At 40.5% G+C, this 57671-nt stretch carries 59 protein-coding genes, 4 tRNA genes and 1 pseudogene (2 of these 64 only partly in view); 24 read left to right on the top strand and 40 right to left on the bottom strand.

Annotation, left to right across the window (positions count from 1 at the left end; all coding sequences use genetic code 11):
• Window positions 1-906, top strand: the 3' portion of a protein-coding gene (locus MSG93_RS12835) for an EAL domain-containing protein (RefSeq protein WP_324622098.1). 1185 nt of this gene lie to the left of the window's left edge; the window shows 906 of its 2091 coding nt (coding positions 1186-2091); the start codon falls outside the window, past its left edge; its stop codon occupies window positions 904-906.
• Between the two features lie 97 nt (window positions 907-1003).
• Here the strand turns inward: MSG93_RS12835 and rpmE are convergent, their stop codons facing one another.
• The 4 genes from rpmE to MSG93_RS12815 form a co-directional block, all read right to left on the bottom strand.
• Window positions 1004-1228, bottom strand: a complete 225-nt coding sequence (gene rpmE, locus MSG93_RS12830; protein ID WP_005231378.1) for a 50S ribosomal protein L31 — start codon at window positions 1226-1228, stop codon at window positions 1004-1006.
• Window positions 1229-1427: 199 nt separating this feature from the next.
• Window positions 1428-2402, bottom strand: coding sequence for a bile acid:sodium symporter family protein (locus MSG93_RS12825; RefSeq protein WP_171062206.1), 975 nt, complete (start codon window positions 2400-2402; stop codon window positions 1428-1430).
• 134 nt (window positions 2403-2536) lie between these two features.
• The gene (gloA, locus tag MSG93_RS12820) at window positions 2537-2938 is read right to left on the bottom strand and encodes a lactoylglutathione lyase (protein ID WP_004770462.1); all 402 of its coding nucleotides are present in this window, start codon (window positions 2936-2938) and stop codon (window positions 2537-2539) included.
• Between the two features lie 2 nt (window positions 2939-2940).
• A complete protein-coding gene (locus tag MSG93_RS12815; protein ID WP_324622097.1) occupies window positions 2941-5112 on the bottom strand; it encodes an AmpG family muropeptide MFS transporter in 2172 nt (723 codons plus the stop codon).
• 184 nt (window positions 5113-5296) lie between these two features.
• On the opposite strand from MSG93_RS12815, the gene MSG93_RS12810 reads away from it, so the two are divergent.
• A complete protein-coding gene (locus MSG93_RS12810; RefSeq protein WP_005287265.1) occupies window positions 5297-7933 on the top strand; it encodes a Lon protease family protein in 2637 nt (878 codons plus the stop codon).
• Window positions 7934-7971: 38 nt separating this feature from the next.
• Here the strand turns inward: MSG93_RS12810 and MSG93_RS12805 are convergent, their stop codons facing one another.
• From MSG93_RS12805 to surE, 3 genes are all read right to left on the bottom strand, one after another.
• Window positions 7972-8901: a LysR family transcriptional regulator gene (locus MSG93_RS12805; protein WP_005287268.1), complete on the bottom strand. Its 930-nt coding sequence runs from the start codon at window positions 8899-8901 to the stop codon at window positions 7972-7974.
• A 136-nt stretch (window positions 8902-9037) separates the two neighbouring features.
• On the bottom strand, window positions 9038-9868 hold the full coding sequence (locus tag MSG93_RS12800; protein ID WP_005231389.1) for a peptidoglycan DD-metalloendopeptidase family protein: 831 nt from the start codon (window positions 9866-9868) through the stop codon (window positions 9038-9040).
• 109 nt (window positions 9869-9977) lie between these two features.
• The gene (gene surE / locus MSG93_RS12795) at window positions 9978-10748 is read right to left on the bottom strand and encodes a 5'/3'-nucleotidase SurE (protein ID WP_005231390.1); all 771 of its coding nucleotides are present in this window, start codon (window positions 10746-10748) and stop codon (window positions 9978-9980) included.
• Between the two features lie 102 nt (window positions 10749-10850).
• On the opposite strand from surE, the gene MSG93_RS12790 reads away from it, so the two are divergent.
• Window positions 10851-11225: an MCR_0457 family protein gene (locus tag MSG93_RS12790; protein ID WP_005287272.1), complete on the top strand. Its 375-nt coding sequence runs from the start codon at window positions 10851-10853 to the stop codon at window positions 11223-11225.
• A gap of 101 nt (window positions 11226-11326) precedes the next feature.
• Here MSG93_RS12790 and MSG93_RS12785 read toward each other — a convergent pair whose 3' ends face one another.
• Window positions 11327-11686 carry a VOC family protein gene (locus MSG93_RS12785; RefSeq protein ID WP_005287277.1) on the bottom strand — a complete coding sequence of 120 codons (360 nt, stop codon included), beginning with the start codon at window positions 11684-11686 and terminating at the stop codon, window positions 11327-11329.
• A 310-nt stretch (window positions 11687-11996) separates the two neighbouring features.
• Between MSG93_RS12785 and MSG93_RS12780 the strand changes: the two genes are divergently transcribed.
• The 8 genes from MSG93_RS12780 (at window position 11997) to purB (ending at window position 18974) form a co-directional block, all read left to right on the top strand.
• Entirely contained in the window at window positions 11997-12401 is a 405-nt protein-coding gene (locus MSG93_RS12780; protein ID WP_005231397.1) for an MCR_0457 family protein, read from the top strand.
• Window positions 12402-12528: 127 nt separating this feature from the next.
• Window positions 12529-13677, top strand: coding sequence for a D-alanyl-D-alanine carboxypeptidase PBP5/6 (dacC, locus tag MSG93_RS12775; protein ID WP_005231398.1), 1149 nt, complete (start codon window positions 12529-12531; stop codon window positions 13675-13677).
• A 91-nt stretch (window positions 13678-13768) separates the two neighbouring features.
• Window positions 13769-14314 (top strand): gamma carbonic anhydrase family protein, encoded by a 546-nt coding sequence (locus tag MSG93_RS12770; RefSeq protein WP_005287279.1) that lies wholly within the window; start codon window positions 13769-13771, stop codon window positions 14312-14314.
• Between the two features lie 36 nt (window positions 14315-14350).
• Entirely contained in the window at window positions 14351-15094 is a 744-nt protein-coding gene (locus tag MSG93_RS12765; protein ID WP_005287282.1) for a DUF4145 domain-containing protein, read from the top strand.
• 61 nt (window positions 15095-15155) lie between these two features.
• Window positions 15156-15644, top strand: a complete 489-nt coding sequence (locus MSG93_RS12760; protein ID WP_324622096.1) for an NUDIX hydrolase — start codon at window positions 15156-15158, stop codon at window positions 15642-15644.
• A 4-nt stretch (window positions 15645-15648) separates the two neighbouring features.
• Window positions 15649-16782, top strand: a complete 1134-nt coding sequence (gene mnmA / locus MSG93_RS12755; protein WP_009511865.1) for a tRNA 2-thiouridine(34) synthase MnmA — start codon at window positions 15649-15651, stop codon at window positions 16780-16782.
• Between the two features lie 18 nt (window positions 16783-16800).
• Window positions 16801-17532: a high frequency lysogenization protein HflD gene (gene hflD, locus MSG93_RS12750; protein WP_324622095.1), complete on the top strand. Its 732-nt coding sequence runs from the start codon at window positions 16801-16803 to the stop codon at window positions 17530-17532.
• Between the two features lie 53 nt (window positions 17533-17585).
• Window positions 17586-18974 (top strand): adenylosuccinate lyase, encoded by a 1389-nt coding sequence (gene purB / locus MSG93_RS12745; RefSeq protein ID WP_005231408.1) that lies wholly within the window; start codon window positions 17586-17588, stop codon window positions 18972-18974.
• 85 nt (window positions 18975-19059) lie between these two features.
• Here the strand turns inward: purB and MSG93_RS12740 are convergent, their stop codons facing one another.
• From MSG93_RS12740 to MSG93_RS12725, 4 genes are all read right to left on the bottom strand, one after another.
• The gene (locus MSG93_RS12740) at window positions 19060-20511 is read right to left on the bottom strand and encodes an amino acid permease (RefSeq protein ID WP_005287290.1); all 1452 of its coding nucleotides are present in this window, start codon (window positions 20509-20511) and stop codon (window positions 19060-19062) included.
• 455 nt (window positions 20512-20966) lie between these two features.
• Window positions 20967-22004 carry an arginine N-succinyltransferase gene (gene astA / locus MSG93_RS12735; RefSeq protein WP_324622094.1) on the bottom strand — a complete coding sequence of 346 codons (1038 nt, stop codon included), beginning with the start codon at window positions 22002-22004 and terminating at the stop codon, window positions 20967-20969.
• Window positions 22005-22915: 911 nt separating this feature from the next.
• A complete protein-coding gene (locus tag MSG93_RS12730) occupies window positions 22916-24664 on the bottom strand; it encodes an amidohydrolase (RefSeq protein WP_324622093.1) in 1749 nt (582 codons plus the stop codon).
• Window positions 24665-24702: 38 nt separating this feature from the next.
• Window positions 24703-25581: a hypothetical protein gene (locus MSG93_RS12725; RefSeq protein ID WP_324622092.1), complete on the bottom strand. Its 879-nt coding sequence runs from the start codon at window positions 25579-25581 to the stop codon at window positions 24703-24705.
• 381 nt (window positions 25582-25962) lie between these two features.
• Between MSG93_RS12725 and MSG93_RS12720 the strand changes: the two genes are divergently transcribed.
• The 4 genes from MSG93_RS12720 (at window position 25963) to MSG93_RS12705 (ending at window position 31062) form a co-directional block, all read left to right on the top strand.
• A complete protein-coding gene (locus MSG93_RS12720; protein ID WP_324622091.1) occupies window positions 25963-26772 on the top strand; it encodes an IclR family transcriptional regulator domain-containing protein in 810 nt (269 codons plus the stop codon).
• Window positions 26773-27151: 379 nt separating this feature from the next.
• Window positions 27152-28573, top strand: coding sequence for a cytosine permease (locus tag MSG93_RS12715; RefSeq protein WP_324622090.1), 1422 nt, complete (start codon window positions 27152-27154; stop codon window positions 28571-28573).
• Window positions 28574-29039: 466 nt separating this feature from the next.
• Window positions 29040-29864: an SDR family oxidoreductase gene (locus MSG93_RS12710; protein WP_324622089.1), complete on the top strand. Its 825-nt coding sequence runs from the start codon at window positions 29040-29042 to the stop codon at window positions 29862-29864.
• A 607-nt stretch (window positions 29865-30471) separates the two neighbouring features.
• Window positions 30472-31062 carry a helix-turn-helix domain-containing protein gene (locus MSG93_RS12705; protein WP_324622088.1) on the top strand — a complete coding sequence of 197 codons (591 nt, stop codon included), beginning with the start codon at window positions 30472-30474 and terminating at the stop codon, window positions 31060-31062.
• Window positions 31063-31133: 71 nt separating this feature from the next.
• Here the strand turns inward: MSG93_RS12705 and MSG93_RS12700 are convergent, their stop codons facing one another.
• The 7 genes from MSG93_RS12700 to MSG93_RS12670 all read right to left on the bottom strand — a co-directional run bounded on the left by MSG93_RS12700 (window position 31134) and on the right by MSG93_RS12670 (window position 34922).
• On the bottom strand, window positions 31134-31577 hold the full coding sequence (locus MSG93_RS12700; protein ID WP_005287319.1) for an acetyltransferase: 444 nt from the start codon (window positions 31575-31577) through the stop codon (window positions 31134-31136).
• A 333-nt stretch (window positions 31578-31910) separates the two neighbouring features.
• A tRNA-Trp gene (locus tag MSG93_RS12695) sits at window positions 31911-31984 on the bottom strand.
• A 69-nt stretch (window positions 31985-32053) separates the two neighbouring features.
• Window positions 32054-32138, bottom strand: a tRNA-Leu gene (locus tag MSG93_RS12690).
• Window positions 32139-32287: 149 nt separating this feature from the next.
• A tRNA-Trp gene (locus tag MSG93_RS12685) sits at window positions 32288-32361 on the bottom strand.
• Window positions 32362-32429: 68 nt separating this feature from the next.
• Window positions 32430-32514: transfer RNA gene (locus MSG93_RS12680), tRNA-Leu, on the bottom strand.
• Window positions 32515-32620: 106 nt separating this feature from the next.
• Window positions 32621-33439, bottom strand: coding sequence for a protein kinase domain-containing protein (locus tag MSG93_RS12675; RefSeq protein WP_324622087.1), 819 nt, complete (start codon window positions 33437-33439; stop codon window positions 32621-32623).
• Window positions 33414-34922 carry a DUF3336 domain-containing protein gene (locus MSG93_RS12670; RefSeq protein ID WP_005287325.1) on the bottom strand — a complete coding sequence of 503 codons (1509 nt, stop codon included), beginning with the start codon at window positions 34920-34922 and terminating at the stop codon, window positions 33414-33416. The genes MSG93_RS12675 and MSG93_RS12670 overlap by 26 nt, the downstream gene beginning before the upstream one ends.
• Window positions 34923-35096: 174 nt before the next feature.
• Here MSG93_RS12670 and MSG93_RS12665 point away from each other — a divergent pair, with 174 nt between their 5' ends.
• From MSG93_RS12665 to MSG93_RS12650, 4 genes are all read left to right on the top strand, one after another.
• Window positions 35097-35972, top strand: a complete 876-nt coding sequence (locus MSG93_RS12665) for an ATP-binding protein (RefSeq protein WP_324622086.1) — start codon at window positions 35097-35099, stop codon at window positions 35970-35972.
• 116 nt (window positions 35973-36088) lie between these two features.
• The gene (locus tag MSG93_RS12660) at window positions 36089-37186 is read left to right on the top strand and encodes a DUF6670 family protein (protein WP_324622085.1); all 1098 of its coding nucleotides are present in this window, start codon (window positions 36089-36091) and stop codon (window positions 37184-37186) included.
• 183 nt (window positions 37187-37369) lie between these two features.
• Window positions 37370-37948, top strand: coding sequence for a TetR/AcrR family transcriptional regulator (locus MSG93_RS12655; RefSeq protein WP_324622084.1), 579 nt, complete (start codon window positions 37370-37372; stop codon window positions 37946-37948).
• Complete coding sequence (locus tag MSG93_RS12650; protein ID WP_262754173.1) at window positions 37945-38853, top strand: DMT family transporter; 909 nt, start codon at window positions 37945-37947, stop codon at window positions 38851-38853. Before MSG93_RS12655 ends, MSG93_RS12650 begins: the two co-directional genes overlap by 4 nt.
• A gap of 3 nt (window positions 38854-38856) precedes the next feature.
• Here the strand turns inward: MSG93_RS12650 and MSG93_RS12645 are convergent, their stop codons facing one another.
• The 5 genes from MSG93_RS12645 to tsaD all read right to left on the bottom strand — a co-directional run bounded on the left by MSG93_RS12645 (window position 38857) and on the right by tsaD (window position 42079).
• Window positions 38857-39201, bottom strand: a complete 345-nt coding sequence (locus MSG93_RS12645) for a hypothetical protein (RefSeq protein WP_324622083.1) — start codon at window positions 39199-39201, stop codon at window positions 38857-38859.
• A 116-nt stretch (window positions 39202-39317) separates the two neighbouring features.
• Window positions 39318-39821 (bottom strand): hypothetical protein, encoded by a 504-nt coding sequence (locus MSG93_RS12640; RefSeq protein WP_279694152.1) that lies wholly within the window; start codon window positions 39819-39821, stop codon window positions 39318-39320.
• 41 nt (window positions 39822-39862) lie between these two features.
• Complete coding sequence (locus MSG93_RS12635; RefSeq protein WP_279694151.1) at window positions 39863-40618, bottom strand: tRNA(His) guanylyltransferase Thg1 family protein; 756 nt, start codon at window positions 40616-40618, stop codon at window positions 39863-39865.
• Window positions 40618-41070 carry an AAA family ATPase gene (locus tag MSG93_RS12630; RefSeq protein ID WP_324622082.1) on the bottom strand — a complete coding sequence of 151 codons (453 nt, stop codon included), beginning with the start codon at window positions 41068-41070 and terminating at the stop codon, window positions 40618-40620. The genes MSG93_RS12635 and MSG93_RS12630 overlap by 1 nt, the downstream gene beginning before the upstream one ends.
• Before the next feature lies 1 nt (window position 41071).
• On the bottom strand, window positions 41072-42079 hold the full coding sequence (tsaD, locus tag MSG93_RS12625) for a tRNA (adenosine(37)-N6)-threonylcarbamoyltransferase complex transferase subunit TsaD (protein WP_324622081.1): 1008 nt from the start codon (window positions 42077-42079) through the stop codon (window positions 41072-41074).
• 144 nt (window positions 42080-42223) lie between these two features.
• On the opposite strand from tsaD, the gene rpsU reads away from it, so the two are divergent.
• Both rpsU and MSG93_RS12615 read left to right on the top strand, forming a co-directional pair.
• Window positions 42224-42439 carry a 30S ribosomal protein S21 gene (gene rpsU / locus MSG93_RS12620; protein WP_004652785.1) on the top strand — a complete coding sequence of 72 codons (216 nt, stop codon included), beginning with the start codon at window positions 42224-42226 and terminating at the stop codon, window positions 42437-42439.
• Between the two features lie 27 nt (window positions 42440-42466).
• Complete coding sequence (locus MSG93_RS12615; RefSeq protein ID WP_004652784.1) at window positions 42467-42913, top strand: GatB/YqeY domain-containing protein; 447 nt, start codon at window positions 42467-42469, stop codon at window positions 42911-42913.
• Window positions 42914-42992: 79 nt separating this feature from the next.
• Here MSG93_RS12615 and MSG93_RS12610 read toward each other — a convergent pair whose 3' ends face one another.
• The 6 genes from MSG93_RS12610 to MSG93_RS12585 all read right to left on the bottom strand — a co-directional run bounded on the left by MSG93_RS12610 (window position 42993) and on the right by MSG93_RS12585 (window position 47683).
• Window positions 42993-43352, bottom strand: a complete 360-nt coding sequence (locus tag MSG93_RS12610; RefSeq protein WP_005231428.1) for a hypothetical protein — start codon at window positions 43350-43352, stop codon at window positions 42993-42995.
• A 40-nt stretch (window positions 43353-43392) separates the two neighbouring features.
• Window positions 43393-43758, bottom strand: a complete 366-nt coding sequence (locus MSG93_RS12605) for a GFA family protein (protein WP_324622080.1) — start codon at window positions 43756-43758, stop codon at window positions 43393-43395.
• Between the two features lie 28 nt (window positions 43759-43786).
• On the bottom strand, window positions 43787-45199 hold the full coding sequence (locus MSG93_RS12600) for a M48 family metalloprotease (protein ID WP_371873703.1): 1413 nt from the start codon (window positions 45197-45199) through the stop codon (window positions 43787-43789).
• A gap of 155 nt (window positions 45200-45354) precedes the next feature.
• Window positions 45355-45942 (bottom strand): 1-acyl-sn-glycerol-3-phosphate acyltransferase, encoded by a 588-nt coding sequence (locus MSG93_RS12595; protein ID WP_324622079.1) that lies wholly within the window; start codon window positions 45940-45942, stop codon window positions 45355-45357.
• Window positions 45943-46053: 111 nt separating this feature from the next.
• Window positions 46054-47019 (bottom strand): 2-hydroxyacid dehydrogenase, encoded by a 966-nt coding sequence (locus MSG93_RS12590; RefSeq protein WP_005231432.1) that lies wholly within the window; start codon window positions 47017-47019, stop codon window positions 46054-46056.
• A 16-nt stretch (window positions 47020-47035) separates the two neighbouring features.
• Window positions 47036-47683, bottom strand: a complete 648-nt coding sequence (locus tag MSG93_RS12585) for a hypothetical protein (RefSeq protein WP_324622078.1) — start codon at window positions 47681-47683, stop codon at window positions 47036-47038.
• Window positions 47684-47970: 287 nt separating this feature from the next.
• On the opposite strand from MSG93_RS12585, the gene MSG93_RS12580 reads away from it, so the two are divergent.
• The gene (locus MSG93_RS12580; RefSeq protein ID WP_324622111.1) at window positions 47971-49071 is read left to right on the top strand and encodes an MBL fold metallo-hydrolase; all 1101 of its coding nucleotides are present in this window, start codon (window positions 47971-47973) and stop codon (window positions 49069-49071) included.
• Window positions 49072-49237: 166 nt separating this feature from the next.
• Here the strand turns inward: MSG93_RS12580 and MSG93_RS12575 are convergent, their stop codons facing one another.
• Window positions 49238-49834 (bottom strand): FMN-dependent NADH-azoreductase, encoded by a 597-nt coding sequence (locus MSG93_RS12575; protein ID WP_005287366.1) that lies wholly within the window; start codon window positions 49832-49834, stop codon window positions 49238-49240.
• Window positions 49835-49933: 99 nt separating this feature from the next.
• On the opposite strand from MSG93_RS12575, the gene MSG93_RS12570 reads away from it, so the two are divergent.
• Window positions 49934-50839, top strand: coding sequence for a LysR family transcriptional regulator (locus tag MSG93_RS12570; protein ID WP_324622077.1), 906 nt, complete (start codon window positions 49934-49936; stop codon window positions 50837-50839).
• Between the two features lie 73 nt (window positions 50840-50912).
• Here MSG93_RS12570 and MSG93_RS12565 read toward each other — a convergent pair whose 3' ends face one another.
• On the bottom strand, window positions 50913-52211 hold the full coding sequence (locus MSG93_RS12565; RefSeq protein ID WP_324622076.1) for a Y-family DNA polymerase: 1299 nt from the start codon (window positions 52209-52211) through the stop codon (window positions 50913-50915).
• Window positions 52212-52215: 4 nt separating this feature from the next.
• Window positions 52216-52827 (bottom strand): translesion error-prone DNA polymerase V autoproteolytic subunit, encoded by a 612-nt coding sequence (locus MSG93_RS12560; protein ID WP_324622075.1) that lies wholly within the window; start codon window positions 52825-52827, stop codon window positions 52216-52218.
• 291 nt (window positions 52828-53118) lie between these two features.
• Here MSG93_RS12560 and MSG93_RS12555 point away from each other — a divergent pair, with 291 nt between their 5' ends.
• Window positions 53119-53349 (top strand): hypothetical protein, encoded by a 231-nt coding sequence (locus tag MSG93_RS12555; RefSeq protein WP_005231449.1) that lies wholly within the window; start codon window positions 53119-53121, stop codon window positions 53347-53349.
• Window positions 53350-53566: 217 nt separating this feature from the next.
• On the opposite strand, the gene MSG93_RS12550 is transcribed toward MSG93_RS12555, so the two are convergent.
• From MSG93_RS12550 to MSG93_RS12520, 7 genes and pseudogenes are all read right to left on the bottom strand, one after another.
• Window positions 53567-53794: a hypothetical protein gene (locus tag MSG93_RS12550; protein WP_032881702.1), complete on the bottom strand. Its 228-nt coding sequence runs from the start codon at window positions 53792-53794 to the stop codon at window positions 53567-53569.
• Between the two features lie 322 nt (window positions 53795-54116).
• Window positions 54117-54410: a hypothetical protein gene (locus MSG93_RS12545; protein WP_005287375.1), complete on the bottom strand. Its 294-nt coding sequence runs from the start codon at window positions 54408-54410 to the stop codon at window positions 54117-54119.
• Window positions 54411-54761: 351 nt separating this feature from the next.
• Window positions 54762-55214: a hypothetical protein gene (locus MSG93_RS12540; protein WP_324622074.1), complete on the bottom strand. Its 453-nt coding sequence runs from the start codon at window positions 55212-55214 to the stop codon at window positions 54762-54764.
• A 384-nt stretch (window positions 55215-55598) separates the two neighbouring features.
• Window positions 55599-55880, bottom strand: coding sequence for a hypothetical protein (locus MSG93_RS12535; protein WP_324622073.1), 282 nt, complete (start codon window positions 55878-55880; stop codon window positions 55599-55601).
• Window positions 55881-56195: 315 nt separating this feature from the next.
• Window positions 56196-56405: a hypothetical protein gene (locus MSG93_RS12530; RefSeq protein ID WP_005231455.1), complete on the bottom strand. Its 210-nt coding sequence runs from the start codon at window positions 56403-56405 to the stop codon at window positions 56196-56198.
• 51 nt (window positions 56406-56456) lie between these two features.
• Window positions 56457-56588, bottom strand: a pseudogene (locus MSG93_RS12525) (LysE family translocator); the annotation flags it as partial.
• Between the two features lie 532 nt (window positions 56589-57120).
• Window positions 57121-57671, bottom strand: partial view of an acetyl/propionyl/methylcrotonyl-CoA carboxylase subunit alpha gene (locus MSG93_RS12520; RefSeq protein WP_324622110.1) — the final stretch only. It continues 1168 nt past the right edge of the window; only the last 551 of its 1719 coding nucleotides appear in the window; its start codon lies beyond the right edge, outside the window; it ends in the stop codon at window positions 57121-57123.

Below are 57671 nucleotides of genomic sequence, written 5' to 3'. Positions count from 1 at the left end.
GGCTATTGCGAAATTACCCAGCCTATTGCAGATGAAGTTCGTTTTGAACAGATTTTAACCAAGGCTTTCCTGGTTCCTCTACCTGTATTTAACAGTCCGAAGATTGATGCAGATATTGGCCTGACCACAGAACATATTCCTGTTGCTGTGCAGTTAACCCTGTTACAAGAGCTGAAAAAGAAACTGGATGCGGGCGATATCCATTTAAAATATCAGCAGCTCTATGACAAGCAGGATCAACACACGCATACTTATGAAGTATCCGGTGGGTTTATCTATAATAATCAGTGGCAGGATTTAAGTGATCTTGGCGACCTGAAAGATGATCCTGAATTATCGATTCAACTGGATCGCTGGATTCTTGTTGAAGCCTGCAAACAGTTACACAACTTTATTACCCAATATCCAAAGGCGAAATTGATTGTAAACCTCAATCATCAGGTCTTGCTGAATGATAAAAAGCTACCAGAACTGGTGGCGAAACTATTAACCATTATTGGCAGCAAGCAAGCCCATCCTTTAATTTTGCAGTTCTCTGAACAAGCACTACAACAAAACTTGTCACAAGCGCAGCCACAAATCGCGCTATTGCGTCAGCATGGTGCCGAGATTTCCATCCGTGGTTTTGGTGACTCGCTCTATAGCGATTCGATGTTGCAGCAAATCGATGTTCAATATCTGAGCTTGCACAGCAAACTTACTCAAATGCTGAGTGCTGAAAAAGAAATGGCCGCTCTACAAGAGAAAATCTTGCACTTTATCGGGCAAAAGCCTGTCGAGATTTTCTTAACCGAACTCAACGACATGAACCTGTTTGCCAATGCATGGAATGTCGAAGCACGCTTCTTGCAAGGCAATTATTTCCAGAAAAAACTGGACCGTCTTACTGACGTACAGGATCAATAACCCTTTCTCAGGATTGGGGAACTGCCATAAGTTCCTCAATCGAATAATCTACAGGCATAAAAAAACGGGCATATTGCCCGTTTTTTCTTTCTTGATATTAACGTTTGATAGAACGTGACATACCAGAGAAACGTTGTTTGAATTTGTCGATACGGCCGCCTGTATCCACATTCTTTTGTTTACCAGTGTAGAATGGGTGGCAAGCTGAACATACGTCAAGGTAAATTGTTTCTTTACCAAGCGCAGATTTAGTTTCGATAACGTTACCACATGAACAAGTAGCAACTAATTTTTCGTATTTAGGGTGAATATCGGCGCGCATGGTCGATGCTCCTATTAAGTAAGAAAGGCTTAAGCTGTTATCGCAATTGATCACTCTCAACATGAGGAAAGCAACGTGTTCGCACACGTGCAGATCAACACCACAACAGACCATTTCTTTTGACTCACCGAGACTCTAAAGGTCAGAGCAAAGCCAACAAGTGGCGAGCATTATACGCCAATAAATTAAATTTTGCGAACTATTCTTGATTCGATTTTGACCAGTGATTCGCAATAATGCCACAGACCATGAGCTGGATTTGATGAAAAATCATAATCGGCAGCACAATCATCCCCAAAGGCTGTCCGATAAACAGGATCTGGGCCATCGGTACGCCACTCGCCAGCGTTTTCTTGGAGCCACAAAAGAAAATCGTCACCTGATCTGCTCGACTAAAGCCCAGCCATTTTGGCACGTATAACGCCAGTAACATCACGATGGTTAACAGCACCGAACATGCCAGGATTAAATAGAACAGTGTCAGGCCATTCACCTGTTGCCATAAACCGGCAATTACCGCACTACTAAACGCGCCATACACCACCATCAGAATCGATCCCTGATCGAAAGCCTTGACCAGACTTGGCATTTTAACCATATAAGGAAAAACATAAGGACGTAGCAACTGACCCAACACAAACGGGACCAGTAATAACAACGTAATCTGCAGAATCGATTCAGTGGGATCAAAGTCATGCTGACTTTGGCCTAAAATAAAATAGCTGACTAAAATCGGGGTAATCATCATGCCGACAATATTAGAAAAAGACGCGCTGCACACTGCCCCAGCCACATTGCCTTTGGCCATCGAGGTAAATGCGATGGAAGATTGCACCGTGGATGGCAAGAAACACATGAACAGGAAGCCCCAATACAGTTGCTGACCGAGTAAGGGCTCTAACACCGGCTTTGCCAATAAGCCGATCGCTGGAAAGACCAAGAAAGTAAAAGCAAACACTAAAGCATGCATTTTCCAGTGCAGCATGCCTTCAACCACAGCTTCACGTGAAAGTTTTGCCCCATGCAAGAAAAAAAGTACGGCAATTGCAACAGTCGTCAGAATATTAAAATAATGTGCAACCTGACCTGAAACTGGAAAAAACGTTGCCAGTATCACCATCACAACCAATAAAATTGTAAAGCGGTCCAATGCCAATAATTTCAACATAACTATCCCTATCCACGCTAATAATGAAAAAGCCCAATATGGCGAATAATTCAACCATTCGATCAAATTACTCATCATACTGGGCTATTTCAATAAAGCTAGCGTTTTAGCTCAAAAATCTTCGACCAATCAGGCCAGAATCAGTTGTTATAGGCATCCTGATCTTGTTGAATCAATTCGACTTTATAGCCATCCGGATCTTCAACAAAGGCAATTACCGTCACACCACCTTTCATCGGACCCGCTTCACGCACCACTTTACCACCACGCGCCTTGATTTCTTCGCAGGCTTTATAAGCATCATCTACACCAATGGCAATGTGACCATAAGCATTACCCAAGTCATAACTAGAGGTATCCCAGTTATGGGTGAGCTCAAGTACGGTATTGTCTTTTTCATCACCGTAACCCACAAATGCTAACGTAAAACGTCCTTCTTCATAGTCACGTTGGCGTAGCAATTTCATACCAAGCACCTCAGTGTAGAACTTTAAAGACTGTTCTAAATTACCTACTCGTAGCATCGTATGTAACATGCGCATAGTTATTCACCTTTCTGCTGTGTTGTCTGGTTTTCATGATCACGTAACAGTTTCGCAACCCAAACCACAAGAACTAAAATTGGGATACCAATTAGAGTCGTCATTAAAAAGAAATTCGGATAGCCGATATTGCTTACAATTGTTCCCGAATAACCACCCAACAATTTAGGCGTGAGCGTCATGAGAGAACTGAAAATCGCATATTGAACGGCTGTAAATGATACGCTGGTTAAGCTGGATAAGAAGGCAATAAATGCTGCACCTGCCAATCCAGAGGCTAAATTATCGATAATAATCGCCAAATACAACCATAAAGAACTATAGCTCTTAATGACCTTACCCGAGAGTTCAACAGTGCCAGCCTGACCTGGATCAATCACCGCCACAGGCTGAATATCGATATCTAGCACATCTGTAGGTGCTGTGGTATCGATACGATATTGTCGGGTTGCCAGTAATTCATGGCCAGTGTTATTTTTCAAATTGGCCAAAGCGGTAATGGTTTTGCTGCTAGATGCTTGCAACAGCTTGCCATCCACCGCACCCGTAAATAAACCGCTAGAATCAACTTTCGCGACAAATTCCTGACCATCCAGTTTTAAAACAACCGGACGTTCTGCATTTAAATCTTCAGCCTTGATCCCTGCCAACTGCCCTTTAACCACCAGACTTTGTTTTAACTCTTTTGGCGTTAACTGATCATCGTTGCTAATCGGCAACAACTGGATTTGTGGCTGTTGTGAAGTAATTAAATAAGGCACTGCAAGTTGAATGTTTGAATCAGCTTGATTCTGATACTGGGCACTGACCTGAACTGCATTGGCTTTCGCCAAGACCTCATTCGGTACTTGCAACTTCCAGTAGCCCACCTCATCAGTATCTACCTGATAATGCTGTTCACCCACCTGAACTTGTACCTGATCCAGTGCTTGACCTGACTTCACCAGACCAATGAAAATCAAATTGGTTGAACTTGCAAGCACCGCTCCTACAAACATCAGTTTCATAATGTTCATACGTTGCGCCAGCAAACCACCAAGGAAACCACCAATCAGGCTAAATACAACGCCATAGATCTTCACGGCTTCCGCAATCTGTTCTTTACTAAAGTTCAGATCCTGATAGAACACATTGGAAATGACACCTGCAATGATGTCCGAGATACGGAAAAAACCAATGAGCAATAACAGCACCAATGCAAGCTTGACACCATAACGTTTAAAGAAGTCCAGAATCGGCGCAACCCAGGTTTCTTTCGCCATTTGCTGATTCACTACCCCAACTTTGACCAGTCCAAAACCAATCAAGAGTGCTGAGGCGGTTGCCGTCAAAAAGCGTAGTGCTTCCAGACCGAACAATGCAGCTGTATCTTTAATAGCTGCAGATTTCGAAATTGCTTCAGTGATATTGCCCGAATAAATGTAACTCACCACGAATGTAGCAACTGCAACAAAAAACACAAAGACTAGGCGATAGTAATCAGTGGTTTTATAGTGCTTATGAATACGATTGACCTGTGGCTCACGTACACAAAGCGTGGTAATAATACCTACGACCATGACGGCGGCCATGGTTAAATAAGTATATTTCCAAGCCTCGTAAATATAGTTCCCTTTTGCAGTTCCGAGATAAGCAGCCAAGAACAAAGCACCTGCACCCGCAACAATCATCCCGATACGGTAACCGGCATTGTAAGTTGACGCTAACACGGTCTGCATTTCGGTTTCAGCCAGCTCAATACGATAAGCATCAATCACAATATCTTGCGTTGCCGCCGAGAAACCCAGTAACACAGCGCCCACAGCCATCTGGATCAAATAGCTCTGTCCAAGTGCTGGATCAGAAAATGCCATGATACAAATCGCACAGATAATCAAACTTTGTGCAATCAGCAACCAGGCACGACGGCGACCCAAGCTTTTGGTTAAAAATGGAACTGGCAACTCATCAATCAGCGGTGCCCAGACAAACTTAAAGGAATATCCCAATGCGGCCCAACTGAAAAAGGTGACTGCACTCTTCTCAATGCCCGCCTCACCCAGCCATAAAGACAAGCTAGAAAAAATCAGTAAAATTGGTATCCCCGCAGAGAAACCAAGAAATAACATAATCAGGGCACGGCGATCTAAAAATGCTTTAAATGCCGAAGCCCACCCGGTGGCTTGCGTTGTCATTGGTTATTATTTTCCAATAATCTATAAATGTGCTTATTCAATCGTTTCTTGCTTCTGCTTGCAAGTTGCTTTATGCAATCATTCTTTTGTTTTGTCGATAAAAAACACAAGTTCGCTTGATCTTTAGGTCTAAAACTGTATACCTTTAATTACTCAACTTACGTTTATTTGTTGGATAGCAACAGTGACCCAAAAACTTGATCAAATGACTGCAACAACTTTATCTTTAACACCAACAAACACGATTACAGCGAAGATCAATTCATTTCCAAGCGCTTTTGAACAGACGGACATACAACCTACACTGCTTAAAACAGCACTACGTGCAGACCAACTTACCCATATTCCAGATTTAGCGGAAATACCAAGTTCAACCAAACGAATCAAGCCGCTCAATAACTTCTTAGGACAAGACCGCGCACGCGCTTCCGTTGAGGCGGGTATCGCACTGCCTTATTCGGGCTACAATATTTTTGCTGTGGGGACAGCAGGCCTGGGTAAACGCACCATGATCAAGCGTTTACTGCAACAACATGCCAAGACCATGCCGACTCCGGATGACTGGGTCTATCTCAATAATTTTAAAAATCCGCGTCAACCGATTGCTTTACGCTTCCCGGCAGGACAAGGGGTTAAGTTCCAGAATGCCTTACAGCAAACATGGCAGATTATTCTTAAACAGTTAGAACGCCGTTTTAGTGCTGAAAGCTATCACAACCGCATCGAGCGTATTCGTCAGGATACCGGTGATGTTCAACAGCAGGCACTGGTTGAACTGACCAAAGAAGGTGAAGAACTCGATTTAAAACTGATTTCACGTAATGACAAACACGTCTTTGTTCCCATGCAACTCAAGGACAATGAATATCATGAGTTGACGCAGACTGACCTGAATACTCTGAATAGCAAAGAGCGTGCAGAAATTACCTCCAATATTCGCTATATGGAGAAGAAACTCGAACGCCTCGGATTACATCTCGGTGATCTGGAAGATGATGCCCGTGATCAGGTTTCAAGTCTAAATCGCGATATCGCAACGCAAGTGGTTACCCCACGGGTAGAATCGATTTTAAATAAAAATAAAGACGTCAAAGGTCTGGATCTATATTTAAAACATTATGCGGAAGACATTATTGATAATGTTGAGCTGATTCTTGAACAAGAAGAGGATGACTTTACCCCTGCTTTATTCAATCGTGTTCCATCACGCTACCAAGCCAATGTCATTGTGTCGAACAAACCGAACAGCGGTGCGCCCGTCATTTTCGAAGACTTCCCGACGCACTACAACCTGTTAGGCCATGTTGAGCAACTGACCCATAACGGTACCATTACTACTGATTTTACCTTGATTCGTCCAGGTTCATTACATCAGGCCAATGGTGGATTTTTGATGCTGGAAGCAGAGCAACTGCTTGAGCAACCTTATGCATGGCAGGGATTGAAACGTGCCTTAAAATCGGGTCAGCTTAAACTGTCTTCGCTAGAGCATATGTTGACCCTCACAGGTAGCATTTCTATAGAGCCGGCTTCCGTTCCGCTTGAAATAAAAGTAGTTTTATTAGCAGAACCTGAAATTTATTATGAAATTTTAGAGGTTGAGCCTGAACTCGGCAGTGTCTTTAAAATCCGTGCCGACTTTACAGATACATTACAACGTAATGACAGTAATGAGCAGGCCTATATGCAGCTGATCGCAGATTATGTACAAGCTGACAAACTATTGCCTTTTGATCGCTCTGCACTTGCAGCCTTGCTGACGGATTCAAGTCGTCAGGCTGAAGATCAAAGCTCATTATCGCTCCATGCATCTACCTTAGGCGATTTAATTCGTGAAGCGCATCACCATGCCTTTAAGGCAGGCGACAAGATCGTGACCGACGAGCATGTCAATCAAGCCCTGCATCACCGCCAATATCGCTTAGGCTATTTACGTGAACTGTACTGGCAGGATCTGTCCCGTGGGACCCAATTGATTGAAACCTCCGGACATCGTCTGGGACAAATCAATGCCCTCTCCGTAATTCATTATGCTGATGTCGAGTTTGGCCTCCCTTCTCGCCTGACGGCATCTGTATATCAAGGTGGCGGTGATATTCTGGACATTGAGCGCAGCGTCGAACTGGGCGGTTCTCTGCATGCCAAAGGTGTGTTGTTGATGTCGAGCTTCCTAAAAGCACACTTTGGTCGTGAACAGATCCTGCACTTCTCTGCCGCATTGGCTTTTGAACAAAGCTATGGTCAGGTCGATGGTGATAGTGCAACCGTTGCGGAACTGTCTGCCTTGATCTCTGCAATCTGCCAGATCCCGATTGACCAATCATGGGCAATTACCGGTTCGATGAACCAGTTGGGCCAGGTGCAGCCGATTGGCGGTGTCAATGCCAAAATTGAAGGCTTCTATGATGCCTGCAAATTGCAAGGCTTGACTGGCAAACAAGGCGTGATTATCCCGCGTCAAAACATGCAGCATCTGATGTTACGTCAGGACGTGAGTGAAGCCGTCAAAGCCGGACTCTTCCATGTGCACGCGATTGACACCATTGACCAGGCCTTGGAAATTCTAATGGCACGCCCAGTGGGTACACTGGATAAAAAAGGTCGCTATAGCAAAAACTCGATTTATGCTGCAGTCATGGAACAACTTGAATACTGGCAAGCCATCGAAGACGGTGAAGCGGTGGAAGAGGACGAGCCAAAGAAAAAGAAAAAGCGTAAAAAAACCAAGAAAGATGAGGTAGAAGCAAAAGCCAAAGCAAGTGAAGAAAACACTGCTGAGGCAAAAACGCTAAAATCGATGCGTAAAAAGAAAAACAGATAAACAAAAAGGCCATGTTCCGAGGAACATGGCCTTTTGACTTAGGCAACACCCTGTAACGAGCGTCCGCCAGGTAACTGGGCAAAATATTGCTTCAAGGCATCAATACAGCGATGCACCTTCATTGGATATTGTTCGCGTTTAGAGGTTAAGGCATGCAAGGTATAAGATGGTAGTTGCCAATCTGGCAGAACCTCAACCAACGATCCATTGATCAGTTCTTTTTGAATATCCATATACAGGATACGTGCTATGCCATGTCCTTGTTGACATAAGGCCTTGGCTACAAAAACATTATTGGTGCCTAAACGTGTTTTCATATCCACATTCACCACATCGCCACTGATGCCGTGACGGAAGGTAAAATGTTGATAATTTTGCATCAGAGTTATCGGCAGTAATTCATGGTTACGCAAGTCTTCAGGACGGGTGATGGGTTGCGCCTGATTCAGATAACTTGGCGATGCAACCAGAACCTGATCTACCCGCGCTAAAGGCACAGCAGACAATTGCTGATCTTCCATCTTCAAGCTCATGCGTATCGCAATATCAATACGTTCTTCGATCAGGTCAATATAACGATGGTCTGCTTCAAAATGAATCGCTAGCCCTTTATGCGCCGACATCCAGTGCGACAATGCAGGAATAACGTGCAAGGCACCGAGTTCAGGTGTGGTAGCAATACGCAAATCGCCTACCAGATCATCACGTAATTCATTAATGCGGATTTTGCCTCGCTCAGCTGCGGCCAACATTTCCTGACAACTGAGGAAAAATGCCTGTCCAGCTTCAGTGAGACTGAGTTTTCGGGTAGAACGATGAAGTAAGGTGACATCCATTTCTTGTTCTAAAGAACGGATTTGTTGACTGACCGCACTGGTGGTAATTCCAAGTTCTCTTGCTGCACCACTGAAAGAACTTTTTTCGACGACACAAGCAAAGACCCCCATTGCACGCAATTGATCTAGCATAGACTTCCCTCTCAACTTAATTTATTAATATGCTTATTGTTCTAATGAAAGCAATCAAATTAAGTATACAAGGAAGTCTATTTATAGACTAGGGGAATTATTAATAAATTATTGAAAGTTTATTAATAATCTTTAGTTAATTTGGTAAAACTGTGCTCGGGTTCACAGGTTTACCATCTAAACGAACCTGGAATTCCAGCATGACTTGCGATGCGCCAGAAGAACCCATTTCTGCAATTTTCTGTCCTGCTGTCACATTATCACCGCTCTTCACCAGCATTTTGCTATTATGGGCATAGGCTGTGATGTAGCCATCAATATGTTTAACCAACACCAGGTTGCCATATTCTTTTAGGCCATCCGCCGCATAAACCACCTGCCCGTTTGCAGCCGCAAAAATCGGATCGCCCACATTTCCACCATAGCGTGTGCCTTTGACATTACTCGCCAGATTAAAGGTTTGAATGACGGCACCATTTGATGGTTTCACCCAACGCAGGCTTGAGGCCACAGTTGAAGATGACGGATTAACCGGTACGGTCGGCACTACCGGACGTGGTACCACTGGTTGTGGTTTTGGCGCGACTGGTTGCTGGCTTGGTAAATTAATACTTTGGCGCTGGATTGGTGCGGTTTGTGCCATGGCTTGCGTCGATGTTGTACGCTGGGCAGCCGAGCCTTTTAAACGCAATGACTGATTGACATAAATACGATAAGGCGGTGCGATATCATTCAGTGCAGCCACATTCAGATAGTTCAAACCATAACGATTTGAGATCCCGCTTAGGGTATCGCCTGAACGCACCGTGTAATAGTTTGGTGCTGGCAGCGTATGACGTGCTCCACCATTGACTTGCGGTTTTGATGCACACCCTGTCATAACTGCCACTGTCGCAACCGCCATAGACAAAACGATTGTTTTAATCATTTTCTGTGATAGAAAAACCGAGACATGGTTTAAGTGCATCTTCGCCCTCATCGAAAAAACCTCAATTTATTTGCGCTAAGAGTATCAAAAAAGTGAGAAAAAACGAGTTCTCACTTTCTTTATTCACAAAGTTATAACATTCATACCCTTAACCATTTACATGCGCATGTAAATTTTCCAATACGGTATAGTTGGTCGCATCCATCTGGATCGGGGTAATACTGACATAACCATTTGAGACTGCAAAAAAATCTGACTGGACATAATCCGAGACAGGTTGCGGATCGGTAACGGCTTCACCCGCCAATCCAATCCAGTACACCTGACGTCCACGTGGGTCAACATGACTGCTGATCGGTTTGGATTGTGCCCGACGGCCTTGGTAGGTCACTTGAGCCCCTTGAATTTGCTCAACATCCGGAATATTAATATTAAAAATATGTCGCGGCGGTAAAACCGGCAAGCCTTTGGCAATGAAGTCATGGACCCATTGCGCTGCTTTGGCATAATGTTCAGGATGCTCGTAGGCTCGTACATTGGCGCCCGCCAGTGAAACGGCAATCGCAGGGTGCTTCATTAACCGCCCTTCAAAAGCAGCACCAACCGTACCAGAATATAAAACATCATCGCCCAGATTCGCGCCACTATTGATTCCGCTGACCACCAGATCAAATTCAAAATCAAATAAGCCATTCATGGATAAATAGACACAATCTGCTGGCGTACCATTGACCGCCCAGACATCTTCAGCGATCTGTACAGGACGTAAAGGACGGTCCAGCGTTAATGCACTTGAATAACCACTACGTTCACTTTCAGGCGCAACCACAACCACACGACCTAAAGGTTTTAAGGCTTGAGCCAAAGCTTGTAGTCCGGGCGCGAACACACCGTCATCGTTTGCTATTAAAATATTCACTAAAATCAATTCTCTTCAATGTTACTAAGCAGTTTTTTCAATTGAATTATTCCTTGAATTATATATATTTATGGCTTCTTAGTATTAAAAATTTACGCAGCCATGAGACATTTATCTAATTTTATTAAAGTTTTTGGGGTGAGTTTCACGCTTTTTACAGCACCTGTTGTCTTTGCAGATGAAACGGTTTCAGTGAAAGAAGCAGATGCCCTCATTAAAGATGACATTGCCAATGCACAAGTACTGATTGAGATGTGTCCAGCTCTGATTGGGAAAAATGCCAAATTTGATCAGAATATCAAAAAAATGGTCGGCACTTATTTAAGCAATTATTCTGACAAATCAGCTTCGCTTGAAAGTCTGCAAAAAGATGCTGAATTTAAAAGCCTGTTAAAAGATGCCCATGAAGCAGCGGCTGAAGTCGACAAGGCAGAGCAGAAAGCGGTATGTGAAGAAGTCTTGAATTTCGAAGGCTAATCTGGCTTTAAAATATCGGTGTGGTTTTAAATTAAGATGGATAAAACCACACCTCTTCCATCTCATCATCCATACAAGCGATTCTTATCTGATCAACACTATTACCATGCATCTGGTTCACGCACCATATGGATAATATTTGCAGGGCTAGTAATCCATCCTCCTTTAAAACCTTCGGGCAAAGGCTCAATTGCATCACAACGCACCACGCCTGCTTTATTTAGATAGTGAGCTGCCTCAGTAAAATCATCGGTAAAGAGCTCAAGCCAAAGTTCTGCCTGACTCATCTCTGGCACGGCGGCGATCCAGAGCTTGATTGGGCCCAATTCAAAACCGACATCAGGTTCTTTTTCTGTAATTTGTTTAAGACCAATCACATCACGATAAAATGCAATGGTTGCTTCATATTGATGAGGTGGAAGTTTGAGTGCAATATCAACACCACCCTTGAATCGATTCATGCCCTTACTCCTTTTTTTCCTTTCCAGTTCTTTTTTAATTATCCTGATTTTCAATCCCACGCATTGCTGGCTATTTTTTAATCTTGTTGATCTTAATCTCGGATGTCAAGTTAAGTTACGCTCCTCTACCAATAGCTAAACCGCCCTATCCACGATAGAAAACGCCTTAGAAGTTGTAAGAAATTTAAGATTCTGAAAATTTAAACCCACACTTTCTCCACGTTTCCTACAGCAAACATACATTTTTTTACCGGCTTCTATGCTATAAGTTATTCAAATTCTTTAAGTCTTGTTCTGAGTTTGATTTATTATGAAGAAAAATGTTTTTAAAACACTAGGTTTATCATTTCTCATCGCTTCTAGCGCTCTAGCTCCTACAGCATTTGCGGCAGATAAAAAATCTACAGAAGCGGAAAAGATTGAAGTGACTCCAACTTCAGATAGCGTTACCAAGCAAGAGCTTGCCGCGATCTATGTGCTTTCTGAAATTTGTCCAAGCTTGATTGGCAAAGATCTAAAATTTAATAAAGCTTATGACAACCTGGTTAAAGCCTATTTGAATAATGATGCCAACGCGGTTGAAAGCTTGAATAAACGCGTAAAAGGTAAAGATTTTAAAGAAGCTTTAAAAGAAGCACGTAATGATGCAAAAGCAGCTTCTGACAGTGATAACCGTCAAATTTGCGATGACGTTCGTAATTATTATTCCAAATAAGATGAACAATTAAGGTTCAGGTTACAATACTGTATGAAAAAGCCGATTTCCCCCGTAGAAGTCGGCTTTGCTTTATCCTAAAATGCTAGGCTCGTCTGCTTCATACAAGATATTGGAACCACCTAGAATGACTCACAAAAGCGCTCTTGCTGCATTATTACTTTTGCCAAGCTTTTCATATGCAGCAACTGTCCTATCCGCTCCACCAGAATTAAATAATAAATCCTATGTATTAATGGATTACGAGACCGGACAGATTCTCGCTGCCAAAAACGAAAATGAAAAACTGGCACCTGCTTCAATGACAAAAATGATGACAAGCTACATCATTGAGCAGAAACTTTTAAAGGGTGAATTGACTGAAAACGAACAGGTACGCATGAATGAATCTGCGTGGTGTCGTGGTAGCAGCTCTGAATCATGTATGTATGTTCCACTGAATGGTACTGCAACAGTTTTAGAAATGTTGCGTGGTATTATTATCCAGTCAGGTAATGATGCTTCTAAAGCAATGGCTGAACATATCGCGGGCAATGAAGGGACCTTTGCCCATATGATGAACCAGGAAGCAAAACGTGTTGGTATGGTGAACACTCACTTTATCAACTCAACCGGTATGCCAGCTGAAGGTCATTATTCAACTGCCAAAGATATGGCCATCCTTGCTCAACACATCATTAAAGACAGTTCTAAATACTATCCGATTTATTCAGAAAAAGAATTTGCTTTTAATGGCATCAAACAAGGCAACCGTAATGCCCTGCTTTATACCGATCCAAGTGTAGATGGTTTAAAAACAGGTCATACCAATGAAGCGGGTTTCTGCTTAACCACGTCAAGTAAACGCGGCCCAATGCGTTTAATTTCAGTGATTTTCGGAACACCAAGCATGAATGAACGTGCCGATCAGACACGTACGCTTTTAGCTTGGGGCTTTTCAAACTTTGAAACTGCTAATGTTCAACCAGCCAACCAGGTTCTTGCAAAGGCTAAAGTTTGGTTCGGTAAACAAGATGATGTTCAAATTGGCTTAGCAGAAAACTTCAATGTGACCATGCCTAAAGGCCAGGCAGACAAAATCAAAACTCAGCTTGTGGTTCAGCCTAAACTCAATGCACCTTTAGCTAAAGGTCAAGTGGTGGGTAAACTGGTTGCAAGTCTGGATGGTAAAGTGATTGCAGAAAAACCATTGGTCGCATTGAAACCTGTTGAAGAAGCTGGCTTTTTTGCACGTATGATTGACCATATCAAAATGTTCTTCAGTAACTTGTTCTAAATTTTAGAATCGTTAAATTAAGCATTCATGCTCTTGGGTATGAATGCTTTTTTATTTTATAATTCCCCTAAATTTTCAAGCGAACGCGGCTATGCAAAAGAACATTCGTCCCTATCTCGACCAGAAACCAGATGTTGATTCAAGTTGTTATATCGATGACATGTCGGTTGTTGTAGGTGATGTTAAACTTGCTGAAAATGTGTCGGTCTGGCCTTTTGCCGTGATTCGCGGTGATGTAAATTCAATTCAGATTGGCAAAAACAGTAACGTACAGGATCATTGTATGTTGCATGTCAGCCATAAGAATCAATCTAAACCGAATGGTTCTCCACTGGTTATTGGAGAAGATGTAACGGTTGGGCATCATGTAACTTTACATGGCTGCACCATAGGTAATCGCGTCTTGATCGGGATTAATACCGTCGTGTTAGATGACGTCATCATTGAAGATGATGTAATGATCGGTGCCGGTAGTCTGGTGCCGCCACGTAAAGTATTAAAAAGCGGTTATCTCTATGTCGGCAGTCCTGTCCAACAAGTGCGTGCACTGACTGAAAAAGAAATGGAGTTTTTACCTTACTCGGCACGTCACTATGTGAAAGTGAAGGATAATTATTTAAACTCAGCAACGTCATAATTAGAAATCATCATATTATAAAAATTGGAGATACTTGTGGATCATACACCAAGACTTGGTAAAAGCAATTTTCAATGCCCACATTGTAAAGTAGTTTCTCAACAGAATTGGTTTGATAAGCAAAATGCAACCACTGCTGTAGAAGAGATATTAAATAATACTTTTCTAGACTATAGATCTGGTATTAAAGATTATTATCAAGATGCTATTGTCAATTTTCTAAATCGTTTTTATAAAGAGAATGAGAAAAAATTACCTAATTTCATCCCATCTAAATTTTCACTATCTACCTGTTTGACATGTTCCGATATCTCTATTTGGGTAGAAGAAAAGCTAGTTTACCCCAAGCAAATCGTCATCGAACCGCCTAATCAAGATATGAGTGAAGAAATTCAAAATCTATATAATGAGGCTTCATCAATTATTATGGAATCACCTAAAGGTGCAACAGCGCTTTTAAGATTAGCACTACAACTTTTATTAAAACAATTAGGAAAATCAGGAAAAAATATTAATAATGATATAAAAGAGTTAGTTGCTGAAGGTTTAAGTCCAAAAATCCAACAAGCATTAGATTTACTAAGAGTGGTTGGAAATAATGCGGTTCATCCAGGTCAGATTGATCTGAATGACGATAATGAAATAGCCATAAAGCTTTTTCATATCCTTAATTTTATTGCAAATGAAACGATTACCAAACCGAAAGAATTAGAGTTTCTATATTCCAGTATAATTCCTGAAGACACCAAGCAACATATTAAAGATCGTGACAAGACATAATAGGATAGCCACCGCGTCTCAAATTTTGTAGAATACATTTTTTAAAACCATGGTGCTTTCTATGACCGCTTGGACACCTCATGTCACAGTTGCCACTGTAGTCGAAAAAGACGGACGCTTTCTGTTTGTTGAAGAGCACAGTGAAGGCTTTGTACATACCGTGTTTAATCAGCCTGCAGGTCATGTTGAATGTAATGAAACCATTGTGCAGGCAGCGATCCGTGAGACACTGGAAGAAACAGGCCATCACGTTGAAATCGACCACCTGCTTGGGATCTATACCTATACCCCGCCGATGTTTCCAGATCGCACCTACTACCGTTTTTGTTTCCTGGCGCATGTGACGTCAGTTGAAGAAAATGCACAACTGGATACAGGTATTGTTGCTGCAGTCTGGATGAATCTGGATGAGCTACAAGAATCAGCACGTGCACGCAGTCCACTGGTTTTAAAAGCTGTTGAAGATGCCCTTGCTGGCAAGAAATATCCTTTATCGCTTATTTATGAGCACCCTTTCTCTCCCTCATTAACTTCTCATTTGGACGCTTAATTAGATGCAACAACGTGTCATCGTCGGTATGTCTGGTGGTGTAGATTCCTCTGTTTCTGCCGCACTGTTACTTCAACAAGGATATCAGGTTGAAGGTCTTTTCATGAAAAACTGGGAAGAAGATGATGGTACGGAATACTGCACAGCACTTGAAGATCTGGCAGATGCTCAGGCCGTTGCAGATAAGATCGGCATCAAATTACATACGGCCAACTTTGCCATGGAATATTGGGATCGTGTCTTTGAGCACTTTCTGGCCGAATATGCTGCAGGTCGTACCCCCAATCCGGATATTCTGTGTAATAAAGAAATTAAATTCCGTGCGTTCCTCGACCATGCCATGACCCTAGGTGCAGATTTCATTGCAACAGGTCACTATGCACGCCGTGGCGCAAGCATGCAAAACTCCCGTGGCGAAACTTACGCACCCTTACTCCGTGGTGTCGATAACAATAAAGACCAGACCTATTTCTTACATGCAGTGCATGGTCGTGAAATTAACAAGACGCTATTCCCTGTTGGCGAAATCGAAAAACCGGAAGTTCGTCGTATCGCAGAACAACTGGATCTCGCGACTGCGAAGAAAAAAGACTCAACAGGTATCTGTTTTATTGGCGAACGTCGTTTTACCGATTTCTTAAAACAGTATTTACCTGCGCAAGCTGGAAAAATTGTTTTGGAATCAGGTAAAGAAGTTGGTGAACATCATGGCTTGATGTACTATACGCTGGGTCAACGTGGTGGTATCGGTATCGGCGGGATGAAAGGTGTACAAGAAGGTGCATGGTTCGTACTCCATAAAGATATTGCCAATAACCGACTGGTGATTGGACAAGGACATGAACATCCGTTGATGCAAAGCACACAGCTTTGGAGCGAGACGATTGACTGGGTGGCTGGCGAACAGGACATCCCGAGTACCGGTTTCCGTTGCACAGCAAAAACCCGTTATCGTCAACCTGATCAGGCATGTACAATTTACCGCGATGAACACACTGAAAATGGTGTGCGTGTTGAATTTGATGAACCGCAACGCGCTGTAACACCAGGGCAAAGTGTGGTGTTCTACTCAGGAGAGGTTTGCTTAGGCGGTGGTGTGATTCACCATACCAATGCACCTGAACCGGATTTTATTTAAGGAAATTGGAAGCGAAGCATGGTCGAGTTACCCTTTCAGCACACGCAAGCGTTGAATGTCAGACAAAACCGTGCTTTGGCATTGGCAGCGGTCTTTCAGGCAACCCAGCTGACGCATATGACGGCGATGGCTGGACAGCAAAGTATTGGCGATAGTGGTAACTTTTATTTCGAACTGCTCATCAAGGCCAGTCTGAATATTCGCCCGACGGCCAATAATGCCACGCAAACCCTCGATTTCTTTAATCAGCTCGCCGATATTTCCCTTGGCTTAAAAACACTGGAAGGCTGCATTACCCAGCCCTTTAATACGGCACCCAAATCCCGTGTTCCCAAAATATCGACAGCTAAACTTCCAATGTCCTATGCAATGGCCTTATTGCAGCTGGAAAAGAAAGTCTACGGCAATCCTGAATACGTTAAAATCATTGAAACAGCTCAACAGAAAATCCTAAAACAACTCTCCTTTTTTGATAATAATTATTTGCATCCCAGCATTATTGCCAATCTCGCACAAACCTATGTTGAAACTGCGGGCCAAATTAATCCGCGCATTTTAGTCCGTGGTAATGCGGAAGCCTTTAAAGATATTAATCATACTAACCGTATTCGCGCTTGCCTGTTTACAGGCTTACAGCTGGCCCATTTATGGAAACAGTCCGGCGGCAGTTCGTGGAGTATGATCTTTAGTAAACGCAAGTTATTGCAAGATATTCAAGCTCTCGCTCGTTTGCAGTATCAGGTGGTATAGCCGATATGCTAACGATTTTATTTTTATGTTTATTCCAAAATTAAGGAATCTGTATGAATGCTTTAACCGCACTCTCGCCACTTGATGGACGTTACGCTAGCAAATGCGATGCCCTACGCCCTTTTTTGTCTGAGTTTGGTTTAATCCACGCTCGTGTCACGGTTGAAGTGCGTTGGTTACAAGCACTTGCGAATCGTGCAGAAATCATCGAAGTTGCGCCATTTTCAAATGAAACCAATGCCGCGCTCGATGCGATTGTTAGCAACTTCTCTGAAGAAGATGCAAACCGCATTAAAGAAATCGAACGCACTACCAACCATGATGTAAAAGCAGTTGAATACTTCCTTAAAGAAAAAATTGCCAACATTGATGAGTTGAAAAATGCAGGCGAATTTATTCACTTTGCATGTACATCAGAAGACATCAACAACCTGTCTCATGCATTAATGTTGAAAAATGGCCGTGAAGTTCTCGTGGCAAGCATGAAGCAGCTTCTTACTTCAATCTCGACTTTGGCAACCACCCATGCTGAACAACCAATGTTGTCTCGTACACACGGTCAAACAGCAAGCCCAACTACATTGGGTAAAGAAATGGCAAACGTTGCTTACCGTTTAGCACGTCAGATCAAGCAATTTGAAAATGTTGAATTATTAGGCAAAATTAATGGTGCAGTCGGTAACTACAACGCTCACCTCTCTGCTTACCCTGAAATTGACTGGGCTGCGCATGCACAAGCATTTGTTGAGTCTTTAGGTTTGGCATTTAACCCATACACCACGCAAATCGAGCCACATGACTACATGGCTGAATTGTTTGATGCATTACGTCGCTTTAATACGATTCTGATCGACTTTAACCGTGACGTTTGGGGTTATATCTCTCTCGGTTACTTCAAACAAAAGTTAAAAGATGGTGAAGTAGGTTCTTCAACCATGCCGCATAAAGTCAACCCAATTGACTTTGAAAACTCTGAAGGTAACTTGGGTATTGCCAATGCAGTATTGGGCCACCTTGGTGAAAAACTTCCTGTTTCTCGCTGGCAGCGTGACTTAACTGACTCAACCGTATTACGTAATATGGGTGTTGGTTTTGCACAAAGCTTGATTGCTTTTGATGCTTGCTTAAAAGGTGTAGGTAAACTTGAACTCAATGCTGCACGTTTAAATGAAGATTTGGACCAGGCACAAGAAGTTCTTGCAGAACCGATTCAAACCGTGATGCGCCGCTATAACGTTGAAAAGCCATACGAGAAATTAAAAGCCCTGACTCGTGGTCAAGCCATGACACGTGACATGATGGTCAACTTCGTGAAAGGTGATGAACTAGCTCAAGTTCCAGAAGACGAACGTACTCGCCTTGCTGAGCTTACACCTGCAACCTACACAGGTAATGCAGCCGAACAAGCAAAACAGATCAACGATTTGATCAGCAAAATCTAAAAACGGATGCCATAAAAAGCAGAGCCTCGGCTCTGCTTTTTATTTTTAAACGGGGTCAGATTTTATCGCAACTGCGCAACCTTGCTTAAACATAGTCCATAGGTCTGGCTTTTAGCAGGTCCAGCTCCAGCATCTTTTTCTTTTTACGACGATAGGCAATAAACAGGCCCAAAAACCAGATGGGTGAAACTGCCAAGGCAATCAAGGTATCATGATCCAAAGCCAGAATAACGATGGTAAATACTAAAAATGACATGGTAAACCAAGCCATAAACAGGCCACCCGGCATTTTAAACTTAGATTGCTGATGCAACTCAGGAAACTTCTTACGATAGCAAATATAAGAAAGAATAATCAGTATAAAGGTAAAGACACATAAGATCGAAGTCAGCGCTGAAATGATGGTAAACGCTGTCATGACATTCGGTACAATAAATAAAATTGAAGTACCGATGGTGACGCAAGCCATAGAGAAAACCAAACCGCGAATCGGCACTTTTCTTTTCGATAACTTACTAAAGCTTTTAGGTGCATCATTGTCCAAAGACAAACCATAGAGCATACGACTGGTCGCAAAAATACCGCTATTGGCAGAAGAAAGTGCCGAAGTTGCCACTACAAAATTGACCAGACCCGCTGCAATCGGTAAGCCAATCAAAGAGAACATCTCAACAAATGGACTTTTTTCTGGTGAAATTTTTGCCCAAGAAGTGACCGCAATAATACAGACCAATGCGCCGACATAAAACAACAGGATACGAAACGGAATAGAGTTAATGGCTTTAGGCAGTGATTTATGCGGATCTTTGGTTTCAGCAGCTGTGGTGCCGACCAGCTCAATCCCGACAAAGGCGAAGATTGCGATCTGGAAGCCAGCCAAAAAGCCGGTAAGGCCATACGGAAACATCGATTCAGTTTCAAATACATGACTCATCGACGCTTTGACACCACTTGGAGAAGTAAAGCCTGTACTAATCAGATATATCCCTGCAAGGATAAACAGGATAATGGCAGAGACCTTAATGAGAGAAAACCAGAACTCCAGTTCACCAAACATTCGAACCGCAACAAAGTTCAAAATCGTCAAAATCGCCAGCGAAGTAAATGCAGGAATCCAGACTGGCACATCGGGGTACCAGAACTGCATATACCCCCCAATCACAATCACATCTGCAATGGCGGTAATAATCCAGTTGCCCCAATACGACCAGCCCAGGAAAAAGCCAGCCCAAGGACCGATATAAGCGGTTGCAAAATCGGCAAAGGTTTTAAAATTGGTATTGGCCAGCAATAGTTCACCCATTGCCCGCATTACAAAGAAAAAGAAAAAGCCGATAATTAAATAAGTTAAAACAATGGAAGTACCCGAAACACTTAAGGTTTTGCCAGAACCCATAAATAAACCGGTACCAATTGCACCACCAATCGCAATCATTTGAATATGACGATTGGTCAAAGAACGCTGTAACTTTTCCTCATCCTGCGGGTTCCCGGGCAGGTCTTCATCCTGAAGTTGCTTTTCTTTATTTTGACTCATGTAATCCTTACTCCAACTTACAACAACCGTTATAAGCACTTGATAAAAATATAATATTTTTAAACTGCTTTAATATAAAAATTCCATTTCGTTGAATAAAATTATTTTAAAATGAATGTATTAAGTCGTATTCACCTCACCAATCATCCTTTTTCATGTATGCGTTATCAGGGCACTAAAATCTATTGTTATTCGCCAAAAGTCCTTTAGGCGCAAGCATCATATCCTATTCCCTTGTCACTTGAAGGTGAACACACATCTTCCTGCTCAATTTACAAGCAATTAAACGTGAAATATATTTAATTATAAGGAGATTTTTTATGTAAATAATCGTTATAAGCCTTTACTGTATAGAACTTAAAATTTAATACCTACAGATTAAGCTCATAAAAAATACAATATAAATCAAATAAAATTCACGCTTAAAGATGCTGTAGCATGCGAAAAGTCATTCTTTAATGCTTATGATGAACATTGATATTTAATACCCGAACCGAATCATTATTTTTGACATGCAACTGACGGGCCTGCTCTTCAGTCAATTTCACCAGATCATGATGTAGAGGGTTATAAATCAGGATTGCGCGATAATTGTCATAATCATCATTGGCAACGATATACGGCTCATCATCTCCTGAAACCGCATCAGATGGCTCAACCTGTACCTGCACCACATGACTGTCCTTAATCGCCCTTAAATTTTCGATATCAGCCTGTAAGGTTGCGCCCCCATCAAAGATATCGACATAACCCTTATAACGCAGCCCTTCTTCAATCAGGAGGTTATACGCAGGGACAGTATTCGGATGCACGGCACCAATCACGGCTTTGGCTTCATCAGGCAGCATATCGACATAAAGCGGATGTCGCGGCATCAATTCTGCAATAAATGCCTTTTTGCCAGTCCCACTGAGATAATCCGCTTTGGTAAAGTCCATATCAAAGAATCTATGACCGACTGCATCCCAAAATGGTGAACGCCCATTTTCATCCGAAAAACCACGCATTTCGGCAACAATGGTTTCTTCAAAATATTGTCTAAAGGCGGATAGAAATAAAAAACGGACTTTGGACAGAAATTTGCCATTTTTATTTAAGCGATAATCAGGATCGAGGAATAAAGTACACAGCTCACTACAGTTGGTATGGTTATTACTGAGATACAAGGTCGGCAGTGCTTTATACACATTCAAAGGCTCGGAGGAGTGAACTTGTGTCCCGACATGAAAATTATACCAAGGCTCTTTTAAACCAAGTGCCACCTCAATACCACAAACACCGACCACTTTATCCAGTTCAGTATCTTCCAGTACAAATAAATAGCCCTGCTCCGATTTATCTAATTTGCCCTGTACTGTTTTTACGGCCCGATCAATACGGGCAGCCAGCATTTCCATATCAGGCTGTAAGGAGGTTAAACCAAAGCCTGCTTTTTGTGCTAAGCGGTAAAGATCATGAATATCTTTCTGCTCAATATAACGGATAATCATCATGCGATTGGGTCCTTATTTTGAGAACGATCTTGATAATTTCCTCGAATCACCTCATCCCAATGACGCTGTCCTTGCTGAACCATGCACAATAGCAACATTTCTTATTCCTTAATTATTAAATTTTCCCTAGCCAGACCAATTTTCGGCTGAGCTGACTTTCATTATGCAAGTCTTTTTTTGACCACTTTCATCAACCTGAAACCAAAGTTAAATAGCATCACCAGATGCATATTCAGATTAATAACTCTATTATTCAAAAACTAATTGCCATACAAAATTTAAAATTAAGCAAAAAATGAGCTGTTTTTTAGCAATTTATTCATTGACAGTGACAATGTGAAAACTCTGTAGCCGGTTTATGGATAAAGATGTAAAGCGTTGGAGCATTCCCCTGATTGAATCTTTTTTTGTTATTGTTGTCTCTAACACAGGTATTGAAATGATCGCCTCCCCTAGAGCAATAGCTTCTCTTCATCACAATTGCTGGAGAATCATCATCTGATGAGCATTCAGAAAAATTAATCATCAACATATGATCATCCTGTTCAGCTTTACCAATCTATCTGGTAGCGTCGAGCGTGGAATGATTGCTATCTTGCTGAATGACTAAATAGAAATTTTGAGTCTGATCAATACCACCGACAAAGCAGCAACCACATTCAGTCTCAATAACAAGGTTTTTAAGACGTTACCAAATTAGAGTGGTCGGCGTAAAAGCATTTAGCTAAAATAAGGCAATAACATTTTAAAGATATAAAATTAAGCCTGATCAGTGAGTGAAAAAGTACAGTTCTGCATTTTTAAGGGATAATATTAAGATAAGGTTGGAAAATTGTGCTAACCCTTTGCTCAGATTGGTAAAATGAGCTGATGATCTTCTCAGCCCATCTTAAGTAAAATCTGTCTACTTCTTACCGCTGATAGACCCGTATTCCATCAAAAATAGTCCACAGCACTTTGGTTTCAGCCAGTTGTTCAGGTGAAACTTTAAAAATATCTCGATCCAGCACGATCATATCTGCCTTTTTACCAGGCTCAAGTGATCCTATGCTTTTATCCAGATATAAAGCTTTAGCCGAATGAATGGTATAAGCTTTAAAGACAGAATCACGATCAATTGCCTCTGCAGGATTGAGACGATCTCCATCTAATCCTTTTCGGGTAATTGCTGTGGCCATGGCAATAAAAGGATTTGGGGTTGAAACTGGAGCATCGCTGGCGCCAGCAATAATTGCCCCATGCTTCAGCAAAGAATGAGCAGGATACATACCTCGATAAGAGACAGCACTGATATAGGGTTTGACCAATTCTTTATTAAAGCTATCTTCATAGGCCCATGCCAGTTGCATGGAGGCAATTACATTATTTTGTTTGAAACGCTTATAGTCTTGAGGGTCCACCAGTTGCAGATGGGTAATACTATGAGGAACCTGACTATGTCTTTTGGAACGGGTATATTCAAACGCATTTAATGATTCATGCACAGCTTTGTCGCCCACTGCATGAATATGAACTAGCATGTCCCGCTTGTCTGCCTCATCAATAATGGTTTTAAAAGCAACCGGATCAAACAGTAATTGTCCACTCTTTTTGCTGTTTGTGTATTGTCCCAGTAAAGCAGCAGATTGTGCTGGATATTCTAGTACACCATCAGCGAATATCTTGATACCGACCAGATTAAAGTTTTCAATGTTTTGATACTGGTTGTTAATAGATTCAATTACATCAAATACCTGTACTGTACTCTTTGGATTAACGACATGTAGTCCCGACACACGTGCGGTTAATTGTCCTCTCTGCGATAATTCTTTATACATGGGAATCATGCCCAGTGTAGTTGGGGTATTTTGTATATTAGAAATACCTTTATTCGGCTCTGCATTGGCCGCAATATCCATCCATGCCGTAATACCTAGACTATTATAGTATTTCACTGCCTGTTTAGAGCCGTTATAAAGCAACTCATGAGCGATTGGAGGTATTTTAGCACTAACCACATCCCAACCAGAATCTACTAAAAAACCTGTCGGCTGAAATTTTTCATCATGAGCAATGGTTTGCTGATTTTCAGGGCTAAGCTTTTTAATATAATTGGTATCAATATTTGCTCTTTTCAACATTGCCTGATTTGCCCAGGCAGTATGATGATCGCTTCCAATCAATACCAGTGGCTGGGTTTTCCATTCATTCTGGTTAAATACGTCGGATAACTGTTGGCTCAATTCCCAATATTCGGATGATAATCCATTTAAAAACAGCACATCTCCTGCAACCCCAGTACCATCCAGTTTAGACTGTCTGAGCTTGTTTTCGACCTTCGCAATATCAACCTGTGCTTCATCCATAGTCGCTAAAACCATTTCCACACCAGAAGCTAGAGCATGAATATGACTATCCACTAGCCCAGGCATCATTACTTTATTTTTTAAATCATAAACTTGAGTATTTTTATCCGCAATTTTTTTAATCTCGGCATTACTCCCTACGCGGACGATGGTACCATCTGTGGCTATTGCTATGGCCTGTTGTAAAGGTTTATTATCTTGTGCTGTATAAATTTTTCCATTTATATAAATACTTCCCACCTGATGATTTGCCCATGCCATATTGGGTATGATCAAGCTCAGACTCAATGCCAAAAATCCATTTTTAAATTTCATGTTTTACTCCAAAAACGATCTTACTATTTAAAATTTAATTAAAAGTTATAACTTAAGCCTGCAACCAGCAGATTTTTCTGACGTTCACTAAAGCGGTCTTTTCCACCCACAATATATTGCATCCATCCTATGGCCTGCTCTTTCTGATCAAAGGCATGCGAAAATTCAAATGTGGTATGTCTAAAAACAAAATCTTCTGTCGAATTTTTTACATAGGTACCGTTTTTTTCAAAGTATGAAAAACCGGCATAAAGATTAAAATAGTAGCCAGGGTATAATAGAGTGGCGTAATTCAACTCAATATAGGTGTCACCTTTATTCATAAAATAAACATCATTCAAATAGGTCTCAAAGCTGATTCCAACACGATCTTTATCCTTCCGAATAGGATACTTTAGAAAAAGGCCTGCCTCTAAACCACCCGTATGATCAGATTCTGGATAATATAAATATTTTAGATTTACGTCATAATCTAACTTTGCATAACTATTTTCGTAGCCTATGAAAAAATCATTTTCATAGTAGCTAAAATTCGATACTTTCTTTGCATTCTGCGACAAGTGCCTATACGCTTGGTATAAAGCCTGTTCATATTCTTCAGCAGGAAGAGCTGAATTAATCTGGGTTTCAGCCTGTCGATACAAATACTCATCTTTCTGAATTTCACTAAATGAATATCCAAGCTTGCTATTAAAAAAAGAAATATAAAAATTCTGATAGTTCAACTTAAGAAAGCTTTGTATTGCGACATCTTCATTTTCTGGAAAGTTGGTCATGCCTCGATTGACATAAGCCGAAGCAACTGAAATATTGCCAGAAAAACTTAATCGACTCTCTGCATCCTCCTTTGCAACCCCTTTCGCAGAAATACTATAAAATATCAGTATAAAAACTATCTTTATATATTTTAAATACATCTTACATACATCCATGTTTCAACTTAAACAATTAAGTTTTATTAAAAATAATGATTCTATTCTTCAATCAATACGCGATTTAATATAATCTTTTAGACGGATAAATTTATTTCAATAAATTTAAATGCGACTAAAAACAAAAAACTCAGGACAGTACTTCTTCTTTCCTAACCTTTGACAATAATTTTTTAATTGATAAAGTTTCTGATGCTGAATCAACAATTGCATTTTTTTATTTAAGCCTTCCATAAATTAGCCTCCACTTCTTTCTGGATAAACTAATTTTTAAATTTAGTTGGTGCTATAACATGAATAAGAAAAAAACCGTTGTATGATACTTTCATCCGCCTAGCGGACAAAATATTTAAAAGGAATTTTATAATGAAAGACAAGTTAATTGAGAACACTTATACACATGAGTTTATAAAGGAAGAAGACTATATTAATGCCTTAGCAAAAGGGTTAAGTCTGCTAGAAGCATTTAGTACTGAACGGCAAAAATTAAATGTTACTCAAATTGCAGAAAAGACCCAGATTAGTAGAACTGCAGTACGTAGACATTTGAAAACATTAAAATTTCTAGGCTATCTAGATACAGATGAGTACTTTTACTGGTTAACACACAAAGTATTACGTTTTTCTAGCACTTATCTTCATTCGTCTCATCTTTCAAAAATTTCGCAACCGATTCTCAATTTACTGTCTGCTCAAACGACTTTAACATTTTCCGTGGTTGTACTGGATGATAATGAAATCGTACCGATTGCCCGTAGTTATTTACCCCAGCAAGAGAATCTCAGAATCAGTCCTTACGGAGTACATCTGGGTAATCGACTACCCGCTCATGCTACCTCGACAGGAAAAGTATTATTGGCTGCTCTTAGTAAACAGCAACAGTTTACATGGCTTAAAAAATATGGATTAAAACGTCTTACTCCATTTACCCATACAGATGAAATTATTTTTTTAAATATTTTAAAGCAAATTTCTATGCAAGATTATTGTTTATCAATCGATGAACACGAACTTGGAATTATTGCACTTGCGGTCCCTATCATTGATTCCACAGGTAAACATGTTGCTGCCTTAAACTGTATTTCTCAAAAAAACAAAGTGACACAGGATTATCTTACTAAACAAATTTTACCTTTATTAAAAAATACAGCGAGTGAAATGCGGAACATGTTATAAATATTTTCTAATCATGGCCTATTTTGTTCAGATATAATATTGAATTGGATAAAATTTTATCCAATTCATAAACCAATATTTAAATACATCAGATTTATCGTTTTTTATTTCTATTATCTCCTTCAAATTAATAAAATACTTTTATATTCAGTGCATTAAAAGATTATTATCGCTTTCCCCTTTTAAATCTATTGCTTTTTTTTTAGTGATCAGGTTATTTTAAAAAGCCAAGTTGTATATACATGAGTATTCATGTTTACACATAAGCCAATAAAGCAGGAAGAGGCATGTTGAGTATAAGAGGCTTCACTATGCTCAGTTTGGCCGCTGATCAATGCCAGGATTGATAGGAAATATTGAATAATAAAAGGAACTTTCGATGCAACAAAGCAATGATATTGATCAACAACAGCAAAATAGTTTTATAGAAAATCGCTCTATAGACTTTATTCCTGAAAACGAAAGACATGGCAGTGTATTCAGCCAATTTACCCTGTGGTTTGGAGCGAATCTACAAATCACTGCAATCGTTACAGGCGCCTTGGCTGTTGTACTAGGTGGAGACGTTTTCTGGTCAATTATTGGTCTTATTATTGGACAGGCATTCGGTGCTTCGATCATGGCCTTACATGCTGCGCAAGGTCCAAAACTTGGTCTCCCACAAATGATCTCAAGCCGGGTTCAGTTTGGGGTATATGGTGCCTGTATTCCAATTTTTCTGGTTAGTCTCATGTATATTGGCTTCACCGCCACCGGGACAGTTTTATCAGGACAAGCCATTGCCAAACTATTCAATATAAGCAATATTTCAGGAATTGTTATTTTTGCCTCGATTATTATTGTTCTGGCAACAGTGGGGTATAAAGCCATTCACTGGATTGGAAAAGTTGCCAGTATTTTAGGAATGGTTACTTTTTCGATTATCTTAGTCAAAATGATGCTGATTGTTGATCTTGGCAGCTTAATGTCCGTTAAACATTTCAACTGGTCAACATTTTTGCTTGCTGTTTCTCTTTCAGCCTCATGGCAAATCGCCTTTGGACCTTATGTTGCAGATTATTCTCGTTATTTACCTAAACAGACCTCATCATCCAAAGTATTCTGGGCGGTGGCGTTAGGTTCGTTTATCGGTTCCCAAATTTCGATGACCTTAGGTGTATTCATCGCCCAGATTGCTCAAGGGAACTTTGTTGGAAATGAAGTCGCTTATGTCATCGGACTAGGAAGTGCTGGTGCCATCGCTGCCTTACTTTATTTCAGTATTGCTTTTGGAAAACTGACGATCTCAACACTTAATTCATACGGCTGTTTCATGTGTATTGCCACGATCTATAGCGGTTTTAAAGGTTCTATAAATATCACTAAAAAACAGCGTTTGATTTCAGTGCTAGGCATTGTCGCGATTTCAACCGTTATTGCTATCTTAGGTGAGCAATCTTTTCTCAATACCTTTAAATCCTTTATTCTTTTCTTACTCACATTTTTTATTCCATGGAGCGCCATTAACTTAGTGGATTACTACTTCATTTCTAAAGAAAAATGTGAAATTTCAGCCCTGTCTGATCCCAATGGTATCTATGGTCGCTGGAATATGATCGGCATCGGTTGCTATGTTGCAGGTATTCTGTTTCAGCTTCCGTTTATTCATACCAAAATTTATCAAGGAAAAATTGCAGAGTTATTAGGTGGTGTAGATCTGTCATGGATCATGGGGCTATTTTTTACCGCATTGCTCTATTTCGCTTGTCAAAAGATCTTTTCCGGTATCAAACAGCACCAGCTTAAATCCAATACGCTTTAGCCTCCAATCAAATTCATGATTTGAAAAGTAACAAGGCCACTTTCTTGTTACTTTTTGAAAATTACTCTGCACAAACCTACAAAAAATTAAATAAAAATTCTCAATCTATGACCTCAATATTTATTTCAATAAAAAATTTAAAAAACATAGCTATAAAATTAAAAATAAAACCCAAATTATCAAAAATTAAATCCCGAAAAGATAAATATTGTTTTTATTTGCATCCTCATATTTTAATAAATCATATTGAAATTTAAGATACACAAGTAAAATCAAATACATAGTATTTAAAAATTCACGATAAAACTTATTAATAATAATTCCTATAATACAATTCGTTGTTATCATATTGACCATAAAAAATTTTATCTTTAAGGTAACTTACAAAATAAAAGTAAATTTTAAAATGAATTTTTAAGGTAAAAATCTAAAAACTTTTATTCATCACTTTGTGATTAAACCCTATATGTCAACTGTAGTTTTTTTAATAAAACTACTTTTTTTAAATAAATATAGAGATAGAACTATGGAAAGATTTAAAGGGCGCCGAATCTTGGTTACAGGTGCAGGATCCGGGATTGGTCAGGCCACTGTAGCAAGATTGCTTGCTGAGGGTGGCACCGTTATTGCAGCGGATATTTCAGAGGCTGGTCTAAAGAAAACCACCGAACAGGCAGAAAATAATGGTAATGCAGAACGTTTGTTAACTCTCACCATTGATTTAGCAGAGGAACAACAGGTTCAGGAGAAAATCGGCAATATCATAGCTCAAGTTGGTGGTTTAGAAGTCCTTGTTAATGCCGCTGGAATACTCAGGGGTGCGCACTTTTTAGAAACCAGCTTAGAACTTTGGAACACGTTAATTAAAGTTAACCTCACCAGCACATTTCTGGTTACACGACAGGCGCTCCCCGCTCTTCTTAAATCAGGAAAAGGCGTTGTCGTTAATTTTAGCTCCACGTCGGCAAGTTTTGCCCATCCTTATTTTGCCGCTTATGCCGCGACTAAGGGAGGAATTCAGTCTTTTACTCATGCTATTGCATCAGAATATGCAAGCCAGGGCTTACGCGCTGTAGCTGTAGTCCCCGGAGGTATCGCTTCAGGTATGACCAACACATCTCCTCTACCAGAAGGCGCCGACTTGAGTTTATACGCTAAACACACCCCAGCAATTCCAGGTGGTTATGGTTCACCTGATTCTGTAGCGGGTGCAATTGCCATGTTAGCCTCAGATGATGGTGAATTTATTACGGGTACAGAACTACGCATTGATGGTGGTGCGCACATGTAATCCTGACTTTGAAAATATTTCAAAGTGACCGACAAAGCTGTTGATCCTTTTTCATTTTAAACGGCATACCATTAATGCCGTTTGATTCTTAACTTTTTACTTGGAGAGTACCTGAATTTTTTATATCACTCTCTCCGCTATAGAAACCCTCATTTGATTTAATTATAAGATTTTATTTCTGTAAAAATGAAAAAGTCTTTAGCTAGGAAAATAATAAACTCTGGTGTTATATGCCTTAAAAAAATTGAAAAGCTAGAATAAATATAGGATTAAAACATCATCACATCATTCACTGTTTATCAAAACAAGTACAGTATAAGTCTAGATCGTTATGCTGAATCTATTACTGATTTTTTCAGGAGAAAACCATACTTTTTATCCTACAATAACTCAATATCTAAGGGCTGTGGACAAGACAAAAGGCTCAATAACAAGGTAAATCCCCTATATCAATACCAACTCATAATGCCCTATGTGTCAGCATCAAAACAGATTTTGTAGAAACAAAAAATACTCATTGTACTCGTTTGTTTCTATACCAATTTTATGCAACATTCATCTCATTTCTGTCGCATAATATGCCTGTCCGAAATTGCAGGTTCATCTCATGGTTGAAAAAGCTGACAGTCAGATGCTTGATAATGAAATTGCTCGTTTACTACTTAAGCAAAGAAAAAGTAAGGGATGGACTGTTGCCGAATTAGCACAATATTCAGGCGTCAGCCAAGCCATGATCAGCAAGGTTGAGCGCGGGGCTTCCAGTCCAAGTGCAGCCATTCTCAGCCGCTTGGCCAGTGCCTTGGGCATTACCCTATCCAAATTGTTTGCAGAAGCTGAACTCAGCCAAAATACACATGTATTGGTCTCTAAAAAATCGCAACAACACTATTGGACAGACACACAATTGGGACTTACCCGTTGGTCAATCTCGCCCGCAGGCGCAAATCCGGAAATGATTAAAGTCGAAGTTCCACCGGCAGGACAATTCAGCATTCCTTCAAGCGCATACCAGCATCTTAATGGACAAACCATTTGGGTATTAAGCGGACAACTTGATATTCAAGTTGATACACAACGCTTTCATCTGGAAACTGGAGATTGCATCGCACTCACTCAACCTGCAGATTGCCAATTAACCAATCCTGATAATCAACAACCTTGTGTTTATATGGTAAGTTTTGGCCAGAAACAGAGTTAGCAATGAAGGGGCAAAACCAGCTTTCACCGCTAATCAGCTAAATCAGTAGCTATGATTTAATAAAAATAGCATTAAGCCTTGGAGTTAATCGCAAGATGTAATAATGGATAGGCTCGGCCTTGACTATCAAGTTCTGAGCGTCCTGTTACCTGAAAACCGAGATGTTGATAAAATCCAACCGCCTGCTGGTTTTGCTCATTCACATCAATGGTAAGATTAGGATATAGCGTTAAAGCATGAGATACCAAAAACTTTCCAACGCCTTGTCCACGGGCTGTGGCAGCAATGAATAATGCTTCCATATGCCCTTCATGCAAGAACATAAAGCCCAGCGGTTGATCTTCCGGATTTACAGCAACCCATACAGGCGTCTCTGAAAAAAAGCCAACCACCTCTTTCTCAATTTCAAGACGATCTTCAGGCTTAAGAAACTGGTGAGTTGCATCGACAGAACTTTTCCAGATTGCAATCACCTCAGCACCCTCATCCGGACGCGACATACGAATATCTAACATTTTATATCTCTTCACATAAACTTAAAATTTAGGCAAAGAATTCCTCTAGAATGAATCATTCACCATGAATTTAATTTACTATAGTGAATAAATAATTACAATAGTAATAAAAATAAAGTCTTTTTATCCATTCATACTAGTTGATTGTAAAACCGTCATTTTAAATTTTTCAAATCCACAGAATCTGCTGCCAGTACTGATTGAATCACCTGCATTTCAATTTGAATGCAAGATTTATAAAAGATAATACGCTTTTTAAAAGAGAGATGAGATAAGGACATATCACAGACAAATAAAAAAGCCCTTGTTTTCACAAGGGCTTTTTTATTTATTTGGCAGAGGATCAAGGACTCGAACCTTGACGAACGGTTTTGGAGACCGTCATGCTACCATTACACCAATCCTCTATAACGGCATGGCTATTGCCTAACAGGCTTAACCATAAAAAAAGCAAGATGGCCTTGCTCTTTTAAATTTGGTGGGGGCGAAGAGACTCGAACTCTTACACCTTGCGGCGCTGGAACCTAAATCCAGTGCGTCTACCAATTTCGCCACGCCCCCGATGGGTGTGTATATTAGAGAGAAACTTTGCTCATGACAAGCCCTTTTTATAAAAAAAACATGTCTATGAAACCTAATGCTTTTTTAATATACAACTGAGAAAATAACAGACATAAAAAAAGGACTTTATAAAAAGTCCTTTTCAGATTTGGCAGAGGATCAAGGACTCGAACCTTGACGAACGGTTTTGGAGACCGTCATGCTACCATTACACCAATCCTCTATAACCGCATGATTAAAGCCTAAAAGACTTAACCATAAAAAAAGCAAGGTAACCTTGCTTTTTAAATTTGGTGGGGGCGAAGAGACTCGAACTCTTACACCTTGCGGCGCTGGAACCTAAATCCAGTGCGTCTACCAATTTCGCCACGCCCCCGATGGGTATGCATATTAGAGAGAAACGTTCTTCATGACAAGTCTTTCTTTTAAAAAAACCACTCAAATGAACATATAATATTCAAATCAAGGTGTTATGTTTACTTTTAAAGCAAAATTAGCGTATTGAGGCGTGTTTTTATCGCGTCAACAGAATCAAATCGATGTTGAACAAGTTTTTCCAGCAACCCTTTTAACACGGGGGAAAAACACTGTAATTGCTCGGAAAGCTGGATCTGGAGTTGCTGACAATGCAATATCGCCCAATCATGATAGCTTTTGGCGTGTAATCTGCTTTGTGTCAACCATTCATAAACAATAATACCGAAGGCATATAAATCGCTTTGCACGCTCTTGCCTGCGCCCTGAAACAGTTCTGGGGCCATATAATGCGGTGTTGCATTCAAGGTCGTGATGGACTGCCCTATCTTAACGGTCTGTTCAAAGTCGATCAGCCTGCAACCGTTATCATATAAGCGAAAATGTTCTGCCTTTAAATCACCATGAATCCAGCCCGATTGATGCAACTCATTTAATGCATCTAAGGCCTTCAGCAGCTTTTGCCGTAGCTCTTCAATATTGCTCAAATCCTGCATAGGTGTAAAAAAATCTTGCGCAGCAAGCGTGATTAATCCTATTTCATCACCATCGCAATCCAATAGAGGTGTGAACGGGTTAAGCTGAACGATCTGATGCGGTAACAAAAAGTGTTGCCCAGCTTGCTGCTGGTAAAACTCCAGCTCGCTTAATAAAGCCTGTTTTAAACCGGTATGGGTATTTGAACGATGGAATTTCAGCCAGTATTGCTGCTGGTTAATTTCAAAAGTATATAAACGACGCCCAAAGGCATAGCTTTGGGCTTTGGTCACTAAAGTTAAGTTTTCAAGTTGACTCTTGGGATCACAGATCCACGTAGTAAAACTCATTCTGCTGCTTTTCTTCCTGCTTTCGCAATGATGTTAAACAATGCTCAATGGTTTTACCAATCCGCGCATGGGTTTCAATAGCAGAAACTTTGGGCCAGGTAGCCCGCTCACCTTCTCGCTGCAAGATTTTGAACAGTTTTGGCCGTGGATTTTTCAGCATATAGCTATAGTGCCGTAAACCGTATTTGGCAATGATATTCACATCACCATAATAACGTTGTCCCAGAATACCGTAGCCATGATCCAGCGCACGGCGGATCGGAAAAAAGCTTCCTACATAATTACGTGTCAGATCCATCACTTCCAGTGCAATCGCTTTGCCTTGACGGCGCACAATCCGTTCAGGCCAGCTCAAGACATCTCTACGAAAGCGTTCAGAATCACTTTGCATAAACGGCACAATGTGCGGATTGACCTGACTGGCGATGGTGTAATTAATATTATACAGCCGTGCCATTTTTTCCTGCGGGAAATCGCTGCGCATACTGCCATCCACCCATTTAGTGTTGGCCAGATATGGAGTATGCTGCCCGTCATAACGCTTACTGGTCAAATGCACAGGTGGAAATAGCACCGGGACCGCACAAGAAGCCAGTACCGCACTCCATACCAACACATTCGGCGCAGTTAATGCATTCATGATCCGCGGGCTTTGCGCCGTGTTATAGGGTGCAATCACAATATTAATATGACGGTTGGACTGCTGATAAGCTTCAGCAAAGGTGACGTCGCCCAGATTTTGCATCAGGAACTGTTTTAAATACATGACATCGGCGAAACCGCCACGTCCCTTGACCAGTTCACTTATTTTCCTGAACTTGAATGCATCACTAAAAAAATGCTCTCCTTTGAGCAAGTCGGGTACCTGATCCGAGGTGGAGACGCCCAGCATGCCGGTCATGATGGCCCCCGCACTGGAGCCGGACAATACCCGTGGCATTAAATCCTGCTCGAGCAAGGCCTTACAGACACCAGTATGAAACAGTCCCAAGGTAGCGCCACCAGAAAACATCAAGGCTGGCTGTCCATAGGCTTTCTGGCATTCTTCAAAAAATTGGATTTTTTCCTTTAACTGAAAGGTAATACATTCGCTAGAGGCAAGATAACGAAAACAGTCACTCATTTCCTCGACATAATTTTCAATAATCTTTTTTGTTCCGATATAGGTTTGCGCAAATAACATTGGATGACCAATATTGGCAAAGTCATAAGACAAGCCTTCTCTTAATACATAAATCAGATCAAGTGTCCGATGCTGAGTGCGATACTTTTTTAATAGGTTATAACGCTTGGATAAAATTTCTGCATCAAAATAAGGCGAGTCATTGTCATATTTCCATACTTCATGACCCGATTCTTCGTCCAGTTTTAGTGCAATTTCCTTCCATTCATCATAAGAGTTTGCGTGCCGTAAGTGTTCTTGCAACACATCAACCCTATGCGACTGATATGTATTCTTTTTTTCCTGAACTCTATTGAACATTCGCGATCCTGTTTTTCAGCATATTTTTTGAATTCTTGCACCTATACAATGCAAAAAGCTGCTGTAACAATCAAGGGTAAAATCGATTTATTTCGATATTTCTGATGAGATCTTCTTTCTTTCAGAAATAGCAATGTTAGTATCACTATTCATCATTAAGTTTGGTTTGTATTTATGGCAATCCTTGATTTACCCGAATCTATTCTCCAGTCTTTATCGAATGTCCTAACACAACTGCAGCAAGTTCTTCCTGCACCAAGACAGCCGACTGATTTCTCTGCAATTGCGTTTCGATGGGAAAATCAACAACTGGTCGCCATACAACAGCCCAAGCAAATGTATCTGGAAGATTTAAAAGGGATTGAACGCCAGAAAGAGAAGATTATCCAGAATACCTTACAATTCCTGAATGGCTTACCTGCCAATGATGTATTGCTCACTGGCTCTCGAGGCACAGGGAAATCCTCGATTGTACGTGCCCTGCTCACTGAATATTCGGCTCAGGGTTTACGTTTGATCGAAATTGAACGTGATGATCTGTCAGACTTGCCTAAAATTCAAAAGCTAATTGAAGGGCGCCCCGAGAAATTTATTGTCTATTGTGATGATCTGGCTTTCAATGCTGAAGATGAAAACTACCGCAGCTTAAAAAGCGTTCTGGATGGCTCACTGCAATCTGGCTCAAGCAATTTTATTATTTACGCCACCAGTAACCGCCGTCATTTATTGCCTGAATTTATGCATGAGAATACCCCGGTACGGAAAGTCGATGTGCCGCAATATACGGAACTGCATCCACAGGAAGCCATTGAAGAAAAAATTTCACTTTCGGATCGGTTTGGCTTGTGGCTATCCTTCTATCCTATGGATCAGCAGCTTTATTTAGAAATCGTTGAACACTATATCGTGAAAGCCGATTTGGAGTATAACGAGCTGGTACGTGGTGAAAGTTTAAAATGGTCTCAGGCCCGTGGACAGCGTTCCGGACGTGCCGCCTACCAGTTCTCAAAACATTGGATTGGTTCACAAAATTTAGAAAAAATTACCTAAAAAGTTAAATATTGAGTTGTCCTCTAAAGCTGTGGTTTTGTCCTCATTTCCGCTTAGCAATGGCAATTGTTTTCCCTAACCTACTTCCCTGCATAAATAGAGTTTAGGAAAATGAGATGAAAAAACAATTGCCACCAGCCTCCCTGACGAGCAAAATATTAGGTAAAAGTCTATTGCTTGCTCAGGGCACATTAGATAAAGCGGTCAAGTATTCAACAATCCCTTTTTCCGCCCCTGAAATCATCCGTCCAAGAACAGAAGAAAAGTTTTATACCTGGACGCATTATGGAATTTTCTTTCCATTGTTGCCTGAACCGCACCGTTATTTAAATATTATGATCTTGCTTGGTACGCCTGGTGCACTGGCTTTTGACCATGATGATATTACCTTGGGCAATCCACGAGAAAGCGCAACCTTCTTTTCAAGCACGGCTGCTGTAGATGAACATCTGTTAAAAGCCTATATCATGCCTGAAAATGCGAATATTCAGGAAGATGGCACGTTAATCGAATTGGGCGAAGAGGTTTCAATTCAAGGCACATTACCACATATTCACCTCAAAGGTGCTTATCATGGCCTCAGCTTTGAATTTGAACTGGATGTCAGCGATCAAATTTCATGGTTTATCAAAACCCCGATTTATGATCATTTCAGTCTATTAGCCACCTTCAAAGGCCAACTTGAGTATAAGGGCAAAAAAACACCTGCTGAAGGTTTATGTACCTATGAATATGCGCGCGCAACTGGTGCTCATATGGTCGCTAAAAAACTCATACCTGAAGCTTATAAGCTACCGCTGGATTTCTTCACGTATCAGATTATTAATCTTAGCGAAACAACGCAACTCTTATTAACCAAGGCTGACATTCTGGGGAAACCTGCGGCATATAGCTTGCATATACGTCATACTGATCAACCAGCTGAAATTTATACTGAAGTTGAATTTAACGTGATTTCTCATCAAATCGAGGACTATGTTTCACCAAGCGGTAAGAAAATGCGCTTACCGCAAGTGTTTTCATGGTCTGTTAAAAATAAGGCCAATCAAAAGGTACTGGAAATTACAGCAAAAATTGATAGTCCGTTCCGTTATGGTCATGGTGTGGGTTACGCCAGTGCTTATACCTTTACTGGAGAATATTTAAATGAGCCTGTTCAAGGACGTGGTTATATTGAATATGTAGATGTCGAAGACCAAAAAGCATTTCAATAAACATTCTATTTAGAAGTTAATATAGCAATAAGCCTTTGAAAATATTAAAAGGCTTATCTACTCTCTCATTTCTTTCGCCGCTTCATCGCTAAAAAAATTACTGTCTGTTTAAGGATTCATACTTGCGAATAAAAGAATTTTTACCTAATATTAGGTAGATCGGTATACATAAGTAATTTTACGATGAGTTCGAAATCAGCAAAACAAAAAATTCTGGATGCTGCATCCACCCTGTTCTATAACGATGGCATCAGTAATACAGGCATCAATAGCATTACAGAGAAAGCCAACGTGGCGAAAATGTCTTTGTATAATAACTTTGCTACCAAGTCAGATCTGATCACCTGTTACATCGAAGCACGTCATCAGGAATGGCTCGACTTATATGAAAAACGAAAAGTCCAGATTCAAACACCTCTAGATGGAATTATGGCCGTGTTTGATGCCTATCAAGATCATGCCGAATTTGCCTATGAAAACGGTTTTCGTGGCTGTGGCTTATTGAATGCGGCAGCAGAATTTCCTGCTTATAGCCCTGAGCGATTAGCTGTCAAAAACCATAAAGACGAAATTGAAGCAATTTTAGCCGGCCATTTAAATCAATTAATTCACGATGCTGAGCGAGTCAAAGAACTGGCATTACTACTCTCTTTTCTTCTTGAAGGATCGATTGCCCGCGCAGGTTTGGAAAGTTCCAGTGACAAGGTATTTGCAGCCAAACACATGGCTCAGCGTTTATTAGAACAAGAGATTACAAATTGAATAGCTCAATCAATATAAAAGCTCATTACGGCTTTATTGCGGTGTTAGTGGCCTCTATTTTATGGGGAACCACAGGGACGGCTGCGTCCTATGCACCGAATTTAAGTCCGTTGGCCATCGGCGCAATTGCCATGGGTGGCGGTGGGTTGTTACAAGCCTTACTCGCCCATAAAGATATTCGCAACCACTTACCCCACATTCGCGCTTACTATCCATTATTATTGATCGGTATGGTCTCAGTCGCGATCTACCCATTAGCGTTCTATTCATCGATGCGTATGGCGGGGATTACCATTGGCACCGTGGTTTCAATCGGTTCAGCCCCTTTATTTACCGCATTACTGGAAAAGTTTTTTGATAAAAAGGCACTTTCTGGCAAATGGTTTATCAGTTTCGTCTTTGGTGTCGCCGGCGTTTTACTGTTATCCATTGGCGAATCTCATTCTCAAGGAGCAATACAGACCATTGAGACAGACCAGAAAAGCATTGGCATTATTCTCGGACTGGTTGCTGCCCTGACCTATTCTCTATATTCCTGGGCTGCAAAAAAGATGATTGATCGTGGCGTTGATTCAAAAGCCTCTATGGGCCTGATTTTCGGTTTTGGGGCCTTAATTCTATTACCGACCCTATTTTTTACCGGCACTAACCTGTTTGATGAACCGGTAAATCTTTATGTGGTGGGTTATATGATGCTGATCCCGATGTTTCTCGGCTACCTATTATTTGGTTATGCGCTAAAAACCATTTCAGCCAGTACCGCCACCACATTGACCTTATTTGAACCACTGGTTGCAGCATTATTTGCAGTGTTATTAGTGGGCGAGCAACTGGCACCTATTGGCTGGCTGGGTATGGTGTTGATTTTTGTGTGTCTGGCAGTGTTGTCTAAAGCTGATCGTTAACAGTTAATCACTTAGAAAAATTGCTAAGCCATTAAAATCAATAAATAGTAATAAAGCGCACACAAAGCTCAAAGCAATGATTTTCCCATTAAAGAACAATGCTACTTTGGCTAGTTTTTTAATGGGTTCATCTTTTTTCAATCCAATGATCGAAAAAATGATACCAATAAAATTACAGATAACTGAAATGATCCATGCCAGCAAAAAGAATAAATGAATGGGTGGCATTTCACAGATTCGATCATTTGTACAAGGAATACTTAGAGCGTAAATTGAAAAAATCACTGCCGCAGCAATCACAATGATACTTAACCATGCACAACCATTGGCTGCTTTAATCACCCACATTATTGGTTCCTTTTTATTTATACATTATTAAAAAACACTGAAACCATTTGATTATTAAAAAGATTGAGTACTATCGATGCAAAAAAAATTTCTGCATCGACCATCCAACTGAAAGATTAATACTCTCTTGCTAACTTCTCTAAAGTGGTTAGCATTTTTCTGACCACACTTCTTTTATGATGCAACATATTCTTAATGTTACTTGGATTAAAACCCGTCAATTTTGCGATACCACGACTGGTCATGTATTCACCAGTTTTCGCAAAGTGCTTTTCACTTAACTCGGTTTTCGCATTAGAGAAACGAACTGCCAGCTTATAATCATTAAACTCAGACCATGCACCTGTCTTATATTCATCTGCATCAAAGTTGCTCTTCTGCTGAGTCGGTTTCTCGCGCAGAATATTACTTAAACGATTAATAACAATTTTTTCTTCACTTTGTTCAAGCAATTGATAAAGTTCAGTTTCTTCAAATGGTCGACCTAAAGCGATATCTTTCCGATATTGTTCAACGATTTTTTCTTTTGATGCAACCTTGTCCTCACCTTTTTGAGTGAGGCATAGAATCTTGAATAAAGATTCTAATCGGCCACATGTAAAAATATAAGAAATTTTCAACTTACAACTCCATTATGAACGATTTGTTCATAAAAATATTTTCAAAAAAAATTTTGACGTATAAATTCACTATAGAATTCATTTAAAGGCAAATCAAAATCAGCAACTAACTGCCTTCTTGTCGTTTGTGTAGTTTCACCAGTTTTCGGATTCAGTCCCGTTTTTTCAACATCTTTCCAATAAATACCTGTACCACGTTTTTGCCATGCAGGGAGTTCATTAAAATTAATCTGCTGTGAAAAGAGTAAATCATGCTTTTCTTGACGATTTAATCCCTTAACTTGTTCCGTTGCCGCACCTACTGCATGGCCTGATTTTCTTAACATCCAATAACAATGTGCATTTAATGCATTTCGATGAGCATCCTCTTGTCTCCAACGGAAGTAGTCATCGACTAATTGCGAATTGGGTAAAACACAAACTCGAGCATCAAAAGTAGCCATTTGACCATGCATAACAGAGAACTTTGCACTGGCTTCCCCTGCTAAAATAGAAAGAATTTTGCGTTCCTTACGATTAAAACTTTCATCACGGTAATGGAATAAAAGAGAAATTTCATCGCTCTGGGTATAACCATAAACGATATTAAAACCACATTGTAATAAATGGGTTGTGGTTTCTACCATTAAATCTCTAAAATGTACATCAAATGGCGCTTCAAATTGCCAGATCTCTTTAGTTAACCGTGTAAACCCACGACCATCCAACCTTACGACAATATAATTTTCGGGCGGAATACAAAAATCGTAAGCCGTCTCATATTTTCTTAGTCTGGTATCTAAATCTTCAAATCTCATTATTGTTCTCTTTGATACAGCAAGCTCACATTAAAATCATTTTCTTGATCAATTGAAACGCTGTAAATTTCATCAAAACCTTCATTAAGCTCAGGGACTTCTAACTTTTTAAACGTAGAAATCACACCAACTCTAGGAATTTTCGCCTTACCTTGACGTTGTTCATTCCGTAAAAGAGCATCATCCAGACCACTATCAAAATAGTAAGCGATCACCTTAAAGTAAGCATTTTTTGCATCTTGAACATATATCTTTCGATCTAGTTTACTCGGATTAGTATTATCAACAACAACCTTCTGTTTTGCGTCCAAACAGGCCTGAAACAATATTTTCTCACGATGTCTAGTTTTCAACATATCAAGATTAAGACGAATATGCGTGTCAGAGAAATATTGCTTAAAGAATGTTGATTTACCTGAAGCTTGCCCACCCACAAAAATGATAAGTTCCATTTTAGGTCGGTTTTAACTCGGTCATTGGCCAGCGTGGTGTGGTGGTCACTGCCAAACTATCCTGCTGTCCAGCTTTTAAACGTTGGTATCCGGCAAAGGCAATCATGGCGCCGTTATCGGTACACAACGCAGGCTCGGCATAATACACCTGCGCTTTAATCTTTTTCAGTGAGGTCTCTAATTGCTCACGCAAACGAACATTCGCACTGACCCCACCCGCAATCACCAAACGTTTTAAACCCGTTTGTTTTAAAGCTTTCACGGATTTTTTTGCCAGTGTATCGACAACTGCCTCTTGGAAAGAGGCAGCCACATCCGCATCCCGATTTTCTTCACCCAGCTTTTTCAGTTGTACCGAAACTGCTGTTTTAAGACCACTAAAAGAAAAATCCAGACCTTGATGCAAGATTGGGCGCGGGAATTCAAAAGCTTGTGCATCGCCCTGTAACGCCAGTTTCGCAATATTTGGTCCGCCCGGATAAGGTAGCTTCATCATTTTTGCGACTTTATCAAAGGCCTCACCCGCAGCATCGTCAATTGATTCACCGAGTAATTCATACTGACCAATGCCATAAGCTGCCATTAATTGAGTATGCCCGCCAGAAACCAGTAAAGCCACAAACGGAAATTCCGGTGGAGTTTCCGAAAGTAATGGTGCCAGCATATGACCTTCCATATGATGTACACCAATCGCAGGCTTATTCAACGCAAAGGCTAAGGTACGACCAAATAACGCACCCGTCATAAGCGCGCCCATCAGACCTGGGCCACGGGTATAAGCCACTGCGTCAATCTCTTGCTTGGTAACACCACTTTGCTCAAGCAATTGATTCATCAAGGGAATCATTTTACGAACATGATCACGTGAAGCCAATTCAGGCACCACACCGCCATATTCAGCATGCAGTTTGATCTGGCTATAGAGAACCTGTCCACGTAAGCCGAGCTCGCTATCATAGAGTGCTAACCCAGTTTCATCACACGAAGTTTCCAAGCCCAAAACAATCATTAAACTGCCTTTACAACGATCAAAAATAATATCCGAGCTATTATAGACTTGTGATCTGAGTTGTAAATGAGTAAAATACTGACCTTCACTTGCGATCTAGTGCATAGTGCGTTAGATCTTATCCATTATCTTAGAGGATTTTACATGCCACAAGTTAAGTTGAAAGAAGGCGAACCAGTAGACGTAGCTATCCGTCGTTTCAAACGTTCATGCGAAAAAGCGGGTGTTTTAGCTGACGTTCGTAAGCGCGAATTCTATGAGAAACCAACTCAAGAACGTAAGCGTAAAAAAGCTGCTGCAGTTAAGCGTTATCAAAAGAAATTGACTCGCGAATCTGTACGTACTACTCGCCTTTACTAATTAATTTGTGATTGACTGCTGAAGACTATGAATACTTTAAAAAACCAGATTACTGACGTGTTAAAAAATTCAATGCGTGCCAAAGATATGGCAACAGTAACGGTGATTCGTGGTGTACAGGCAGCAATTAAGCAAATCGAAGTCGATGAGCGCATAGAGCTTGACGATGCTCAGGTTCTTGCGGTCATTGAAAAGCAAATTAAACAACGTAAAGAATCGATCAAAGCCTTTCAAGGCGCTGGTCGTGATGATTTAGCTAGTAAAGAACAAGCCGAAGTTGAGGTTATTTCTCAATTTCTACCAGAAGCTATGACTGAGGAAGAGCTTGATTCTATCATTGAGCAAACGATTGCTGCTCAAGAAGCTACTAGCATGAAAGATATGGGTAAGGTGATGAATTCTCTACGTCCGATCATAGCCGGGCGTGCCGATCCTGCACAAGTATCTGCTAAAATTAAAGCAAAATTAAGCTAATCTGCTTAATCCCCACTTTATATAATTTATTCAATTCAAAAATTGGATTCATTGCAACAATGAACCCAAAGCCACTGTTTTATTTAAAATCACACTGAACATGATATTTCGCAAGCATTTGCATCTCTTTCGATTCTGCAACCTGCTTGATGAGATCCTGTCTGGTCATACTGGCATATTGTGCCGGTAATGATGAGCGATTTTGTTCGATCGCATCGGACATATCCTGAATATAACGCTGATTTATCTGACAATATTTGGCCTGCTGCTCAGGCGTAAATTGAGAGGTTTGGGGATTCAAGCTGCGTAAAAAACTCCGGATGTCCTGTGCATAGCTACTACGAATTTTATCGACTGCATTTACATATTGCTCAACAGAAGCTGCTGAACTCATCCCCACTGCACTTAATGCACAAATTAAAACTAAAATCTTTTTCATAAATGTTCTAAATGCTCAGCCATTGCTTACGCAGGCCATCTTATCTTAATTCAATAAAATTTGGTTTATGCTCAAGAAAAAATTCTTCCTTCGGTGCTGGGATACCACCTTCCGTCACTGTACCCAGACGTAAACGGATGACATTCGGTAAATCAATACGATAAGAATAAAGCGGACTGGCACAGTTTTGGCAAAATACACGTGCCTTGTTGGGCGTATGAAAATACTCTTTCAGTTGCTCACGTCCGGCAATCAGCTCAAATTTATTTTGCTCAAGCGGGCTGTTCCAGCCCACAATAGAACCTTGAGCCTGCTGGCAATGCATGCAATAACATAAGATGCTGTGTTCAATTTCCCCATGATATTGATACTGCACCGCACCACACAAACATTGCCCTTTGATCATTTTATATTCCTTGGGATCTTAGCTGGTTTTAGATTTTCATACGCCGTTCATCTTGCATTTGTTTTAGGCGCGAGTCAATTTTGGCCGACATGGCCAGATTTCCTTTTGCCAAGCGCTGGGCATGCAGCATCGATTTAATCGCATTTTCCTCATATCCCGACCAATACTCGGCTTCTGCACGATAGCACAGTACATTAATCGCCTGCAGTGATGAACTCTTATCCAGATTAGTGGCACGCTGCAATAATTGCCAACCTTCAATATCTCTTTGGTTCTTATGAATAAAGCGTTGTACCAAAGCTTGTGCCTGCGCGACCTGTCCTTGACGAATCAACACCTCTGCCAGTTTATAAGACAATGCCCGGTTTTCAGGCATGGTTCTTTGTACTGAAACAATACTATTACTGGCCTGCTCTATTTTATTTTGCCCCAGATAAATATCCGTCTGGATCAAAGGAATCAGCACATGATTTTTTAATCTTGTTTTAACCAGATCCAGATTTTCCTGAGCCTGCGTATAATCACCGCGCTCTAAATAGAATTTGCTGAGTGCAAGTTGTGCTGCAGTATTGTTCTGGTTGGCCAGTGCCTGTAACTGGATTTCTGTCGCCTGATTAGACACAACCAAGGTATAGAGTTTTAGAATTTCAAAATCGAGATCGTAAATTTTTGATTTAACTTTCGGCAGTTGATTAGCCCGTAACCGTGCTTCGCTCATACGCTCAGTGGTTAAAGGATGGGTAAACCAAAAGTCAGGTAAAAAGCTAACCCGACTGGTCGCACGATGCATGGTTTCAAAATAGTCCGCCATACTTTGCGGATTATAGCCAGCAGCATACATAAACTGCATACCGATACGATCTGCTTCACGTTCCTGATTACGACTATAACTCAGCTGCTTGTCCATTAATGCGGCTTGAGTTCCCAACATGACCGCCGAACCCGCATTGCTATCTGCCTGAGAGGCAATGGCGGCACCGACAAGAATCCCCGCCAATGCCAATAAGCCCTGCCCTTTAAATGCTTCTTGTGAACGACTGTAGTGTCGCTGTGCCACATGCGCGATCTCATGCGCCATAACGCCCGCAATTTCATCCAGATTTTTTGCCGAGGTAATCAGACCGGTGTTTAAGGCAAATAAGCCACCCGGCACTGCAAAAGCGTTAATCTGAGGATCTTTTACAATCACCAGCCCAATCGGCTGGCCCAGTTGGGTCTGGCTTAAAATACCTGAGAAAACTTGCAAAAACTGATCTTCCAGCCATGCATCCTGCACGGTTGGCATTTGACGATGTACTTCACGATATACCTTTTCGCCAATAAATTTTTCTTTTTGCTGGTCGAGTAAACCGATACCGCTGCCAATTTCAGGTACTTCCGTTTGCCCAGCCGTCACTGTCGGCAAAAACACCTCTGTATGACTCAATTGAGTTGTGGCCAGTAAGCCACATGCAAGCAGCAACGATCTCAAGGGGTTTCTCTATGATTTTAATAAAGAAATTTAATATAGCACTGAAAAAAGGAGAAATTTGCAACAATGTGTTATAAAAGGCAGAAAAATCCTGCCTTATTTTATGATTTTTGCAAGCAGCTTATTTATTTCGCTGTCATATAACGCTGGTCTACACTGAATTTTTCCGGAAATTTACCTTGAATTCCCGCATAAAAAGCCATGATTTCCGCCATGTCTTTTTCATAATCCCCTGTTGGATAAACAATTTTTCCTACACCTGTCTTTTTCTTGGCATAGTCCATATAAGCCAAAGCAATCGGCACGCCTGCAGTGGTCGCAACATGATAGAAACCGGTTTTCCATTGTTCCTGTTTTGCTCGTGTTCCTTCCGGGGTCACCAGCATCACCAATTTAGGATGTGTCTTAAACAGATTACTCATGAGCTGAACCATACTTGGGCGCTCCTGACCTTGCTGCTTGACACGACGGTCAATCCCGATTCCGCCCATCGCACGCACAAAAGGACCAAAGGGTAATTTCATATAACTGTCTTTAATGGTGATACGTACATTAACTCCTAAGGCTTTTAGGGCCAGACGTGCATAAAGCGCATCCCAGTTGCTGGTGTGCGGGGCTGCAATCATGACACATTGATCAATATTCAGATCCCAATGATTATCAATTTCCCAGCCCATTAACCCTAAACTTTGTTCAGCTAATTTCTCAAACACCAGACACCTCAAGACGAAGTCACAAAGGGCGCAAGTGTAGCAATATCCATCAATTTAGAAAGATCGCCCAGTACAATAATCCAGCGATCAAATACTCAGCATTGTAAGCAATTATTCAAATTTCGGATTGACCAGATAACGTGGCGTACGGCCTTCTAAAGCCTCAATCAGGTTTTGATAAGCAAGATTCACCATCTTCTTGCGTGTCTCTGCGGTTGCCGAACCCAGATGCGGGACAGTCACGGCATTAGGTAAGTCGAATAAAGGAGAAGTTTGCAAAGGTTCTTTGGTATAAACATCCAGACCTGCTGCAAAGATTTTGTTTTGCTGCAAGGCCTCGATCAATGCATTTTCATCGACCACTGAACCACGGGCAATATTGACGAATACCACATGTTTCTGCATTAAATCGAACTGTTCCGCACCAATCAGGGCTTTAGATTCGGTATTTAAATCAACCGCAACCACAATAAAATCCGACTGTTGTAACAGTTGATCGAGCTCGCGATATTGCGCATTGAAAGCTTGTGCAACTTCAATTTTTTCACGGCGATTATGGTACAGGATATTCATATTGAAACCATAAAAACCGCGACGGGCGATGGCAGCCCCAATATTTCCCAGACCAATAATACCGAGGGTTTTACCAAAAACATCGACACCAAACTGTTCAGTCGATACGGTCCGTTTCCATTGGCCCTGTTTGGTCCATGCATCCAGATAGGGAATTTGTCGTGCCGCACTGAGCAATAAAGTAAAAGCAAGGTCTGCCGTGGTTTCAGTCAATACATGCGGTGTATTCGCCAGCCAGATTTTTTTCTGATTCAGATAATCGACATCATAGTTGTCGTAGCCTACCGAAACGGTAGAAATCACTTTGAGTTTTTGTGCGGGTGCCAGATTACTTTCATTAAGTAAGCGCCCTGCGCCAATCATGGCATCGGCATCAGCCACTTCTGTTCGGATTTGTTCATTGATATCACCAAGCTTGGGATTCAGTACCACTACCTGATAATCTTGCTGTAACTGTGCGATAACATCCTGGTCGATCTGGCTAAATACAACGACTTTCTTCATTATTAAATTCCGCTCTTTATTGCATGAGCTGCCACAACCGTCTTTTGAGTAAAGGTTGAGCCAGCATTTCTTCCAAACTCGCTAAATGTAATATATTAGAATGCTGGATAAAGTCCAGTTGACCTAAGCATAATATTTTTTTACCAGTGGCGGTTGCATCCAGAAAGCCTTGAATATATGAAGACAGTCCTCGACTTTCCTGAAAAGCCGCCAGAGGAAATGGCCATTTCAGCTCGGCATATTGTCCCAGTCTGGCCTTTTGTATGTTTTGCCATAACTGGCGCTGTGCATCGTTGAGCTGACTGCTTTCCAATAAAATGGCGCAGTTTTCCAGAACATACATTTGCAATTCAAATGCCTGAATCTGGGTGCTAACAACGATCTGTTCTTTTTCAACGACCGCTTCTTTAACTGCAGGTTCTGCAACGACTTCTGCCTGTTGAGGACGTTCAATTTCAGTAACCAGCGCTGTCTGGACAGCTTTGACCTCAACATCTTGAACCACTGGCGCAGGCTCAAATACCAGAGCATGGGCTTGTTGAAGCTCTTCAAGCATCTGATCCCGCCACAGGCTGGACGCAGTATTTTTTTGACATACGGCTTCCCTAGGAATCCAGACATCTATTCCTAAACTTGCCAATATGTTTCTCTGCTGCCCGATCATGCTACCTACTCGTCGTCTCTACTTACAGTCATTTTCGATCCTGTAATGTGCGCTGCTAGTCTAACACAAACCTACCCTGTCTAAATGTCTTCCTTTTGCTCAATCACATTTCTTCTCATGCCATAGACCGCCAGATAAAAAGAACCGGTTTGATGCTTTGAAGCAAGGCTTCCATCAGAATAGCCCATCGTTCATTCATCGGTTTTCAAGTCTATTTCATCATTTTGTCGCTTTGACTTTTTATTACTGTCGTATCGAATGCTCAAATGAAATGGTTGACTGCATTTATGCTTATTGTTTTTGCGATCGCTGTGATGCTGCTTATTGTGAGCAGTTTTATTTATACGCAACACCCCTTATTTGGTAAAAGTCCCTCTGGCGAACGTTTAAAATTAATCGAAAGCTCTCCCAATTATCGGCAAGGTCAATTCCGTAATCTGATTGAAAAGTCAGGTATGAGTGAAGGTTGCAGCATGGTTATTGAACTCTACAAAACGTTTATTCAGACCATTCCCCATCGCAATCCACTTGATCCGATTCCTTCGATTAAGACCAATCTAAAAACACTGAATCCACAACAAGATGTCATGGTCTGGTTTGGACATTCCTCGGTATTTATGCAGCTGCAGGGTAAAAAATTCCTGATTGATCCGGTCATGAGCGGCAAAGCTTCTCCCTTCCCTTGGGGCACACGCGCCTATAAAGGAACCGATATTTATCAGGTTGAAGATTTACCCGATATTGATTATTTACTGATCTCACATGATCACTATGATCATCTGGACTACGACACCATTATCAAACTCAAAGATAAGGTCAAATACGTGATTACCGGTTTAGGGGTTGGAGAACATTTTGAGTATTGGGGCTATCCCAAAGAAAAGCTGATCGAGAGAGATTGGGGTGACCGGATCGAATTTGATGAGGGTATTTGTATTATCACTGAAACTACGCATCACGACTCAAGGCGGGCCTTTGAGGGCGGTAAAAATCTATGGGTGTCATTTGTGATCCAGTCACCGAATAACAAGATTTTCTATACCGGAGATGGCGGTTATGGTCAGCATTTTGCAGCGATCGGCAAAAAATATGGTCCCTTTGATTGGGCCTTGATGGAAAATGGGCAATATGATGCAGCCTGGCGTTCTGTACATTGTCATCCAGATGAAGTCGCTCAAGCAACTGAAGAGCTGAATGCACGCAATATGCTTCCAGTTCATCACTCCAAATTTAGCTTAGCCAAACATGCATGGAATGAACCGATTATCCGTATTTCTGAATATTCAAAAACTCGCAATTATCGCCTTGCCACGCCAATAATTGGTGAACTGGTTGAACTTGATAACCAACAGCAAGTCTTTCAAGCCTGGTGGAAAAATATCCGTTAATTTCATCAAGTCATCATGCTCTATTTCAATAGGGTATTTTGTTTCACCTCTAAAAGTTAAAATTTGTTTAGCGTGCTTGTCATGTTTTTTTCAGATAAAAAAAATCGGACAATAGTTGGAACATTGTCCGATTCTGCCAATACGGCAGTAAGGGGGATGAGAGGTATTACACTGCCATCTGTTGTGCTTTCAGATGCGCATCTTTCAAGGCATCGGCCTTTAGTGCAGAAATATCAAGACCTTCAGCATAAACAAAATCAACCTCATGGATACCCATCAAGCCCAATACTGAACGAAGATAAGGTGTCACTGCATCGGTCATTTGCCCAAGATGAATACCACCACGGCTGCTCATCACAATCGCTTTAACGTTTTCAACCAAACCTTGTGGATAGGTTTCGGTATAACGGAAGGTATGGCGAGCACGTGCTACCAGATCAAACCAGTTTTTCAATTGGGTTGGCACATTCAGGTTATACATCGGTGCACCAATCAACAATAAGTCTGCCGCTTTAAGCTCTGCAATCAGCTCATCTGATAGTTGCACAATCTGCTGGACCGTAGCATTCACATTTTCGGCACCACGTAAAGCATGGAAAATCTCGGCATCCAGTACAGGTAAATTCAGTGTGGTCAGATCACGAATGATGACTTCATCTTGTACACCGTTTTCTACACGCTGTTTTAGAAATGCATCGATCAAACGGCTAGTTTGTGAATGATCGCCCATAATGCTTGACTTCAACACCAACACTTTTGCCATGTTTGTTCTCCATATCTTTGATGGAGTTATCTTACTATTAGATTACAATCACCAGTAGTGATAATATTTCAGTTAATTGGTTCCAAAAATTCTACAATTATGCAAACTGAACTGAGTACGATTTCCATCTTTGTAACGGTGGTCGAGGCAGGAAGCTTTAGTAGCGCCGCTGAACAGCTGCATCTAACCCGTTCAGCGGTTAGCAAAAGTATTGCCCGCTTAGAAGAGCGTTTAAGTGTCTCGCTATTTAAACGTACAACCCGAACCCTGAGCTTAACGGCTGAAGGTACGCTGTTTTATGAACATAGTCAGCGTGCTATTGCTGAAATTCATAGCGCGGAAAGTTTGCTAGACCAAGGTAAAATCACGGCAACGGGCCTGTTAAGAATCTCAGCTCCAGTGCTGTTTGGACAGCTTTATGTTGCCCCACTCATGGCAGGTTTTGCACAACAGCATGTCGATTTACAGATTGAACTGTCGGTTAATGACCGGACGGTTGACCTGATTGAAGAGGGTTTTGATCTGGCCATCCGAATTGGAAATCTGCCTGACAGTCATCAACTGGTGGCCAGAAAACTAGGCATGCATCGGATGTTACTGTGCAGCACACCTGAATATCTTCAACAATCAGGGCCTGTCAACGCTCTGGAAGATTTAAAGCTCCACACAACTATTGCCTACGCCTCCTCAGGACATCTGCAAAAATGGCAATTACAGGATGAACAGCAACAGCAATATACGGTCAAACCGAAAGCTAAATTTATGTTGAATGACATGCAAGCAATCAAGGATACGGTGTTATCGCATTATGGTATCGCATGGTTACCGGACTGGCTCATCCATAAAGAACTGCAAGAGGGTCGTTTAGTTCAGATATTAGCAGAATTTACCAGTGTCCATTTTCCGATTCACGTGGTCTGGCCTGCTTTAGCCTATATGCCGCTTAAGACGCGTTTGACGATTGATCACGTGGTGGCAGCTTTGCCTCAACAACTGAAAGCTTAAAACCTATGCCCATTCAAAAGCCGTTTTACCTATGTAACCGGCCAATGAGGGTGATCGATATCGCAAGGTCGATTCACATGACTTTCAGAAGCTCATCCCAGCGGGTTAAATAACTCGGAGATTTATGGTTCTGAGTCATACGCCATGTTCGTCCATGCGGCGTAATCAAATGTCCTAAAGTCATGGCGTCCCGACCAAATTTCTGATTGATTTCATCAAAGGCCTGTGAGAGATGACGGCGGGCAACCAGTTCATCCGTGTCATGAAACAGATCGACGGCATGACTATGTTGCGGAATAATATCCAGCAAGATGACTTCGGCTTTTTTATAGCGATGTCCTGCCTGATAAATCCGATCCAGACCTTGCTGGACTGCTTTCATAATCTCCAGACGGTCATCACTATAATCTGCCAGATATACCACGGTAAAAGGACGGTAATAAGTTTCTTGATTAAAACGATTGGTACGAATCCCGACCCCGACCGCTTTACAGAGTAAGTTTTGTTGACGTAAACGCTCCACCGCCCGCAAGGTAAATTCAGTTAATGCTCCGCTTAGGCTATTTTTATCCTCAATGGGCTGTCCAAAAGAACGGCTACTCAATACTTGCTGACGGTCAGCCATCACATCTTCAATCTGCAGACAGGCCAGACCCTGCAACTCCTTTACGGTATTTTCCATCAGTACGGAAAAATATTTTCCCATCATCTTTGGGTCAGCTTGCAGCAAGTCCAGTACCGAGTAGACTCCCATTTTTTCCAGACGTTGCCTGATCTTTCGTCCGACACCCCACACCTCTCCTACCGGCATGTGTTGCAGCAGGTCTTCAATCACGCATGGGTCTTCTGCAACGATATTACAGACACTATTAAAACAGGCATGAGTTTTGGCCAGGTTATTGGCAAGCTTGGCCTGAGTTTTGGAATAACCAATCCCAATACAACACGGCATTCCCAACCATTGTTTTACGGTCCGTAGAATCTGTTGAGCATATTCATTTAAATCATAACTGTGCTGATAAGCTGTCAATTCTAGAAAGCATTCATCAATCGAATAAATTTCCTGCTCGCATGGATCTACAAAGTTACCCAATATATTCATAAAACGGCGCGACATTTCCGCATACAAGGCATAATTACTTGAAAAGACTTCAACCTGATGTCGGCGAATAATCTCCTCAATCTGAAACACTGGCGCAGCCATCTTGATCCCGAGTTTTTTGGCCTCATAAGAACGCGAAACCACACAACCATCGTTATTGGACAGCACCACAACAGGACGATTTTCCAGTTTTGGATTGAATACCCGCTCACAACTGACATAACAGTTATTCACATCAATCAAGGCAAAAATACGTTGTGGAGGACTCATCCGCTTATCTCATCGGTTTCAGGTTATAAGTCACTACACCCCAGATCAGCAGCTCTTGCCCTTCTGTAATATAAATATCCTGATAGTCAGGATTCTCGGCCTTTAGCCAGACTTTTGGCGGGCTAAAGTGATGGTCAACCATTAAACGTTTCACGGTAAAATCATTGTCAATCAAGGCAATCACAATATCACCCGATTTGGCAGACAAACTACGATCGACCACCAGCGGATCATCAATATCAATGCCTGCATCCAGCATCGACAGTGAGTTTGCCTTAACGATAAAGGTGGAATTTTCATTACGAATTAAAAACTGATTTAAATCCAAGGCTTGTTCAATATGGTCTTGGGCAGGCGATGGAAATCCGGCGGCAACACGTTCCGTGGCAAGTGGAATATGGTAAATTCGATCATTATTGGCCTGTACATTTTGTATTTTCAGCGAGGGCGTCAAATCGGACCGTGTTCCGGTTTTGACATTATTCAGTAACCAGTTTTTGATGAAATCAACCTGAGACTCCGGTACACGGATCACCTTGGTCGGCTCACTGAACTGTGACTTACGTCCAGCATTGGTTCTAGCCCCACCATGCTCAAATTCCATTTTTTTGGACATATCTCCCCCTTAGCCAACTCTAAAATGCGTTCAAATAATTTAACTTGAAAAAGTTACAAATTCAAGTTGACGCCTCATTAATTTTGCATAACAATAAATCCCATAGATCAGATTTTGGCTTGTTTAACTAAGACAAGGATGTAAAACAAACCAGATTCATATTTTAAATCAATGATTTAAATCTTTTAAAATTCTTTTTAAGAAATTAAGTTATTGATCTGCTTCATGAATATATCTGATTACCCGGCAGTTAGGTTTTATTCAAGTATTTTTGATGTGGAGACATGAAAAATGAACAATCAACGTGATGCTATTTTAGGTTATGCAGACGAACAACATGCTTACTTTATTCGTCTAATTGAGAACAATACCGTGCTTGGCAATAGCTATGGACTGTTTTGTGAAAGTCCTGACAGTGAAAATGCAGAGCATATTATGACCACACTTTTCCTGAAGAAATCCTTCTGGTTAAATGGCTCAGAATTTAAAGATATCGTAAAAGGTCTTAATCCGATTACCTGAACAATCCAAACCAGAAGATAATGTTTTATGTTAGACAAAGCCTAGACTTCTCACCCTAGTTAGTCGGCTATTTAAATTACCTCCCAACCCTAGCAGCAAATATTGATACGATAAAAATAGCCATGAAAAACGATAAATTTTTATGATGAGCAACAACACAACCCACTTATTTCAAGATGATAAGTGGGTTTTTTAGATGAGATGATACGGACGTTATTTAAACAAATCGTTGATCATCCACGGGTGCAACCAGTTTATAAATTTTTCCATCTGCTTCATTTTCAAATAGCCAATCAATATTTGGATGAATAATATGTCCTTCGACCTCAATATGTTCTACCCGTTTAAAAAAAGGTATATCCTGATCTTCGAGATCATTTAACTGGGCCACGACAATAGACTCATTTTCTTCTTGATCTTTTACAATGACTGTAATTTTATCAATCTTATCCATAACAGTTCTCCCAATAATCTTGTTCATAGGACTATGGGAAATTTTCTATAAATTGTCGATAAAATGGTTGTAACAAGAGTTATAAGTATTATAGTTTTATTTTTTAAACTGCTAACTTATTGAAATTAACACCAAAATCAGCTTTTCCGTTAATCTTGAGTTAACTATCGAGTTACAATGCACAGCACAAACGTTTCAAAATAATTCCACGCATGTCGGGCATTTAAATTTGTAAAGATTGCCTTGAATAGCCTGCTTCCCTTCACAGTGATGCACAAACTGTGTAGTCTCCCTTTCCTAGAATAGCAAACAACTATTTACTTGCTACAACCTCGGTTACATTTTTAACTTTGGCTTTTTCTACTGGTAATTGTTGCTGACTTTGTTGTGCATCTTTTTTTAACTCAAGATATTCACGTGCATCCTCTCTACGATGAATTCCACCTAGCTTTAAAGCTTGGGTACCTACTTCCTCGTTAATGTCAGCTTTTTTTACCGATTGCTTAATCAGCGATTCTTTGCCTTTATCACTCGATGCTGTAGCACTCGCAACAGGTTCTGAACTCGGTAATTGCGCATCAGCAGCACAAGTCAAAGTTGATGCCATAAAAACAATCCCCAAACATAGCGTCTTTTTCATTCTCAAGCCCCATCGATTTTTAATTTTAGTGATGAATATTATCATGTTATGTAGCATTGAATGGCATAAAATTTAGCCGAATATTTTACGCCACCGAAAGCCTGCACATTGTGCTTTTCACACTCTGGTGTTGCCTTTTACCCCTCATTAGCAAAGCCATACTTTAGCTGAATGATAACCAAGAACAATCCAAAAATTTTCCAACTCGTTTTTGTTATTTTAGATTTTTACTTAACCTTATTATGTGGATAGGATTTTCTAGGAAACCCGATAGGTGGAGCACTCTACTTAAACAGATCTACACGTTATCCAATAAAATCAAATATTTTTGATTTCGTCTGCAAAATCATCACTTCTAAAATATGAAATGATTCTTTCACCGCTATGCTGGTTACGTATATCTAGCACCACATTTGGATCACTCTGAAAGGTAAATTCGGGCGGGATATCGGCATGCAATGGCGCTAAGCGTTTCACTCCGCCTTCAGTAATTCTTTCGATAAATCCTGCCAGCCATAACACAAATTCATCCTTATGCTTATAGCTCGGGATCAGACTGATATCCAGAGTCATGCGTCTATCTTTTACAGGTTCTTCAAATCCTTCAACAAAATCAATATAGTTATAGATTAACTTAAGATCTGTATCGACAAGTTCCTTACGGATTTGTTTGATAATCAGATTCAAACAATCTTGTTTATTATCCGTAAACCGATCATTTTCCTTAACTTTTCTATATATATTTTCAGATATTCGTAAATATTGAGGCATTTCTATTTCCTTTAAGATGCAACCTACTATTCTTATTTTGAAATAAAAACTATTTTTACTTTGTAAGGATTGATACCTTACATGTAATTAGTGTAATTTTTGTGCAACATAGACATCATTGTTAACATTCTGGTTACTTGTCTTTTATCTGCTTTTTAATTCGAACTGGTTCAGCATATTTCTAAAACGATTATTCAGTTGACTGAAAAACTTAAACTTTCTACTTTTTTTGTTCTTATCTAAGTATTGCCTATAGCTAAAAGATTTTATTCATCTTAGCGTACACATTAAATCCTTGTTATTTAATATTCTTTTAATACAACAAGAATTTCGTTTATCGTTCCAATCTAAGCTCTTTAACGGTTTAATTTAGATATTGAGACATCAATTTCTGCTACATCGACATTCACCAAATATTTTATAAACAAGCTGAGCTGGTGCATCTAGTGGGTAAACCTGAGTATCTTTAAAGTAAAGAATTAAGCCATTATCCAGCACCGTTAAGATTTTATTCTTTATTTTGATTATCACTCCTTTTTTCATTAAGCTCTTCAGCTTTCCTGCAATCACTTCATATTGATAAAAGCAAATAATTTGCCCTAACTTCAAAGTATTTGGATTAAACCTTTTATACTTTCTACATATTTTACAAATCCAATCTATCATTCAAGATACCTTATAAAACAAGAGCAATTATTATATAAAAATATATAATAAAAAATTATCATTAAGATCATTTTAATTTAACATTTAATGTAATTTGTTGTGTTCAAGAACAATTTTTTCCTCAACCGATATATTTCCACATAAAAAATTTAATTTTTTATTATAAAAATCATTTTAGCTATTTTTTTATTTATGACTCAATGAATCAATAATTTTTACCCTCTATAAAATAGAGTGATAAGCATAAAAAACCCATGATCTTTTGACCATGGGCTCCGTTATACAGTAGAGAGGCTTAGCATCTCAACGACTCAATTATAACTCCTCTATAAATCTATAGATACGTCCATCTTTTGGATTCTCATATAGAAGTTCCATATTAGGTAGCAGGATCTCTCCTTCAATTTCAATATGCTCTATTCTTTTGAATAAAGGAATTTCCTGCTCATTTGCCTTCCGAATTAAGGCAAGGGCTATATTTTCAGCCTCAAACTGATCCTTTACTTTGATTTTTATATTGTTCATCAAATAACTCCATTTTAAAATTGGAAAACAGCTAAATAAATTAGAAAATATCATTGCCGAATAAGCTAAAAGCATTGCAAAAAAGGTTAAAATAAAAGCAGCTATTCGTTGCAATTTTTGTTGATTTAACCAAACGATTTTATTAGAAATCAGTATAGGTTCAAAAGCAATCCATAAATATGCATTGCACTAATCCCTATCAAAAATATTCCTCTGTAATTAAAATAATGATTCAGGATCAACGGTACTATACGCAAAATAACCAATCCCAATAATAGTTTATCTATTCCTTGGAATGGGTGTAAACAGAATTCTTGCACTCAACTCCGTAAATAAAATGACGCCATAAGCAAATTCCTTTGCTAAGTTTGCAAGCGAATATCGCAAATAAACATAAAGTTTGTCGATCAAAGGGTTGTAACGAAAAATGTAGATATATTTTAAAATATTAAAAAACAATAGATTAGAAAATAAAAATAATAAATTAAAACTTTATGCAACCGAAAAAATATGTGATAAACATCACAGTTATAAATTATCTTCTCCCTAGAGTTTAGTTATATTCCCCATAGTATTTTGATTATTAAGCAAAATTTCCTCCATTAATTCCTAGAGCCTTTCAGACATCCATCTGTTCCGAAAATGTACATTGAGCTCAGCCTAATCAAGCAGCGTTGCTTTATCAGGCTAGAACTTTGACGTCGGGAAAATGGACTTAATAAATTAGGCCAATGATGCTATCTGCCTGACAAGTCGTACCCTTCTCTGCGCCAATCTGAATAACGCCGCTGCGATGTGCCAGTACCTGCACTTCCATTTTCATGGCTTCCATAATGGCAATCACTTGACCTTCTGTGACTTGCTCATCATTTTCGACTTTCCAAGCGCTCATCACACCATTAATTGGGGCAAGTAAATGCTCGGCGCTCACTTCTGGCTCGGCTGTTTGTGCCTGAACTGTGGTTGCTGGGCCTTGTGCAAACATGCCCGCAGGTAAACCCAAACGGTGTAACTTGCCATCAATTTCAATGTAGCTGAGCAACATTGGTTGTTGATGATTTGGAATGCCGCGTTTAGTCGATTTCAACTCTTGTTTAAAGTCATTTTCGATCCAACGCGTGTGTACATTAAACTCATCACTAAAATCAGGCTCATTGAGTACCGCACGGTGGAAATCTAAAATCGAAGCAACACCTTCAATTTTAAATTGCTTTAACGCACGTTTAGCGCGGGCAATTGCAACTTCGCGGGTTGGGCCAGTCACAA

It is taken from the genome of Acinetobacter sp. IK40 (genome assembly GCF_035615075.1).
Classification (GTDB): Bacteria; Pseudomonadota; Gammaproteobacteria; order Pseudomonadales; family Moraxellaceae; genus Acinetobacter; species Acinetobacter courvalinii.
The sequence above is the reverse complement of the archived record's forward strand: the minus strand, read 5'-3'. Positions and strand labels throughout refer to the sequence as shown.

Bases quoted from the DNA above. Each gene is read 5' to 3' on its own strand.
- dacC (WP_005231398.1), top strand. From the start codon at position 12,529: ATGACTCACAAAAGCGCTCTTGCTGCATTATTACTTTTGCCAAGCTTT.
- MSG93_RS12540 (WP_324622074.1), bottom strand. From the start codon at position 55,214: ATGCCTCAATATTTACGAATATCTGAAAATATATATAGAAAAGTTAAG.
- MSG93_RS12645 (WP_324622083.1), bottom strand. From the start codon at position 39,201: ATGTGGGTGATTAAAGCAGCCAATGGTTGTGCATGGTTAAGTATCATT.
- MSG93_RS12770 (WP_005287279.1), top strand. From the start codon at position 13,769: ATGCAAAAGAACATTCGTCCCTATCTCGACCAGAAACCAGATGTTGAT.
- MSG93_RS12655 (WP_324622084.1), top strand. From the start codon at position 37,370: ATGAGTTCGAAATCAGCAAAACAAAAAATTCTGGATGCTGCATCCACC.
- MSG93_RS12800 (WP_005231389.1), bottom strand. From the start codon at position 9,868: ATGCACTTAAACCATGTCTCGGTTTTTCTATCACAGAAAATGATTAAA.
- MSG93_RS12805 (WP_005287268.1), bottom strand. From the start codon at position 8,901: ATGCTAGATCAATTGCGTGCAATGGGGGTCTTTGCTTGTGTCGTCGAA.
- rpsU (WP_004652785.1), top strand. From the start codon at position 42,224: ATGCCACAAGTTAAGTTGAAAGAAGGCGAACCAGTAGACGTAGCTATC.
- MSG93_RS12700 (WP_005287319.1), bottom strand. From the start codon at position 31,577: ATGTTAGATATTCGTATGTCGCGTCCGGATGAGGGTGCTGAGGTGATT.
- gloA (WP_004770462.1), bottom strand. From the start codon at position 2,938: ATGCGCATGTTACATACGATGCTACGAGTAGGTAATTTAGAACAGTCT.
- MSG93_RS12555 (WP_005231449.1), top strand. From the start codon at position 53,119: ATGAACAATCAACGTGATGCTATTTTAGGTTATGCAGACGAACAACAT.
- mnmA (WP_009511865.1), top strand. From the start codon at position 15,649: ATGCAACAACGTGTCATCGTCGGTATGTCTGGTGGTGTAGATTCCTCT.
- MSG93_RS12670 (WP_005287325.1), bottom strand. From the start codon at position 34,922: ATGTTCAATAGAGTTCAGGAAAAAAAGAATACATATCAGTCGCATAGG.
- MSG93_RS12705 (WP_324622088.1), top strand. From the start codon at position 30,472: ATGGTTGAAAAAGCTGACAGTCAGATGCTTGATAATGAAATTGCTCGT.
- MSG93_RS12710 (WP_324622089.1), top strand. From the start codon at position 29,040: ATGTCAACTGTAGTTTTTTTAATAAAACTACTTTTTTTAAATAAATAT.
- MSG93_RS12590 (WP_005231432.1), bottom strand. From the start codon at position 47,019: ATGAAGAAAGTCGTTGTATTTAGCCAGATCGACCAGGATGTTATCGCA.
- MSG93_RS12785 (WP_005287277.1), bottom strand. From the start codon at position 11,686: ATGAATCGATTCAAGGGTGGTGTTGATATTGCACTCAAACTTCCACCT.
- MSG93_RS12615 (WP_004652784.1), top strand. From the start codon at position 42,467: ATGAATACTTTAAAAAACCAGATTACTGACGTGTTAAAAAATTCAATG.
- MSG93_RS12530 (WP_005231455.1), bottom strand. From the start codon at position 56,405: ATGAACAATATAAAAATCAAAGTAAAGGATCAGTTTGAGGCTGAAAAT.
- MSG93_RS12790 (WP_005287272.1), top strand. From the start codon at position 10,851: ATGAGACATTTATCTAATTTTATTAAAGTTTTTGGGGTGAGTTTCACG.
- MSG93_RS12535 (WP_324622073.1), bottom strand. From the start codon at position 55,880: ATGATAGATTGGATTTGTAAAATATGTAGAAAGTATAAAAGGTTTAAT.
- MSG93_RS12760 (WP_324622096.1), top strand. From the start codon at position 15,156: ATGACCGCTTGGACACCTCATGTCACAGTTGCCACTGTAGTCGAAAAA.
- MSG93_RS12665 (WP_324622086.1), top strand. From the start codon at position 35,097: ATGGCAATCCTTGATTTACCCGAATCTATTCTCCAGTCTTTATCGAAT.
- MSG93_RS12565 (WP_324622076.1), bottom strand. From the start codon at position 52,211: ATGAGTCCTCCACAACGTATTTTTGCCTTGATTGATGTGAATAACTGT.
- MSG93_RS12715 (WP_324622090.1), top strand. From the start codon at position 27,152: ATGCAACAAAGCAATGATATTGATCAACAACAGCAAAATAGTTTTATA.
- MSG93_RS12720 (WP_324622091.1), top strand. From the start codon at position 25,963: ATGAAAGACAAGTTAATTGAGAACACTTATACACATGAGTTTATAAAG.
- MSG93_RS12580 (WP_324622111.1), top strand. From the start codon at position 47,971: ATGCTTATTGTTTTTGCGATCGCTGTGATGCTGCTTATTGTGAGCAGT.
- rpmE (WP_005231378.1), bottom strand. From the start codon at position 1,228: ATGCGCGCCGATATTCACCCTAAATACGAAAAATTAGTTGCTACTTGT.
- astA (WP_324622094.1), bottom strand. From the start codon at position 22,004: ATGATGATTATCCGTTATATTGAGCAGAAAGATATTCATGATCTTTAC.
- MSG93_RS12635 (WP_279694151.1), bottom strand. From the start codon at position 40,618: ATGAGATTTGAAGATTTAGATACCAGACTAAGAAAATATGAGACGGCT.
- MSG93_RS12585 (WP_324622078.1), bottom strand. From the start codon at position 47,683: ATGATCGGGCAGCAGAGAAACATATTGGCAAGTTTAGGAATAGATGTC.
- hflD (WP_324622095.1), top strand. From the start codon at position 16,801: ATGGTCGAGTTACCCTTTCAGCACACGCAAGCGTTGAATGTCAGACAA.
- MSG93_RS12575 (WP_005287366.1), bottom strand. From the start codon at position 49,834: ATGGCAAAAGTGTTGGTGTTGAAGTCAAGCATTATGGGCGATCATTCA.
- MSG93_RS12730 (WP_324622093.1), bottom strand. From the start codon at position 24,664: ATGAAATTTAAAAATGGATTTTTGGCATTGAGTCTGAGCTTGATCATA.
- MSG93_RS12630 (WP_324622082.1), bottom strand. From the start codon at position 41,070: ATGGAACTTATCATTTTTGTGGGTGGGCAAGCTTCAGGTAAATCAACA.
- purB (WP_005231408.1), top strand. From the start codon at position 17,586: ATGAATGCTTTAACCGCACTCTCGCCACTTGATGGACGTTACGCTAGC.
- MSG93_RS12605 (WP_324622080.1), bottom strand. From the start codon at position 43,758: ATGATCAAAGGGCAATGTTTGTGTGGTGCGGTGCAGTATCAATATCAT.
- MSG93_RS12780 (WP_005231397.1), top strand. From the start codon at position 11,997: ATGAAGAAAAATGTTTTTAAAACACTAGGTTTATCATTTCTCATCGCT.
- MSG93_RS12545 (WP_005287375.1), bottom strand. From the start codon at position 54,410: ATGGCATCAACTTTGACTTGTGCTGCTGATGCGCAATTACCGAGTTCA.
- MSG93_RS12660 (WP_324622085.1), top strand. From the start codon at position 36,089: ATGAAAAAACAATTGCCACCAGCCTCCCTGACGAGCAAAATATTAGGT.
- tsaD (WP_324622081.1), bottom strand. From the start codon at position 42,079: ATGATTGTTTTGGGCTTGGAAACTTCGTGTGATGAAACTGGGTTAGCA.
- MSG93_RS12725 (WP_324622092.1), bottom strand. From the start codon at position 25,581: ATGTATTTAAAATATATAAAGATAGTTTTTATACTGATATTTTATAGT.
- MSG93_RS12740 (WP_005287290.1), bottom strand. From the start codon at position 20,511: ATGAGTCAAAATAAAGAAAAGCAACTTCAGGATGAAGACCTGCCCGGG.
- MSG93_RS12570 (WP_324622077.1), top strand. From the start codon at position 49,934: ATGCAAACTGAACTGAGTACGATTTCCATCTTTGTAACGGTGGTCGAG.
- MSG93_RS12675 (WP_324622087.1), bottom strand. From the start codon at position 33,439: ATGAGTTTTACTACGTGGATCTGTGATCCCAAGAGTCAACTTGAAAAC.
- MSG93_RS12610 (WP_005231428.1), bottom strand. From the start codon at position 43,352: ATGAAAAAGATTTTAGTTTTAATTTGTGCATTAAGTGCAGTGGGGATG.
- MSG93_RS12815 (WP_324622097.1), bottom strand. From the start codon at position 5,112: ATGACAACGCAAGCCACCGGGTGGGCTTCGGCATTTAAAGCATTTTTA.
- MSG93_RS12560 (WP_324622075.1), bottom strand. From the start codon at position 52,827: ATGTCCAAAAAAATGGAATTTGAGCATGGTGGGGCTAGAACCAATGCT.